The 56,669-nt window shown below is 59.8% G+C and carries 52 protein-coding genes (2 of these 52 cut by a window edge); 24 read left to right on the top strand and 28 right to left on the bottom strand.

The window, feature by feature from the left end:
* Window positions 1–730, top strand: the 3' portion of a protein-coding gene (locus ACTHXA_RS04975; protein WP_441669974.1) for a diaminopimelate dehydrogenase. Its footprint begins 230 nt before the window's first position; only the last 730 of its 960 coding nucleotides appear in the window; its start codon lies off the left edge, out of view; its stop codon occupies window positions 728–730.
* Here ACTHXA_RS04975 and ACTHXA_RS04970 read toward each other — a convergent pair.
* Window positions 727–2,094, bottom strand: a complete 1,368-nt coding sequence (locus ACTHXA_RS04970; protein WP_441669972.1) for a hemolysin family protein — start codon at window positions 2,092–2,094, stop codon at window positions 727–729. The two genes, ACTHXA_RS04975 and ACTHXA_RS04970, sit on opposite strands and share 4 nt — an antisense overlap.
* 66 nt (window positions 2,095–2,160) lie before the next feature.
* Complete coding sequence (locus ACTHXA_RS04965) at window positions 2,161–2,760, bottom strand: YqaA family protein (RefSeq protein WP_441669970.1); 600 nt, start codon at window positions 2,758–2,760, stop codon at window positions 2,161–2,163.
* Between the two features lie 25 nt (window positions 2,761–2,785).
* Here ACTHXA_RS04965 and ACTHXA_RS04960 point away from each other — a divergent pair, with 25 nt between their 5' ends.
* The 3 genes from ACTHXA_RS04960 to ACTHXA_RS04950 are packed head-to-tail and all read left to right on the top strand — an operon-like array spanning window position 2,786 to window position 5,219.
* A complete protein-coding gene (locus ACTHXA_RS04960) occupies window positions 2,786–3,559 on the top strand; it encodes a CDP-alcohol phosphatidyltransferase family protein (RefSeq protein WP_441669968.1) in 774 nt (257 codons plus the stop codon).
* The gene (locus ACTHXA_RS04955) at window positions 3,556–4,224 is read left to right on the top strand and encodes a lysophospholipid acyltransferase family protein (RefSeq protein ID WP_441669966.1); all 669 of its coding nucleotides are present in this window, start codon (window positions 3,556–3,558) and stop codon (window positions 4,222–4,224) included. Before ACTHXA_RS04960 ends, ACTHXA_RS04955 begins: the two co-directional genes overlap by 4 nt.
* A complete protein-coding gene (locus tag ACTHXA_RS04950; protein WP_441669964.1) occupies window positions 4,221–5,219 on the top strand; it encodes a phosphatidate cytidylyltransferase in 999 nt (332 codons plus the stop codon). Before ACTHXA_RS04955 ends, ACTHXA_RS04950 begins: the two co-directional genes overlap by 4 nt.
* A 70-nt stretch (window positions 5,220–5,289) precedes the next feature.
* Here ACTHXA_RS04950 and ACTHXA_RS04945 read toward each other — a convergent pair whose 3' ends face one another.
* Both ACTHXA_RS04945 and ACTHXA_RS04940 read right to left on the bottom strand, forming a co-directional pair.
* The gene (locus ACTHXA_RS04945; protein WP_441669962.1) at window positions 5,290–6,909 is read right to left on the bottom strand and encodes an HNH endonuclease; all 1,620 of its coding nucleotides are present in this window, start codon (window positions 6,907–6,909) and stop codon (window positions 5,290–5,292) included.
* A 332-nt stretch (window positions 6,910–7,241) separates the two neighbouring features.
* The gene (locus ACTHXA_RS04940; protein WP_441669960.1) at window positions 7,242–7,718 is read right to left on the bottom strand and encodes an NUDIX domain-containing protein; all 477 of its coding nucleotides are present in this window, start codon (window positions 7,716–7,718) and stop codon (window positions 7,242–7,244) included.
* A 110-nt stretch (window positions 7,719–7,828) separates the two neighbouring features.
* Here ACTHXA_RS04940 and ACTHXA_RS04935 point away from each other — a divergent pair, with 110 nt between their 5' ends.
* Both ACTHXA_RS04935 and ACTHXA_RS04930 read left to right on the top strand, forming a co-directional pair.
* Window positions 7,829–12,541, top strand: a complete 4,713-nt coding sequence (locus ACTHXA_RS04935; RefSeq protein WP_441669958.1) for an ATP-dependent helicase — start codon at window positions 7,829–7,831, stop codon at window positions 12,539–12,541.
* Between the two features lie 60 nt (window positions 12,542–12,601).
* On the top strand, window positions 12,602–13,507 hold the full coding sequence (locus ACTHXA_RS04930) for a DNA-formamidopyrimidine glycosylase family protein (protein ID WP_441669956.1): 906 nt from the start codon (window positions 12,602–12,604) through the stop codon (window positions 13,505–13,507).
* A gap of 83 nt (window positions 13,508–13,590) precedes the next feature.
* Here the strand turns inward: ACTHXA_RS04930 and ACTHXA_RS04925 are convergent, their stop codons facing one another.
* On the bottom strand, window positions 13,591–13,992 hold the full coding sequence (locus ACTHXA_RS04925) for a cupin domain-containing protein (protein ID WP_441669954.1): 402 nt from the start codon (window positions 13,990–13,992) through the stop codon (window positions 13,591–13,593).
* 246 nt (window positions 13,993–14,238) lie between these two features.
* A complete protein-coding gene (locus tag ACTHXA_RS04920) occupies window positions 14,239–15,069 on the bottom strand; it encodes a CPBP family glutamic-type intramembrane protease (RefSeq protein WP_441669952.1) in 831 nt (276 codons plus the stop codon).
* A gap of 210 nt (window positions 15,070–15,279) precedes the next feature.
* On the opposite strand from ACTHXA_RS04920, the gene ACTHXA_RS04915 reads away from it, so the two are divergent.
* From ACTHXA_RS04915 to ACTHXA_RS04900, 4 genes are all read left to right on the top strand, one after another.
* Window positions 15,280–16,146 (top strand): pseudouridine synthase, encoded by an 867-nt coding sequence (locus ACTHXA_RS04915; RefSeq protein ID WP_441669950.1) that lies wholly within the window; start codon window positions 15,280–15,282, stop codon window positions 16,144–16,146.
* Window positions 16,147–16,257: 111 nt separating this feature from the next.
* Window positions 16,258–17,163, top strand: a complete 906-nt coding sequence (locus ACTHXA_RS04910; protein ID WP_441669948.1) for an MFS transporter — start codon at window positions 16,258–16,260, stop codon at window positions 17,161–17,163.
* A 159-nt stretch (window positions 17,164–17,322) separates the two neighbouring features.
* On the top strand, window positions 17,323–17,877 hold the full coding sequence (locus tag ACTHXA_RS04905) for an ArsR family transcriptional regulator (RefSeq protein WP_441669946.1): 555 nt from the start codon (window positions 17,323–17,325) through the stop codon (window positions 17,875–17,877).
* A gap of 15 nt (window positions 17,878–17,892) precedes the next feature.
* A complete protein-coding gene (locus ACTHXA_RS04900; protein ID WP_441669944.1) occupies window positions 17,893–18,822 on the top strand; it encodes a M23 family metallopeptidase in 930 nt (309 codons plus the stop codon).
* Between the two features lie 145 nt (window positions 18,823–18,967).
* On the opposite strand, the gene ACTHXA_RS04895 is transcribed toward ACTHXA_RS04900, so the two are convergent.
* The 4 genes from ACTHXA_RS04895 to ACTHXA_RS04880 form a co-directional block, all read right to left on the bottom strand.
* Complete coding sequence (locus tag ACTHXA_RS04895; RefSeq protein ID WP_441669942.1) at window positions 18,968–20,239, bottom strand: MFS transporter; 1,272 nt, start codon at window positions 20,237–20,239, stop codon at window positions 18,968–18,970.
* Window positions 20,240–20,346: 107 nt separating this feature from the next.
* Window positions 20,347–21,195: a fumarylacetoacetate hydrolase family protein gene (locus ACTHXA_RS04890; protein WP_441669940.1), complete on the bottom strand. Its 849-nt coding sequence runs from the start codon at window positions 21,193–21,195 to the stop codon at window positions 20,347–20,349.
* Between the two features lie 10 nt (window positions 21,196–21,205).
* Window positions 21,206–22,138, bottom strand: a complete 933-nt coding sequence (locus tag ACTHXA_RS04885; protein ID WP_441669938.1) for a VOC family protein — start codon at window positions 22,136–22,138, stop codon at window positions 21,206–21,208.
* A gap of 11 nt (window positions 22,139–22,149) precedes the next feature.
* Window positions 22,150–23,784, bottom strand: coding sequence for an FAD-dependent monooxygenase (locus ACTHXA_RS04880; RefSeq protein ID WP_441669936.1), 1,635 nt, complete (start codon window positions 23,782–23,784; stop codon window positions 22,150–22,152).
* Window positions 23,785–23,922: 138 nt separating this feature from the next.
* On the opposite strand from ACTHXA_RS04880, the gene ACTHXA_RS04875 reads away from it, so the two are divergent.
* Complete coding sequence (locus ACTHXA_RS04875; RefSeq protein ID WP_441669934.1) at window positions 23,923–24,702, top strand: IclR family transcriptional regulator; 780 nt, start codon at window positions 23,923–23,925, stop codon at window positions 24,700–24,702.
* Between the two features lie 257 nt (window positions 24,703–24,959).
* Here the strand turns inward: ACTHXA_RS04875 and ACTHXA_RS04870 are convergent, their stop codons facing one another.
* Window positions 24,960–25,343: a hypothetical protein gene (locus ACTHXA_RS04870; RefSeq protein ID WP_441669932.1), complete on the bottom strand. Its 384-nt coding sequence runs from the start codon at window positions 25,341–25,343 to the stop codon at window positions 24,960–24,962.
* A gap of 337 nt (window positions 25,344–25,680) precedes the next feature.
* On the opposite strand from ACTHXA_RS04870, the gene ACTHXA_RS04865 reads away from it, so the two are divergent.
* Window positions 25,681–27,417: a diflavin oxidoreductase gene (locus ACTHXA_RS04865; protein WP_441669930.1), complete on the top strand. Its 1,737-nt coding sequence runs from the start codon at window positions 25,681–25,683 to the stop codon at window positions 27,415–27,417.
* 204 nt (window positions 27,418–27,621) lie between these two features.
* On the opposite strand, the gene ACTHXA_RS04860 is transcribed toward ACTHXA_RS04865, so the two are convergent.
* Together ACTHXA_RS04860 and ACTHXA_RS04855 are read right to left on the bottom strand one after the other, a co-directional pair.
* Complete coding sequence (locus tag ACTHXA_RS04860; RefSeq protein ID WP_441669928.1) at window positions 27,622–28,869, bottom strand: NAD(P)/FAD-dependent oxidoreductase; 1,248 nt, start codon at window positions 28,867–28,869, stop codon at window positions 27,622–27,624.
* A 163-nt stretch (window positions 28,870–29,032) separates the two neighbouring features.
* Window positions 29,033–29,890: an IclR family transcriptional regulator gene (locus ACTHXA_RS04855; protein WP_441669926.1), complete on the bottom strand. Its 858-nt coding sequence runs from the start codon at window positions 29,888–29,890 to the stop codon at window positions 29,033–29,035.
* Window positions 29,891–30,111: 221 nt separating this feature from the next.
* Here ACTHXA_RS04855 and ACTHXA_RS04850 point away from each other — a divergent pair, with 221 nt between their 5' ends.
* From ACTHXA_RS04850 to ACTHXA_RS04835, 4 genes are read left to right on the top strand one after another with little or no spacing between them, the layout of a single operon-like run.
* Window positions 30,112–30,867, top strand: a complete 756-nt coding sequence (locus tag ACTHXA_RS04850) for an SDR family NAD(P)-dependent oxidoreductase (protein WP_441669924.1) — start codon at window positions 30,112–30,114, stop codon at window positions 30,865–30,867.
* Between the two features lie 12 nt (window positions 30,868–30,879).
* The gene (locus tag ACTHXA_RS04845) at window positions 30,880–31,386 is read left to right on the top strand and encodes an HtaA domain-containing protein (protein ID WP_441669922.1); all 507 of its coding nucleotides are present in this window, start codon (window positions 30,880–30,882) and stop codon (window positions 31,384–31,386) included.
* A 2-nt stretch (window positions 31,387–31,388) separates the two neighbouring features.
* Window positions 31,389–32,084: a TetR/AcrR family transcriptional regulator gene (locus ACTHXA_RS04840; RefSeq protein ID WP_441669920.1), complete on the top strand. Its 696-nt coding sequence runs from the start codon at window positions 31,389–31,391 to the stop codon at window positions 32,082–32,084.
* A 60-nt stretch (window positions 32,085–32,144) separates the two neighbouring features.
* Window positions 32,145–33,581, top strand: a complete 1,437-nt coding sequence (locus ACTHXA_RS04835) for an MFS transporter (protein ID WP_441669918.1) — start codon at window positions 32,145–32,147, stop codon at window positions 33,579–33,581.
* Window positions 33,582–33,639: 58 nt separating this feature from the next.
* On the opposite strand, the gene ACTHXA_RS04830 is transcribed toward ACTHXA_RS04835, so the two are convergent.
* From ACTHXA_RS04830 to ACTHXA_RS04820, 3 genes are read right to left on the bottom strand one after another with little or no spacing between them, the layout of a single operon-like run.
* Window positions 33,640–33,837, bottom strand: a complete 198-nt coding sequence (locus ACTHXA_RS04830; RefSeq protein WP_441669916.1) for a ferredoxin — start codon at window positions 33,835–33,837, stop codon at window positions 33,640–33,642.
* A gap of 57 nt (window positions 33,838–33,894) precedes the next feature.
* The gene (locus ACTHXA_RS04825; RefSeq protein ID WP_441669914.1) at window positions 33,895–34,260 is read right to left on the bottom strand and encodes a hypothetical protein; all 366 of its coding nucleotides are present in this window, start codon (window positions 34,258–34,260) and stop codon (window positions 33,895–33,897) included.
* Window positions 34,257–35,894: a flavin-containing monooxygenase gene (locus ACTHXA_RS04820; protein ID WP_441669912.1), complete on the bottom strand. Its 1,638-nt coding sequence runs from the start codon at window positions 35,892–35,894 to the stop codon at window positions 34,257–34,259. The genes ACTHXA_RS04825 and ACTHXA_RS04820 overlap by 4 nt, the downstream gene beginning before the upstream one ends.
* A 174-nt stretch (window positions 35,895–36,068) precedes the next feature.
* Between ACTHXA_RS04820 and ACTHXA_RS04815 the strand changes: the two genes are divergently transcribed.
* The gene (locus ACTHXA_RS04815) at window positions 36,069–37,013 is read left to right on the top strand and encodes an SDR family NAD(P)-dependent oxidoreductase (protein ID WP_441669910.1); all 945 of its coding nucleotides are present in this window, start codon (window positions 36,069–36,071) and stop codon (window positions 37,011–37,013) included.
* Between the two features lie 117 nt (window positions 37,014–37,130).
* Here the strand turns inward: ACTHXA_RS04815 and ACTHXA_RS04810 are convergent, their stop codons facing one another.
* Window positions 37,131–37,781 carry a carboxymuconolactone decarboxylase family protein gene (locus tag ACTHXA_RS04810; protein WP_441669908.1) on the bottom strand — a complete coding sequence of 217 codons (651 nt, stop codon included), beginning with the start codon at window positions 37,779–37,781 and terminating at the stop codon, window positions 37,131–37,133.
* Window positions 37,782–37,943: 162 nt separating this feature from the next.
* Between ACTHXA_RS04810 and ACTHXA_RS04805 the strand changes: the two genes are divergently transcribed.
* Window positions 37,944–38,726, top strand: a complete 783-nt coding sequence (locus ACTHXA_RS04805) for an IclR family transcriptional regulator (RefSeq protein ID WP_441669906.1) — start codon at window positions 37,944–37,946, stop codon at window positions 38,724–38,726.
* A gap of 140 nt (window positions 38,727–38,866) precedes the next feature.
* Window positions 38,867–40,051, top strand: coding sequence for a cytochrome P450 (locus ACTHXA_RS04800; RefSeq protein ID WP_441669904.1), 1,185 nt, complete (start codon window positions 38,867–38,869; stop codon window positions 40,049–40,051).
* Window positions 40,052–40,183: 132 nt separating this feature from the next.
* Here ACTHXA_RS04800 and ACTHXA_RS04795 read toward each other — a convergent pair whose 3' ends face one another.
* The 9 genes from ACTHXA_RS04795 to ACTHXA_RS04755 form a co-directional block, all read right to left on the bottom strand.
* Complete coding sequence (locus tag ACTHXA_RS04795) at window positions 40,184–41,431, bottom strand: CaiB/BaiF CoA transferase family protein (RefSeq protein ID WP_441669902.1); 1,248 nt, start codon at window positions 41,429–41,431, stop codon at window positions 40,184–40,186.
* A complete protein-coding gene (locus ACTHXA_RS04790; RefSeq protein ID WP_441669900.1) occupies window positions 41,428–42,576 on the bottom strand; it encodes a thiolase family protein in 1,149 nt (382 codons plus the stop codon). Before ACTHXA_RS04790 ends, ACTHXA_RS04795 begins: the two co-directional genes overlap by 4 nt.
* A 20-nt stretch (window positions 42,577–42,596) precedes the next feature.
* Window positions 42,597–42,992, bottom strand: a complete 396-nt coding sequence (locus ACTHXA_RS04785) for a Zn-ribbon domain-containing OB-fold protein (protein ID WP_441669898.1) — start codon at window positions 42,990–42,992, stop codon at window positions 42,597–42,599.
* Window positions 42,993–43,035: 43 nt separating this feature from the next.
* Window positions 43,036–44,046: a cyclase family protein gene (locus tag ACTHXA_RS04780; RefSeq protein ID WP_441669896.1), complete on the bottom strand. Its 1,011-nt coding sequence runs from the start codon at window positions 44,044–44,046 to the stop codon at window positions 43,036–43,038.
* On the bottom strand, window positions 44,046–45,056 hold the full coding sequence (locus ACTHXA_RS04775) for an ABC transporter ATP-binding protein (protein ID WP_441669894.1): 1,011 nt from the start codon (window positions 45,054–45,056) through the stop codon (window positions 44,046–44,048). Before ACTHXA_RS04775 ends, ACTHXA_RS04780 begins: the two co-directional genes overlap by 1 nt.
* The gene (locus tag ACTHXA_RS04770) at window positions 45,046–46,050 is read right to left on the bottom strand and encodes an ABC transporter ATP-binding protein (RefSeq protein WP_441669892.1); all 1,005 of its coding nucleotides are present in this window, start codon (window positions 46,048–46,050) and stop codon (window positions 45,046–45,048) included. Before ACTHXA_RS04770 ends, ACTHXA_RS04775 begins: the two co-directional genes overlap by 11 nt.
* A gap of 99 nt (window positions 46,051–46,149) precedes the next feature.
* Window positions 46,150–47,727: an ABC transporter substrate-binding protein gene (locus tag ACTHXA_RS04765; RefSeq protein WP_441669890.1), complete on the bottom strand. Its 1,578-nt coding sequence runs from the start codon at window positions 47,725–47,727 to the stop codon at window positions 46,150–46,152.
* A gap of 60 nt (window positions 47,728–47,787) precedes the next feature.
* Entirely contained in the window at window positions 47,788–48,699 is a 912-nt protein-coding gene (locus ACTHXA_RS04760) for an ABC transporter permease (protein ID WP_441669888.1), read from the bottom strand.
* On the bottom strand, window positions 48,696–49,688 hold the full coding sequence (locus ACTHXA_RS04755) for an ABC transporter permease (protein ID WP_441669886.1): 993 nt from the start codon (window positions 49,686–49,688) through the stop codon (window positions 48,696–48,698). Before ACTHXA_RS04755 ends, ACTHXA_RS04760 begins: the two co-directional genes overlap by 4 nt.
* Window positions 49,689–50,090: 402 nt before the next feature.
* Here ACTHXA_RS04755 and ACTHXA_RS04750 point away from each other — a divergent pair, with 402 nt between their 5' ends.
* The 4 genes from ACTHXA_RS04750 to ACTHXA_RS04735 are packed head-to-tail and all read left to right on the top strand — an operon-like array spanning window position 50,091 to window position 54,029.
* On the top strand, window positions 50,091–50,972 hold the full coding sequence (locus ACTHXA_RS04750) for an SDR family oxidoreductase (RefSeq protein ID WP_441669884.1): 882 nt from the start codon (window positions 50,091–50,093) through the stop codon (window positions 50,970–50,972).
* Window positions 50,973–51,004: 32 nt separating this feature from the next.
* Window positions 51,005–52,507 carry an aldehyde dehydrogenase gene (locus ACTHXA_RS04745; protein ID WP_441669882.1) on the top strand — a complete coding sequence of 501 codons (1,503 nt, stop codon included), beginning with the start codon at window positions 51,005–51,007 and terminating at the stop codon, window positions 52,505–52,507.
* Window positions 52,508–52,530: 23 nt separating this feature from the next.
* Window positions 52,531–53,826 (top strand): cytochrome P450, encoded by a 1,296-nt coding sequence (locus ACTHXA_RS04740; RefSeq protein WP_441669880.1) that lies wholly within the window; start codon window positions 52,531–52,533, stop codon window positions 53,824–53,826.
* Window positions 53,823–54,029, top strand: a complete 207-nt coding sequence (locus ACTHXA_RS04735; protein WP_441669878.1) for a ferredoxin — start codon at window positions 53,823–53,825, stop codon at window positions 54,027–54,029. The genes ACTHXA_RS04740 and ACTHXA_RS04735 overlap by 4 nt, the downstream gene beginning before the upstream one ends.
* 82 nt (window positions 54,030–54,111) lie before the next feature.
* On the opposite strand, the gene ACTHXA_RS04730 is transcribed toward ACTHXA_RS04735, so the two are convergent.
* Both ACTHXA_RS04730 and ACTHXA_RS04725 read right to left on the bottom strand, forming a co-directional pair.
* Window positions 54,112–54,882 (bottom strand): SDR family NAD(P)-dependent oxidoreductase, encoded by a 771-nt coding sequence (locus ACTHXA_RS04730; protein WP_441669876.1) that lies wholly within the window; start codon window positions 54,880–54,882, stop codon window positions 54,112–54,114.
* Window positions 54,883–54,903: 21 nt separating this feature from the next.
* Window positions 54,904–55,854 (bottom strand): VOC family protein, encoded by a 951-nt coding sequence (locus ACTHXA_RS04725; protein WP_441669874.1) that lies wholly within the window; start codon window positions 55,852–55,854, stop codon window positions 54,904–54,906.
* Between the two features lie 341 nt (window positions 55,855–56,195).
* Here ACTHXA_RS04725 and ACTHXA_RS04720 point away from each other — a divergent pair, with 341 nt between their 5' ends.
* Window positions 56,196–56,669, top strand: partial view of a cyclase family protein gene (locus ACTHXA_RS04720; protein ID WP_441669872.1) — the 5' portion only. The gene runs 465 nt beyond the window's last position; only the first 474 of its 939 coding nucleotides appear in the window; it begins with the start codon at window positions 56,196–56,198; its stop codon lies off the right edge, out of view.

The raw sequence follows: 56,669 nt of genomic DNA, 5'->3' as shown, positions 1-56,669 counted from the left end.
TTTCGCCGAGCACTTCACGACGGTGGACACCTACGACAACCACAAGCAGATCCCCGACCACTACGCGCGGATGGATGCGGCGGCTCGCGAGAGCGGGAACGTCGCTGTCGTCGCAACCGGGTGGGATCCGGGGCTGTTCTCGCTGAACCGCGTAATCGGCGCATCGCTGTTCCCGGAACCCCAGCAGAACACTTTCTGGGGGCGCGGATTGTCGCAGGGCCACTCGAATGCCATTCGTGGCATCGAGGGCGTTCGATTCGGTGTCCAGTACACGATTCCTCGTGAGGATGCGATTGCGGCCGCGAAGGCAGGTCGCGGTAGCGAGATCGACGGGAAATCGGCGCATTTGCGTCAGTGCTGGGTGGTCGCCGACGAAGCGGACCAGGACCGCATCCGCGACACGATCGTGAATATGCCGGATTACTTTGTTGGCTACCAAACCGAGGTGCACTTCATTTCGGAGTCCGACTTCCAGCGCGACCACCAGGGTCTTCCCCACGGTGGCCACGTGATTACCTCTGGCACGCTTGGTGCTTCGAAGAGCACGGTGGAGTTTGCGCTCGATCTCGAGAGCAACCCCGACTTCACGGCGGCTGCGCTCGTTGCCTACGGTCGCGCGGCTGCGCGTCTTGCTGCTGACGGCGCGACGGGTGCGTATACGGTCCTTCAGGTACCGCCGTATCTGCTGTCGACGAAGTCGCTCGAGGATTTGCTCCGCGAGGACGTTTAGGCGGGTTCACCCGCGGCGTCTTCGCTTGCGGGATCCTCCGCAGAGGTCTTACGCAGCTGCACGGCACTAATTCGGTTGCCGTGCAGCTGCGTTATTTCTAGCTGATACTGCACCTTGTTTTCAGCGTGGTCGTCTTCCTGGTCCTCGGTCTGTGCCGGATGGATAACCACCACGTCGTCTTCGCGAGCAATCCGACCGAGCCGCGCGAGCATCCACCCCGCGACGGTTTCGTACGGACCCTCATCGAGGGTGATGCCGGTCGCCTCGGCGAAGTCTTCCAGATTCGTGGAGCCGTCAAAGTTGCGGCTCTCGTGCAGTTTCATGGTGGCGCGCTGTTCGTCCTGGTCGTACTCGTCCCAGATTTCGCCGACGAGCTCTTCCAGCAAGTCCTCGAGCGTGACGATGCCATCGGTGCCGCCGTATTCGTCAACGACCACCGCGATGTGAGTGGACGAGACACGCAATTGCCGCATCGCCTGCGGTACCCGAACGCTGCTCGGGAAGTAGCCAATATCGCGCAGCACCGCAGTGATCGGCTTCTCGCCATTGTCAGAGGCGGCAAGCTGCAGGATGTCTCGCACGTGGACGAAGCCAATGATGTTGTCGATCTCTTCTTCGTAGATCGGATAGCGCGAGTAGGGCTGGTCGATGACGCCGTCGGCCACCTGCTGCACGGTGAGTGTGGAATCGAAGGCGACGATATCGCTGCGGTGACGCATCACTTCGGCCACGAGCATCTCATTGGCGTCAAAGACGTCGGCCACCAACTTCCGGTCTTCTGCCGCGAAACCGGTGTGTGAGGTCACCATGTCGCGGACCTCCTCGGTGGACATTTCTTCGTTGCGGGCGTTCGGGTCAAAGCCGAGGATGCGCAACAGCACGTTCGTCGAGGAATTCACGAGCCAGATGACCGGCGTCATGAGCATCGCGAAGATATTCAGCGGCGGCGCGACGACGAGGCTGACCTGAGCTGCTTTCTGCATCGCGATGCGCTTGGGCACGAGTTCACCCAGGACGAGGCTGAAATAGGACACGAGCAAGGTGATCGCAACGAGCGAGATTGCCGCTGCGGTGCCCTCCGGAATTCCCCAGCTCACCAATACCGGGGTGACCTGCGGGGCGATGGTCGAGGCGCCAAAGGCCGAGGACAGGAATCCCGCGAATGTCACGCCGATCTGCACCGCCGAGAGGAAGCGTCCGGAGTCCTTCGCGAGGTTCGCTACCGTCCGAGCTGCCTTTTTGCCGCGTTCAAACTGTCGGATCTGCGTTTCGCGCAGCGATACGAGTGCCATCTCTGTCGCCGCGAAGATCCCGCCAATCAGTACGAATAGCAGCACCAGCAATAGGTCGACGAGAACACTCATAGTGTCATTCTCTCAAGAGCTGGCTCGCCATCGCCTGCGCGGGCTGCGGTCAGGGCTTCTCTCTGCCTACTTCTCTCTACCTACCACGCGCATGTACCAGCTGTAGAACGCGATCCAGAACACGGTGTGAATCGTGGGCGCCAATTTCTCGACTTTGGCTTCGGGGAGGAACGTTCCGGCCAACTTGACGAGCCCGCGCGTTGCCACGACGACGAGGAGGAAGCGCGGGATGCGGGCAGGGATCGACCAAGCAACGAAGCTCGGGAACGAGAGCCGCTGCATCCCTGCCGTGCGGGCAAAGATTTTGTACGGCACTCCCCGGAACGGGCCCCAAAGCATGCCGCGGTTTCCGGTGCGCTGCATGTCGTTCTCGGCGTTCTCGATCATTTCGCCGGAGATCGCGGGCAGCTTTCGAAGCAGTCGTTTTGATTCGCGGGGGCGGATCTTTTTGCCCCATTGGTACGTGGCGATCCCACCTGCGACTGCCCCCGCGAGTGCGCTCATTGCCGTGGCGAAGCCGCGTTTTCGCGATCGGAGAGATACGCGGGTGATCCATACATCGGGGACGATGAAGAAGAAGGTGGCTTCTGCGGCGCCCCACGCCGCTGCGATAAGGTTCTCCCGGCGGTTGGACGCAATGTCAATCTCTGGCTTGGCGCGCTTCATACTCCGCAATCGTAGACTCGCCCGTATGCAAGATGATCCAGCGCAAGTTGACTCTCCTCAGAATGGATCTGCGCCAGGTCCCGCTGGCCTCGACCGCCGCAACATTCCGCAGCGCTCCACCGGTTGGGCGAAGCGAGCAGCGGATCTGCTTGCCACAGCGCGATTGACGCCCAACAGTATTTCGGTGCTTTCAGTGGTCATCGCGGTCATCGGTGCCGTGGCGTTGGGTGTGTCCGGGTTCGCGCCTGAGGGCTCTCGGTGGTGGCTGCTGGTGATTGCGGCGGTCGCGATTCCGCTGCGGTTGTTGTGCAACATGCTCGACGGGATGCTCGCCGTCGAAAAGGGAATGCACTCCCCCACCGGTGACCTCTTCAATGAGCTACCGGACCGAATTGCGGATGTGGCGCTGCTTGTCGGGGCGGGCTTCGCGACGACCGGGCTGTGGGTATCCCGAGGTTCCGGGCCTGCAGATTCGTTGGTGGTCGACTGGGGTATTATCTTTGGCTGGCTCGCCGCGGTTCTCGCTGTGCTGACCGCGTATGTTCGTACCCTCGGCGCCGCGAACGGTGTCGGTAATTTCTTTGGCGGTCCCATGGCCAAGCCACCGCGGATGTGGGTGCTCGTTGTTGCATCCCTGGTTTCTATCGCTGAACCGATGCTCGGGGTTCCTCTCGGTGTGGTGCTCGCTGTGGCTCTAGTGGTGATCGCGGTCGGTTCACTGATTACGGTGGTTGTTCGACTGCGAAAGATCACGCTGGCGCTGCGGGCGAAGGACTCGGCGCGGGGAGCCGACGCATGACGGTGCTCATTCGCCGCCTGTTTGCGGGCTTCGTGAGACTCATTACCGGTGCGCGTGCCGTCGTCGCGGGTGGTCGTGGCAACAGTAATGATGCGTCGACCGCTGAGTCGGTACTCGACCTGCCGCAGCAGATGGTGTTGTACGCGAATCATTCGAGCCACCTTGATTTCGTGACGATTTGGTCGGTCGTTCCCAAGCGCATCCGTGACCGGCTTCGACCGATCGCGGCGGGAGACTATTGGGGTTCTGGGGTGAAGAGCTGGTTTGCGACCAAGATTTTCAATGCGTATCTCGTCGAGCGTGGGAAGGGAACGGGGCCGCGCAAGGCATCGAATCAGGTTGAGGACATGATTGCGATTCTGGATGCGGGCGATTCGCTGCTCATCTTCCCGGAAGGTACGCGCGGCGACGGGAGCGAAATCGGCACCTTTCATTCGGGACTGTATCGGCTTGCTTCAGAGCGTCCGGAGGTGCCAATCGTTCCGGTCGCGCTGTCGAATCTGGGGCGGATGCTCCCCAAGGGTGCGATCATTCCGGTGCCGCATCTCGTGACGGCGACATTCCTCGATCCAATCCGGGTCGAGGAGGGTGAGTCGAAGCGCGAGTTTCTTGATCGCGCCCGAGACGTTGTGGATCGCGTTGTCCGAGAGGCTGAGACGGCATGACCATCGGACTGCTCGACGAAACCGGACTGCGACTGTTCGCCGGTATTGGCGTGGTACTCATCCTCGCTTCGATTGTGACTGCGGTGCTCTCCGCCGCGATGCGAAGCGAGCGCTATGCGAGCCTCATTTCGAATTTGAAGATGCGGGTGGGTGCGTGGTGGGCGATGGTGCTCATGTTGTTGGTCGTTCTCGCGGGTGGCGAGACGATCACCATCATCTTTTTCTTCGTCCTTTCGTTCTTGGCACTGCGTGAATTCATCACGATTTCGCGCACGACGCAGCGTGATCACAGCGCACTCGTGTGGATGTTCTGGATCATTTTGCCGATTCAGTATTTTTCGGTTTGGCAGCACTGGTATGGATTCTTTGCCGTGTTCATTCCGGTGTATGCGTTTTTGTTCTTGCCGGCTCGTGTCGCAATTGCGGGCGAGACGAAGGGCTTTTTGCAGCGAACGGCAACGACGCAGTGGTCGCTTATGGTGTGCGTCTACTGCGTGAGTTATGCCGCCGCGATTCTGCAGCTTCCGGTCGCGCTCGAGCTGGGTAAGGTCGCCGCCGACGGTTCAGCGATTGGGTCGGGCGGACCGGCTGGCGCGAATCTGCTGATGTTCCTATTGCTCGTAGTCCAAGGCAGCGACGTCATGCAGTACATCTGGGGTAAGACGCTGGGTCGGCACAAGATCGCGCCGCGTGTGAGCCCCAATAAGACCTGGGAGGGCTTCATTGGCGGAGTGCTCAGTGCGACAGCACTCGGTGCTGGACTGTGGTGGATTACTCCCTTCGAGTGGTGGCAAGCTGCCGGGCTTGCATTCGTGTCGTGTCTGCTTGGGTTCGCTGGCGGCCTCGTAATGAGTTCGATCAAGCGCGACCGAGGAATCAAGGATTTTGGCGCCTTGATTCCCGGTCACGGTGGAATCATGGATCGCATTGATTCGCTTTGCTTTGCGGCTCCGGTCTTTTTTCACCTCGTGCGTTTCTTTTTCTCAGGGGCTTAGTTTTCCTTCGGTGCGAGCTGTGCGCCCGCTTTTGGATCGCCAAATAATGCCGTGCAGAAGATGACTATCTTCAGAACGGTGGCGGGACATCCCCCGGCCGGCCGTCGCCAGGCGGTTCGGGTTTGGCCCGGAACACGGGGCCGAGTGGTTCCGGTTCGGTTGTGGTTTGGTAGCCGAGTGGAGTGGTCCATTCGATCTCGCCGCCGCCAAGTTGTCGCATCTGCCAACGTCGTTGGTGTTTTTGGACGTGGTGGCCACGACATAACGCCGCGAGGTTGTGTTCGCTGGTCGCGCCGCCTTCTGAGAAAGGGACGGTGTGGTCCAGATCTGCCCCGAGAGCGGGCCGAGTGCAGCCCGGGAACCTACATGAACGGTCGCGGACCTGGAGGAACCGACGCAAACTCGCATCGGGTCGATAGGAGTCGACGGTGATCGTGTGGCCGGTGATCGGGTCGGTCAGGATCCGCTGCACGCTGGGCACACCGGCAGCAAGCTGCCGAGCCCGGTTGAGGCTGATCGGGAGGCGCCCATCGACCAACGCGGGCTGGCGCGCTGCCACTCGACCGTCGCGACGGCCACTGCTGCCAGTGCCGCTGGCGCTACCGCTGCTGACGCTCGCGTTGTCGCTCGCGCCCTTGCGACTCGCACTGGTGGTGTCGTCCTCGGCGGGAGCATCGTCGAGGAGCGACAGGACCGGGATCACGATCCCGACTGTCGCGGTCACTCGCGACCCGTCCACCATTGCGCCTGCATTCGCGCCCGCACCAGTGTTCTGGCTGGTGGTGAGCGCGTCGGAGACGCTGGCGGGGTCGCCGCACAGCAGCATCTCGCAGAGCACGTCCGCGCGAATCTGCGCCACTGTCCGCGAATCCGCCTCGAACGGTGCTGGCGCAGGCAGGCCTTGCTGGGCTGCAGCACGGACTGCGGCGGTGTGGGCTTTGGCGTCCGCCACGTTCCGGTCGCGAATGGTGCGGGCGTCGAGGGTGAGTTGCCGGTCTATCCCGACGGCGAGCTCGGTCGGCAGCGTTGCACGCAGGGTTGACATGCCGAACCCTTCGGGGGTGACCGTCACGTCTCGCTCTTCCATGAGCGCGTTGTGCACGGCCTCGAAGTTGTCGGCAGCAATTGTCGCGATCTCGCGGTCCACGAACGCCGTGGTTTGCGCGACCGTGTGTGACACGGCGTAGGCCAACACACGTTCGGCCAATACCGAGAGCAGCTCGGCATCCAACGCCCGGGTATCGCGCAGGAACGCGCGGGCGTGCCGCAGGGTCACACGGCCCGCACGGATCGCGTCAACCCAGGCTGGGTAGTCATTGACGAGTTGTTCGGCTTCATAAGCCCGATTTTGCAGGGTCACGTCTGACTCGTGGGTGGGCAGCGCGAATTCGCCCATCACTGAGCGCAGGTGCCATGGGAAGTAATCCGCGTTGCGCACCCAGGCACGTTTCGCGCGGGCTTGCCGGTCGGCGTCGGCGCGGGCAGTGGCGATGGAGAACGCAACCGCGAGGTCTTCGAGGTCGTCGGCGACGAGTGCGCCGTGGCGTTGTTTGCGGGCGATGTAGCGGGCCGCTGTGGCTTCGAGTTCCTCAATCCGAAGGTCATCGTTGCCGCTGATCGCGGAGCCACGGTCGAGGTACTTCCCGTCTTCTGGCGACAGGTCGTCGCGGTGTGGATCTTGAGCGGACATGGACGGTCACCTCCTCACGGCAGAACGACACGAGCAAAGGAATCGAATGGATGAGCGATGCTGTTGCGATAAGTCTATCGCTACTATGTTCGATTCAGCAAGACTAATCTAGTAGATTTTTTGTTCGATATTCGATGAGAGAGTTGGATTCACACTTACACTCAGCAGCGGGGTCCGGCCAATATGTTGTCAGCAACGGACCGGTGATGGAACGGTATCCCGAGCCACCGACATACCGAACTTCCGCATGCAAAGCTCTGCGCCCCACCTAATGGCAGGTATACCCCGATAAGCACCACCGGCGTACCTCGTCGGCATCCACATCCGCACCTTTAGGACAAATCAACATAGGCCGAGCCCAGCAACGCGCCCAACCCGGCAGTGAGCACGTGCGCATTCGCAACAGGCAGCCACCAGCACGTCCAGTCGCTCACGCCGCCTTCCGACGTGCCGACATCGGCACCGGCGCCAACCCCAGCCCCAGCGGGGCCACCTTCACCCGCCCGCCACCGCGGCACAGAAGGAACCTCATCGACCGTCAGCTTGAAGTAATACCGCATGCTGATCTGATCAATCCCGGGCCGCAAATCATAGGGCTGGGAGCCGACGTATCGTTGCCCGGTCGCTATCAGCCCGGTCTTTTCACGCAAGTCTCGAACCGCAGCATCCTCGAGGGACTCACCCAAGTGCATATTGCCGACAGGTATCTGCACGCCAACAAACTCGAGCGGCGCTTCATCGTGAGTGAGCACCAGCAGCCAATCATCGCGGAACACGTAGCTCACGATTTCTTGGATCCGCTCGGTCATCTCCTCAACCTAGCAGCCGCTGAATTCACTCCAACTTCATGCAGCCGGCCTCAACCCTCGGACACGTACCCGGCCGAACTGTTGACAGGCTTTTGTGGTTCGCTGAACGGATGGCAGATGCGCGTGAAATGGCCGCTTTCGGGGAGGCAACTCGAACCTGGTTCCTTGACGCGTTCGAGGCACCAACGCGAGCGCAGCGCGAGGCGTGGCAGGCCATTTCCACCGGTGACCACACGCTCGTGGTCGCTCCGACCGGCTCGGGCAAGACCCTGGCCGCTTTCCTATGGGCGCTCGACCGGCTCATCCACGATTCCGGGTCCGACTCGGCCCCCACACTCGCACGCGCATCCGATCCCACACCAGCATCAGCCCCCAGCCCCACAACGCCTCGCGAACCCGGCACGCGCATCCTCTATATCTCGCCACTCAAGGCCCTCGGCGTCGATGTGGAACGCAATCTCAATGCACCGCTGGTGGGAATCGATCAGACCGCGAAACGGCTCGGACTCGAGGCGACACCGATTTCCGTCGGCGTGCGTTCGGGCGACACGAAGCCGGCGGAGCGCCGGCGCCTGCAGTCCAATCCACCGGATGTGCTCATCACGACGCCGGAGTCGCTCTATCTCATGCTCACGTCCTCGGCGCGCGAGGGGCTCCGAACTGTAGACACGGTCATTATTGACGAAGTGCACGCGGTCGCGAGCTCAAAGCGCGGCACGCATCTCGCGTTTTCGCTCGAGAGGCTAGATGCGCTGCTCCCCTCCCCCGCGCAGCGCATCGGACTGTCTGCGACGGTTCGTCCGCTCGAGACGGTGGCGAAATTTCTCGGTGGCGCGGCACCGGTCACGATCGTGGCACCGCCGAGTGAGAAGGCTTTCGATCTCAAAGTCGTGGTGCCGGTGGAAGACCTCAGCGACCTCGGCACGGCATCGCGACAGCCCGAGCAAGACGACGAGGAGATCGTGTTTGGCGACGCGATGCAGTCGACCGATCCACGACGCGGCTCGGTTTGGCCGCATATCGAATCGGAGATTGTTGACCGGGTGCTCGAGCATCGCTCCACGATTGTGTTCGTGAATTCACGCGGCGTTGCCGAACGACTCACGGCGAATCTGAACGAGGAGTACAAGGGGCGGATCGCGCCCACCGACGCCGAAGACCAACCCCTCGCGCGCACCCACCACGGGTCAATGTCCAAAACCACGCGCGCCGAGGTCGAGGAGGCGCTGAAAACTGGCCAGCTGCGCTGCGTCGTCGCGACTTCCAGCCTCGAGCTTGGCATCGACATGGGCGACGTAGATCTCGTTATTCAGGTGGAGGCGCCGCCCTCGGTCGCATCCGGACTCCAGCGGCTCGGCCGCGCCGGCCACCAGGTCGGTGGCATCTCCCGCGGCGTGATGCTGCCGAAGCATCGCGCGGATGTGCTGCATTCGGCAGTGGTCGCCTCGAGAATGCTTTCGGGCACGATCGAACGCATCGAGCTGATCGAGAATCCATTGGATGTACTGGCCCAGCAGATCATTGCCGCCTCCGCGATGGATGCGTGGGCAGTTGATGATTGGCTCGCCCTCACCCGCAAAGCGGCGTCCTTCCACCGGCTCTCACGAACCTTGCTCGATTCGGTGCTGGACCTGCTCGCTGGTCGCTATCCCTCGGACGAGTTTGCCCACCTGCGCCCGCGCATCCTCTGGGATCGAGACGCCGACACCTTCGAGGGGCGGGCGGGCGCCCAGCGACTCGCGGTCACCGGCGGCGGCACCATCCCCGACCGCGGCATGTACGCCGTGTTCATGTATATCGGCGCTGAAGACGGTCCAGAACAGGATGACGGGACTGCCGCATCCAATCGCCGCGCGACGGGCACCCGCGTCGGCGAACTCGACGAAGAGATGGTCTACGAATCCCGCGTCGGGGACGTGATCGCACTCGGCTCGACCTCGTGGCGCATCCGCGAAATCGGGCCGGACCGGGTGCGCGTAACGCCCGCATTCGGCGAGCCGGGAAGGCTGCCGTTTTGGCACGGTGACTCGATCGGACGGCCCGCAGAGCTCGGTGCCGCGATCGGAGCGGTCGTGCGGGACATCGTGAAGCGGGATGCACTTCCCGAGGGCCTCGACAGTGTCCTGGATGAGTTTGCCGCGTCGAATCTCCTCGCGTATCTTCGCGAGCAGCGGGAAGCCACCGGTCAGGTGCCAAGCGATCGGGTGCTGGTCGTGGAGCGCAACCGGGATGAGCTTGGCGACTGGCGGGTTGTTTTGCATTCTCCGCACGGCCGCCGCGTGCATGCGCCGTGGGCGCTCATGGTCACTGCTCGGGTTCGGGAACGGTTTGGACTTGAGGCCTCAGCGGTGGCGAGCGACGATGGGATCGTGGTGCGGATTCCGGACATTGATGCGGATCCGCCCGGTGCCGAGCTGTTCATGTTCGAGCGTGAAGAAATTGAGACGGTCGTGACCCGCGAGGTGGGTTCGTCCGCGCTCTTCGCCGCTCGATTTCGAGAGAATGCCGCCCGGGCGCTGCTACTGCCCCGCCTGCATCCTGGGAAACGATCACCGCTCTGGCAACAGCGACTGCGTGCCGCGCAACTGCTCGAGGTGGCGCGCCGCTATCCGGATTTCCCAATCATCCTCGAGACCGTTCGGGAGGTGCTGCACGACGTTTATGACCTCGAGGCGTTCACGAGTCTGATCGGCCGCACTGCTTCGCGCGAGGTGCGGGTCACCGAGGTGATTACGCCCGAACCCTCCCCCTTCGCGCGCAATCTGCTGTTCGGATACGTCGGGCAATTCCTCTACGAGGGTGACCAGCCGCTGGCCGAACGTCGTGCGGCTGCCCTCAATCTCGACGCGAGCCTGCTGTCGGAATTGCTCGGGGCGACCTCGCTGCGCGAGTTGCTCGATCAGGATGCGATCAACGACGTCGCCGCGGAGTTGCAGAAGCGCGCGCCCGGATTTCGCGCTCGAGACCTTGAGGGGGTCGCAGATTTGCTGCGATTGCTCGGGCCGCTCACGGAGGCTGAGATCCACGAGCGGTTCGGGGATGAGGATGCTGGTAGTGCGAGTGAGACAGACGCAGCCGCGAGCGCCGCTGAAATCACGGAAATAGTCCAGCACCTTGTCACCGCCAAACGCGCCCTCCGGCTGCGCATCGCCGGTGAAGAACGGGTCACCGCGATCGAGGATGCGTCACGCCTGCGTGACGCGCTCGGAGTGCCGATACCGCTCGGGGTGCCAGCAGCGTTTCTCGAGCCGCTCGAGGATCCTCTCGGAGATCTGGTCGCCCGGTTCGCACGCACGAATGCGCCGTTCACGACGGCCGAGGTCGCATCCCGTCTCGGCATCGGTGAGGCGGTCGCGGTGGCTGCGCTGCAACGGCTCGAGCTCGCGCATCGAGTGGTGCGCGGCGAGTTCACGCCGTCACGAAGCGGCGAGGAGTGGGTGGACGACCGTGTGCTCCGACGCATCCGGGCGAGGACGCTTGCGAAGCTGCGCCACGAGGTTGAGCCGGTGTCGCAGGACGCGTACGCGCGGTTCCTCGCGGATTGGCAGCAGGTCGGTGGAGACCTCGAGGGCGTGGACGGTGTCGTGACCGTGATCGATCAGCTCCAGGGCACCAGGATTCCAGCATCCGCGTGGGAGTCGCTCGTGCTACCCGCTCGGGTGCGGAATTATTCGCCGGCGATGCTCGATGAGCTGATCATCTCGGGTGAGGTTCGGTGGCACGGTCACGGCGAGATCGGCCGCGCGGATGGTTGGCTGAGCCTGCACCTCACCGATACCGAACACCTCACGTTTGAGCGTGAGCCCTTACCCGCGGATGCATCCCCGCTGGCCCTTCGTGTGGCAGAAGTGTTGCGCAGCGGCGGCGCGATGTTCTTCCCGCAGCTTGCGGCGGAACTTGGTGCGGGGCAGGCTGCAGGCACCCCGTCGCAGGAGGAAATGGCCGACGCACTGTGGGAACTCGCCTGGCTCGGCGTCATCACAAGCGACTCCCTGGTGCCGCTGCGTTCGCTGCTATCCGGCCAGTCCGGAACCGGGACCGCAAGCAAGTCGACCTCCGCGCATCGCACCGCCCGCAGGCCCACGCGGGGCCGGTCGTTTCGGTCCTGGGCTGCCGAACGAAAAACCGCACAGGTCCCGCCGCGCGCTGCGGGCAGGTGGTCGGTGGTCGATGACTACGACGAGGACGACACCGTCAAGGCGCAGGCCGCTTCCGAGCTGCATCTGGATCGCTACGGGGTGGTGACTCGGGGAGCCGTGGAAGCCGCCGGAACCGCGGGCGGGTTCGCACTCGCCTATCGGGTACTCGCGAAGTTTGAGGAGGCGGGTCGCGCACGTCGCGGCTATTTCATCGATGGACTCGGTGCCGCGCAGTTCTCGACCGCCGGCGCCATCGACGCGCTGCGCCGAGCGGACGACGATCGCTTCACCGACACACCGCCGCTGCGTGCCGTTACCCTTGCCGCGACCGATCCGGCAAATCCCTACGGCGCAGCACTGCCCTGGCCCGAGCACGACACCACACACCGTCCCGGCCGAAAAGCGGGTGGGCTGGTCACGATCGTCGACGGAGCGCTCGTGCTCTACGTGGAGCGCGGCGGCAAGACGCTGCTGTCCTTCGGCGAGGACGAGGCAACGGTGGAAGAGTCCGCTCGAGCCCGCGCCGCTGCAATCTCGCTCGCCGACACGGTGCGGAAGGCGCGCATCCCCCAACTCGTGATCGAAAAAATTAACGGCATTTACGCACTCGAAGCGCCATTTTCGCGGCTTCTGAGCGAGAGCGGTTTTGGGCAGATTCCGCGCGGGCTCAGGATGCGGTTATGACGCGAGCTGCGGTTGTAACCGGCACGTCGATGGTGAGGAACACGACAGCGGGGAGCAACAATGCCCGAGGGTGATTCCGCTTACCGCGCCGCGGCCAATCTCAGCCGGTCACTCGCCGGCCGAACCGTGACCCAGTTCGAGCTGCGGCTGCCAAAGCTCGCGACGGCGTCACTGGTCGGCGAGCAGGTCACCGCGGTGGATGCTCGGGGCAAACACGTCCTGCTTCGCATCGGTGAATTCACGGTCCACTCGCACTTCGGCATGGATGGGTCCTGGCGTCTAGTTCCTCCCAGCGCACCAACAGGCACTGGTCCGCTCGGCACTTCATCGGTGGACGCTGGTCCGCTCGGCACTGGCACTCCGAGGCGAGCGCGCACGCCGCAACGCCCCAATTCCCGAGCACGTCGCGGCCCGAATGTCTCCTGGCCCGCAGCCCACCGCATCCGAGCAATCATCGGCACGGATGCGGTAGTCGCGCTCGGTATCGACCTCGCGAAACTGGACATCTGGCCGACTGCTGAAGAGGAGCAACACCTCGGCTGGCTCGGTCCGGATCTACTCGCCGAGGACCCCGACCTCATTGAGGCAGTGCGGCGACTCGAGCGGGAGCCGGCGCGTGAGATTTCCGCGGCCCTACTCGATCAGCGCAACCTGGCGGGCCTCGGTAACGAGTACGTCACCGAAATGTGCTTCCTGCGCGGCGTATTACCGCACCGTCGTATCGCCGAATGCGGCACGATGACGGCGTGGGTCGATCTTGGTCGCAAGCTCATGCTCGCGAATCGAGATCGCGTCGAACGGACGTTTACAGGTAACCTGCGTCAGCCCACCTGGGTGTTCGGCCGCGCGGGAGAGCCTTGCCGACGATGTGGCGCGACAATCCTGAAAGGCAAGCACGCCTCTGGCAGCACGCAACCGGATGCGACCGAACGAGATTCGGTGTGGTGCCCCCGCTGTCAGACCTAGCGAATCCGCAACCCGCTCCCCCGTGCGCCCAGACACTCCCGCCGACCGTCCGGACGGAAGTTCCACATCACCGGCAGCGCAAGTTACTTCCCCGTCAGCATCGTGAGCAGCAGCACGTTCTTAGCCGGAGCATCCTCGGCACACTCAACAAGGTGCACCACCTGTGCACTGAGGTGCGCGACCCTTCCGGGAACCAGCTCGAGCACATCCTCACCGACGTGGAGCGAAAGCGCACCTTCGAGGCACTGAATGGTGATTGGATGTGCGGCTCGGTGGTCGTCGAGGACCTGGCCGGGTGCGTAGGACATCATGATGAATTCGGCATTGTCTCCGTTGAGGATGCGCGTGATCGCCGGCCCCGTGCCCTCGCGAAGTTCCGGAGCCTGCGTCGCATTCAAGAGCACTGAGCCACTGTCAAACTGCGCACCCGCGTCCCCAATATCTTCCGGTCGCAGCAGGAATGGCTTCTTTTCGGTGTTCATCATTGCTCCTTGCGTTGTCGGCCGCGTGTGACAGATGCTGCAGCAACCCAGGAAGACTAGGTCCCGGGACATTGGCAGGTTCCGATTTTTGCTGGCATCCTCGCCTCGTTCCTCGTGGCTTGTTGTTCAGTTTGAACTATTAACTCAGAATTAATGGTTGCCTCAAGCGCTTCACACCCATCGAGACGTCCTTAAAGTACGAGTACACGAAGCGGCAAAGTCGAATGTTCGATCGCGAATTCTGACCGATCAATACCAAAAGATAGGAATCCAGTCGCGATGATGCGCGTGCACGATGGTGAGGAACACCACGAGATCGAAAAGCAGATGCACGGTGATGACGTAGGCGAGTGATTTCGTTTTTGAGAAGATCCACGCCTGTACGAGCGCGAATGGGATGGTGAGTGCCGGTCCCCAGGATCGGTAGCCGAGTTCCCACAGGAAGGAGACGAATACGATCGCCTGCAGGATATTCGCGGTCCAGAACGAGAAGTGGCGGCGGAACAGCGTGAATACGACGCACATGAAAAACAGCTCATCCCAGATCCCCACGGTGTTCACCCCGATGAAGAGCCGGCCGATCTCATGCCATTCGGTGACGGGCGGCCAATTCTGATACGTCCCTGAGGTGATGAAGTAGCGCGGCAGCAGCAGCCATCCAAGCACCAGCACCGCCCCAAGCCAGCACCATTCGAGGGTTGACCAGCGTTGCCCGTGTCGCGATGGGAAACGCACGGCGTGATCGCGTAGCGCCCAGCGGCTCAGCGCGTATGGAACGATCACCGCGGCCACGAGCACGGTGCCCATCACGAGCATGTTTCCCCACGACAGATCGGCCCGCATCGAATGTGAGCTGACGATGGCAATGCCGATCGCGATGAGCGATAGGTCGCGGGCGAAGGCTCGGTCGAAGAGCCAAGATGCTGCCAGGCCGGTGAGGAGCGGCGCGTAGCCCCAGGAATTCTCGAACGCGAAGAGCAGCACCGCGGAGCCGGAAACGAGCACCGCAGGCAGCAGGTTCCAGCTGACTGCGGGCAGTTCCTTTCCTTCCGCGCGAGCGTCGCTCAACTTTGAGTTCACGTTGCAATTCTGCCGTATTTGAACTCGCGGCAACGCCACAACCCTCCAAGTCGATACACTGAGCGACGCCATCCCGCAGCCAACGCCCGCTCGACGGTAACCGCAGCTGCCGAGCCTTCGCTGTCGGGAAACAACTACACCGAAACGGATTCCGCCCGAGTGCCGCCTCGCTCCCCTCTCCCGCAACGCCAAGGCCTCGATGCTGCCTGGGTGCGCACGCCAGATCGCGGCGGAATCACCCCAACCCGGTGGAAAACCATGGGTGAGTGGCTGCGTGACAAGCTGCCGACCGAGGTCGATACGGCAGGGATGCTCGCTGACGAACGATTCGTATACGAGGATGCAACACCGGTTCGCGAGACTGACCCCTACCGGCCCAACACATTCGTCTGGTTCTATCGAGACCTCCGCGAGGAACCAATAGTCCCCGGTGAGGTCGCCATTGTGTACCAGGATGCGCGCATCCTGGTGATCGATAAACCGCCGTTTCTTGCGACCACACCTCGAGGTCGGCATGTCACCCAAACCGTGCTCGTGCGGATGCGCGACCAGCTCGGTCTCCCGGAACTGTCGCCGGCGCACCGACTCGACCGAGCAACCTCCGGCTTGCTCGTCCTCACCACCGAGCGGAAGTGGCGTGGCGTCTATCAGTCGCTGTTTCAACAGCAGCGCGTGGAGAAGGTCTACCGGGCGGTCGCACCGATCAATACCTCGCTCGAGCTCCCCACGGTCGTGACCAATCGCATTGAAAAGACCCGAGGCATCCTGCAGGCGAAAATCGTTCCCGGCGAACCGAACGCCAGTACGCGCATCGAACTCGAAACGGCGCTCGATGCGAGGCGAGCCATCTACCGGCTCGCCCCCGCCACCGGCAAGACGCACCAGCTGCGCATCCATCTCAACTCACTCGGCATCCCCATTGAAAACGACCCGCTCTATCCCGAGATCCGCGAAGACAATCCTGAGGATTTCACGCATCCGCTGCAGCTTCTTGCCGCGGAACTCATGTTCACCGATCCCGTGGATGGCGCACTGAGACGGTTCCATAGCCAACGGACTCTGCCGCTGACGGTCTGACCGAGCCTCGCCCAGAGATGCGGCCCCGGGCTGCGGTCGCAGGCGCGGTACTCAGTTCCGCAATTACCCGAGTACTCGACTCGATCCTCGGCATGATCCGTCGGTCGGCTGATGGCGATCAATCAGCTCGCTTTCTTCGGCGGATTCGCCTTTGCCTACGCAATCGCCTTCTATTTGAGCGAACTCGGTGTCGCGTGGCAATTGATCTTGGGGTCATCGACCATCCTCGCCGTGGCATTACTGATCGGCCGAATCGGCCTCCCGGAGTCGGCCAGGTGGCTTTGGGCCAAGGGTCACAAGGCTCAGGCGCGCGCCATTGCGCATAGATACATGGCTGGCGATGCCGATATTGCCGATTTCGAACAGGCTGCGCGGAACGAAAAACAAGGGAGATTTGTCGACATCTTCTCCCGCGCCCACATCCGTTCGACCGCGTTTATCGCCATCTTTTGGTTCTGCAACGTCCTGCCCTACTTCGGCATCGCCACATTCGCGGGAATCGTCCTGCCACAATATGGGCTCGACGATGGACTTACTGGAGGCGTGGGGCTGTCGGTGGGCGCGGTGCTCGGTGTCGCCTTCACGATGGCGTTCATTGACCGGGCTGGCCGACGAGCATTCACTGCCCCGCCCCAATGGATCATGTTGGGCATCTTCCTCGTGCTCGGACTCTGGTCGACCGCACCGTCCTGGCTCGTGCTGATGCTCTTTTTCGCATTCTTCTTCCTCAATGCCGTCGGCGGAGTGCTCACGGCTGTATATCCGGGTAAACTCTTCCCGACAGGGGTGCGTGGCGTCGGGACCGGGTTTGCGGCTGCCTTCAGTCGCCTCGGTGCGGCAATCGGCACCTTCTTGCTGCCCGTGGGAATCGAACACTTGGGTGTGGATGCGGTGATGCTCATCCTGGCGGGAGTCACCGCGATCGGTGCGTTCGTTTCGCAGGTCTGGGCGCCGGAGACGAGCGGAAAACCACTCTCGCAAACCTCCGGGATCCGAGTGGTTCCTGACGCCGAGTAGCGACGGGCGCCGCTCGCGGTGGATGCGATTGGAGGTCGCCTGCCTCGCGCAGGCTCGCGGTGGATGCAGTTGGGAGCGTCACGTTTCGCCATGAGTTCGAAGCTGAGACCCCGCCGGTAGGCAGTTTCCATAATTACGTAGTTATTGTAATCTTCAAACATGACTCCTCAATCGGATGCATCCGCCCCGGAAGACTTCGCAGGCAGACTCGCAGCGCTGGAAGAGCGAGTGCAGTCGCTCGAGGCGCAAGTAGCGGGCGTTGCCTCACCAGCGCACTCCCCTGATTCGGATGCTGAGCCCAGTAGTGCCGACACGTTTTGGGCACTCGAAGGCCTCAAGAAGCATGTCCCGACACCGAACGGTGCGGTCATGATGGTTGGTTCAGTCACGACCCCGAACGGTGATCAAGCCGACTGGCAGTACGGCGAAACCACCGACGCACTATTCGACAGGGACTTCGGCGACACCGCAGATGTGCTCTCGGCAATCGCGCAGCCCACCCGATTGCAGCTGTTGCAGCGGCTGCTCACCGACGCCAAGACCGTGAACGATCTCCTCGCGACCGGACAATTCGGCACATCCGGGCAGATCTATCACCATCTCCGTCCGCTCGTCAGCGCTGGTTGGCTACGACAAACCGGCCGTGGCAACTACGAGGTGCCAGCGCATCGACTTGTCCCGCTGCTCACGATACTTATTGGCGCCCAGCGCTGAAAGGAAGGCTCCGCAATGTCACGCACAATCTCAGCCCTACGCCCGCTGTGGTCGACACTCATGGGGCTCACATTCGCCTTCGTCACATACAGCCTCGTGGCTCGATTCGCGGCTCCACTGCCGGAGTTCCGCTTCCAGTTCATGGAAATCGGGCTGGCCGGGTTCACCATCCTGCTCCTTGTGCTGATCAGCATCGCCCCGCGAGCTCCGGTGTCCACCGTCACCCTCGCGAGCCCGGTTCGTGGTCGCTGGACGACGATGAATAGCCCCGGGCAGCAGTTGCCGAGTCACGGCACACGAACCCGTGGCCAGTACTCGGCAATCGACATGTGCCGCCCAAGTGAGTCCAACACTCCGCCGATGCTTCATTGGGGATTCGCCGGGGAGCGCCCGGAAAGCTACGCAAGCTTTGGGCAGCCCATTCACTCAATGGCACCGGGATGCGTCGTGCGCGTGCGCGACGGACAGCGCGATCATCGTGCCCGAAACACGTGGCCGAGCTTCCTCTGGATGATGACGATCGAGGGCCTCCTGCGCGAAATTGGCGGGACGCGAAAGGTCCTCGGCAACCACGTCATCATCGATCACGGTGACGGCACCTTCGCCGCCTATGCACACGCCAAGCGCGGTACGGCGGCCGTTGTCGAGGGCGATCAGGTGACGACCGGCCAGATCCTCGGCGAAGTCGGCAACACGGGTAACTCGTCGATGCCCCACTTGCACGTGCAACTCATGGATCGCGCCAATGTGGATGCCGCAGCTGGCATCCCGATGCGCTGGGAGGAGATCACTTTCGATGGCGACCTCGACAGTACGTTTGCGCAATTCGCGAAGGATCCGCAATCATCGGCGCTTGCCGACATGCCGCGCAATGGCGAGATTTTCACTGCTGCTGCCGCCGACACAGTGCCTGCGCCTTACACGGCTATCGACGCCACGCCGTAGCCCGGGCTCGTAGCGCTCATCATGGTCCGCACTTCAACCCGGCTAAGCGCTAGCAACCATGATGAGCGCCACCTATCGGGATTCGCGGCGCCACTCGCGGCCAGACGTGTCTTCATGAGGCTGAATCAAGTGGCGCGCAAATGCCTTAGTTTGCGGGTCCCGTCGCGTTGGCTGATACCGGCTCATTTTCGTCGGTTCGACGTTTCGCGCGTCCGAGTATGAGCAGGGCAGCGACGAAGACAACCGAGAGCACCGCGGAGATAAAGAAGGTCCAGATCACGCCAATACCGCCTGCAGATGTCGAGAAGACAACTCCGCCCAAGGCCGGGGCGACGATTGCTCCTGATCGTCCAATGCCGTTCGACCAGCCCAGCGCGGTGGCGCGAAGTTCGATCGGGTAGAAGTCGGCAACGGATGCGTTGATGAGGTTGAGTCCGGAATGCGCGCCCATGCCGATTGCCGCGATGAGAATGAGCAGCACACTCATGAGGTCGGTCCCGAGGGCAACGAACACGAGAGCAATGGCGACAACGATTCCCGCGATGACGGCGAGTCTGAGCGAACCGAATCGGTCCGCGAGCAATGCGAAGGCGAACGAACCAATTACGGCGCCGCCGTTGAGGGTGAGCGAAAATTGCAGGGCGCTCTCAAGCGGGTAGTTCAAGTCGGACATAATCGTGGTGAGCCAGGTATTGAGCCCGTACCACGTCATCAAGTTCGCGAAGGCCGCGAGGGCGAAACAAATCGTTGCGGCGATGAGTGCCTTCGAGAACAGTGCTGAGAAGCCGGGCCGTTCGGTCACCTTGCCCTGCATGATTTCGATTTGGCGCGTGGTGAACTCGGTCGATTCGCGGAGCAAGAAAATCGCGAGGAGGAGAATGAGTGCGGACACCCCGGTCCCGATCCAAAACATCGGCCGCCAACCGAATGGTCCCAGGATCACGATGCCAAGCAGCGACGCGGCAGTTCCCCCGAGCGGTACACCTGCCATGAGTATCGTCACCGCAAGGCTCGTGCGCCCTGGCGGAATCGATTCTTTGACGAGCGCAAGGCAGGACGGCATGACCCCACCCATACCGATACCGGCGAGCAGACGGAACGCACCGAGGCTGATGGGATCTATCGCGACCGCACAGGCAGCGGTGAAAATCATGAAGATCGTGATGGATGCGATGATGAGCTTCTTGCGCCCGAACCGGTCGCTGAGCCTGCCACTGAGCAGCGCGCCGATGAGCATCCCGATGTACACCATGCTGCCGATGTTGCCGGCCGCAGCCTTGTCGAGCCCCCATCCCGGTTCCTCGAGGAGCTTGGGAATAATGGTGCCGTAGACGATGAGGTCATATCCCTCGGCCACGATGATGAATGCGCAGATGAATACGGTGGACCAGGATCCGCCGGTCAGTTTTCTTGTCATGAGACTTCGTTGTCCTTAGCAAACAGAGGTATTTCAGATTGGGCGGGGTCGGTCCGCGTTAAGCCCCACGGCCGACCCCATACCCGGCGGGTACTGCTGCCGGATGGCTATCGCGAGACGGCATGCTCCGCGACCGCTTCGCGAACCACCGTGTTGGTGAGCTCGCCGACCCCCTCGACAGTGATTGTGATCTCATCGCCGTGTTGGAGGAAGACTTGTGGGTCGCGGCGGTAGCCGACGCCGCCGGGGGTCCCGGTCAGGATCACGTCGCCCGGCTGCAGTTCCGTGAACTCCGAGACCGTCGCGAGCAGTCGTGGAATGCTGAAGATAAGGTACTCGAGGCTCGAGTCCTGCAGGGTTTCGCCGTTCAACACTGCCGTGATACGGGCAGAAGACAGGTCGACCTCGTCCGGGCGTACAAGTGCTGGACCGAGCGGGGTCGAGTTGTCCCAAGCCTTCCCTTGCAACCACTGGTGGGTCTTGTACTGGTAGTCGCGAACGGTGACATCGTTGGCCACCGTGTAGCCAAGCACGTGGTCGAGTGCGCTGGACTCCGGGATGCGGCGACCCGCGCGACCCACGACGACGGCGAGCTCGGCCTCGTAGTCGAACTGCTGGGTCTCGGGCGGCAGCTGGATTTCGGCGCCGGCGGCGATGAGCGATGATGCGTACTTCGGGAAGAGGACCGGGTACGTCGGCTTGTCCCGCTTCGTCTCGGTGATATGTGTCTGGTAGTTGAGCCCGACACAGAAGATCTTGCCGGGGTTGGGGACGACGGGTCGAAGCTGTACGTCGCTGAGCGCGACCCCTCGGTGGGCCAGTCGAGTCGCCTGGTCGAGTACGTTTTCGGGAGTGGCTCGACCGATTTCAGTGATGCCGTCAAGCGGAATAATGCGGTCGCCGTCGAGTTCGCCAACCTGGAGCTGGCCGTTGTGGATATAGCTGATGTATGACATACCGTTCCTCTTACTCGTTGCCTTCACTCGTCTTGCGCCAGGTGGGGAGCTGACCTCCCCAGAGGTTCACGCTGCTGGGAACCGGTTCCCAGCGACGCGGCACGTACTGCACCGCCTCGTCGTAGAACTTCTCCATTTCGGCCGACAACTCGATGTGGTTGCCGGCGGGGTCATCGAAGAACACGAAAAGGTTGTTTCCTGGACCGTGGCGGCCGGGCCCCCACGCAACGGGTACGTCGAGCTCGGTGAGACGGTCGCACCAGGCCTTGAAATCGGCCCATTCAGCCAGGTCGTAGGAGTAGTGGTCGATGTCACCGGCGCGACCAACCTCTACCACCGCGAGGGTGTGGTGGTCCTTATCGCTTCGGAACCACGTGAACTTCCCGTCGGCGAGCTGGTCGGTGATTCGGAATCCGATTGTGTTCACGAAGAACTCGACGAACGGTTGAACATCGACGGTACCGACTGTCGTGTGTTGGAATTTAATTGGTCGACGTCCCGTGTCGGCCGAGTTCTCGCCGTGTCGCTCCACCTGCGAGTGAAAATGCACGGGCGTACCGTCCGGGTCCACGGCGACCAGTCCGGCGGGTTCGCCAACCGCGCCATCGATGTAGCTGGGGTCGAGGTCGGTCACCGTGAATCCGGCGGCTTCCAGGCGCGATCGGATTCCTTCGATGCCTCCTTCATCACGGACTTCGAAGCCGTAGTGGACGAGGCCCTTCTCACCTTCTCGGAGTTCGATGACGTGGTGACCGGCACCCCAGCCGAGCCGCACGGCGCCGTTCTCGAGTCGTTCTTGCACGCTCAGCCCGAGCACGCGGTTGTAGAACGCGATGGAAGCGTCGAGGTCGGGGACCTGGAATCCGATATGCGAGACGGCGGTGTGCTTCAGTGCGCCGGCGTGTTCAGTTTCGACAAGTGTCAATCGGTTTGGTTTGGCCATTGCTGTGTCCTTTACTTTCTTGCGGTGTTGGCCAAGACGGGTGCTGTCGTGGTCCACCACGACCGCAGCTTCGTCATGACGGTTTCGGCGTCGTCGTCACTCCATACGGCAGCGATGACGTGGTCGGGGCGAACCAGCGCGTAGTGGTTCGCGAGCGGTGAGAATTCGTCGATGAGCTTGGTGTCGACGTCGATAAGGGTCGTGCCATGTTCGCTGTGCGGGAATACTTCGTCGATTGGTACGTCGAAGCAGCGGATCCCCGTTGTCTGGGTGAACTCGACGAGCGGTTCGGGCCAGGCATCGGGATATTCATGGTTGCTTCGAGCGGAAGTCACTCGGAAGAGTGCCCAGCCGGTGCCAACGAACTCGTCAAGTAACCCCACACTTCGCGTCTGCGCATTGAACGCTCGAGGTTGGCCGAGCTGGCGACCGATCGCGTCGTGGTCCCCAGGGTGGATCAGCCCAGCCGTCAGTTGCGCGATGGGCCGGTACTGCATGAATTCGAAATATGCTCGACCGGTCGGCGATTCGAGCGCAGACCGAACGGCGCGATCGCGGACAGCTGCGATCCGTGACGAGGTGGTCATCACGACCCGGCCAAGTTTTTCTGACAGTTGGATCGTCTGCCAGGCGTGATCGAATCGCTCGGTTTCGTAGGTGTTGAGGATGCGCTGGGGCGCTTTGCCGTGCAGCACGGAGACGAGCTTCCAGCACAGATTTGCGGCATCACGAATCCCCGAGTTGAGGCCCTGGCCGGCAAACGGCGGCATCATGTGTGCGGCATCGCCGACTAGGAAGGCGCAGCCCTTCGACCACTCGCTGGCGATGAGTCCGTGGAATTTGTAGATCACTGCGCGCTCGACTTGCGCCGGCGATAGGGATCGATATGGCCTCACCAGGTCGCGAATGAGTTCGAATCGAGGTTCGTCGCCAGCATCCCCTTCCCCGTCCTTCAGGAGGAACTCGTATCGGCACCGGCCGTCGAGCCCGGGAACGATCACGTGCGGCCGCGCCGGGTCCCCGTGGTGCATCCCGTACCGTTCTCGATGGGGATCATCGAGCACGTCGATGACGAGCCACTGCTCGGGGTGGGATCGGCCACGCATCCGAATGCCGAGTTGTGACCGCACCGTCGACCGTCCGCCGTCGGCCCCCACGAGGAAGCGAGCCGCTACCTCGACGTCTTGACCGTCCTTACGGTAAGTCGCGCTGACTCCATCCTCTCCCGACTCCAGGGAGACGAGTTCGGCGCCGAAGCGCATGTCCACGTTGTCCCGAGCCGAAAGACCTGCCAGGAGCGCCCGCTCGAGATCGGGCTGTGCGAACGGATTCTTGAAGGGGTAACCGAGCCGATAGGGTACTTCGGCGCGCGCGTGGAAGACCGGTCGCCCTGCCGCGTCGTAGTAACGAGTGCCGGTGCCAGGAACGATGATTGGCAGGAGCTTTTCTACGAGGCCAGCCGCGGCATAGGTGCGAAGCGACTCGTCGTCAATCGAGATGGCCTTCGGCGAATCGCTGGTGGTCTCATTCCGCTCCAGCACGAGCACTGAGACGTCGTTGGCGCTGAGTAGTGCCGCCACGGTCATGCCGATAGGGCCAGCCCCGACGACGATGCAATCGTAGATCTGCTGCTTCTGCTGTGCCATGGCATGCTCTCCTTCGCTGCTCGCAAGTCCTCCTCGTTGAGACCTGCACAGGAGAGAGCCTATGAACGTTCAGTCTCACATACAAGACACGGTGTCCCGCATATTGAGACAGATTTCCGAAGGTGTTAGCGTTTCGCTATGACGAACTCAACGCGCTCTGGCAGGAACTCGACGAGCGATCGCACGCTGCAGATCCTGGGGATGTTTAACGACCAAAGGATTCGCATTACCCCCGCAGAGATCGTTCTTGAACTGGGAATCTCACGATCCACGGCCTATCGATACGTGCAGTCCCTGGTGAACGAACAGTTTCTGGAGTCGACGCAGGACGGCGCGCTGCACCTGGGGATGCGGGTGCTCGACCTCGCACGGATCGCACGAGCAGGCTTCGGCCTCTCCGAGCTCACGGTGCCGGCGATGCGGCAACTCGCCGCAACGCACAAGCAAACCGTGCTGCTGACCGCACTGATCGGCCGCTCGGTGGTGTGCCTCGAGCGTGAGGAAGCACCCGATCAATTCGTGCGCCTCTCTTACGAGCCGGGTGTCGAGTTGCCGCTGAACGCGGGTGCGTCCGCACTCGTGCTGCTGGCATGGAAGCCCCGCGCGGAGCTCGAGAAGCTGCTGACTGGTGCGACGCGACGATTCACCGAAAACACGATTACCGATGTGGATGCGCTCGTCACCCGCCTCGGAAAGATTCGGGCTGCCGGTGAGGTCGTGACCCTTGCTGAGGTCGACCAGGACGCGATCGGCATCGCGGTACCGCTCATGGCCGGCGATGACGAGGTTGTCGCGGGTCTGAGTATCGTTGCACTGCAGTCTCGGTTCTCAGACGAACAACGAGCGCGCGCGCTCCACGATCTTCGTGATGCTGCGAATCGCATCTCGCGACGCCTTAGGCGCGCCCACCCGGGCTGATTGTTTCCCGTTGAAAAGTCCGAATATAACTGCGGGGATAATCCGCGATGATTGCTCCCTCACCGCACCAATTGCGCGGACGGTCTTGAACTTCGCGTTCCTCAACAGCGACGGCAATTCTGCAACGGCGCCGACAAATCCCCAGCCTTCGGACGACCAGGGAACTCCGAAGGTGTAGCGGTCTGGATTTACCTCACCCATGACTGTTCCTCGTCCAGCTTTCTGGTTACCACGAGTACTTGATTGACTTGATAAAGCTACGCGCGACCGCGATCCCATTCGATGTTCACCCAAGGATCACCCTGCCAAGGCATTCGATATACGCGATGTGAGGTGCCTCGTTCGCACGGTTCCCCAGGCCGCGAGAGATCACCCAGCACACTCTTCGACCCTGCGTCAACGGTCAGAACCTCGAGCACGTTCAGAAGTTGCCGCTCTTCGTAGGCGGAGTGGTTCTCCGTGATCGCGCCGATGCCCTCGAGGTGCCGCTCGGCATCCTGTGCACTCAACCCTCGAACAGTCGACGCTTTTAGTTCGACGATGAGGTAGCCGATTGGGGCGGTTCGGAGTTCAGAACTCCAGGCAATGAGCATGCTCGCATCCCGCACAGTCACGGGGATGCGAAAGGTTGAATGAGTCATCATCACTCCCTCGCGATCGAACCCATGCCTGACGCTTTCCGCCATCGACACGCGAGACTGTGCCCCGTGCAGGCACCGGGCGCGTCAGCCTGCCTGAGGTACTGCTAATAGTTGACCTCTGACAAATCGCGGATCGTGATGCGTGTTGCACCTGTATGCGGTCATAGCAGCAACCGTTCGGCACATTGACACCTGCTAGCACGCCGGCTTACTATTGTTGCGTTGTAGAACTTGCTTGTTCGTTAATGCGAAACAGTAGGTACGAGCCAAACACTTCCAAACAAAGCTGGATACCGAAATGACTGAACAGGCAATGAGGCCTGACGGAAGGAATGACATGTCGATTTTGGATGTCGCCCTCACACACTCGAACATCGCCATCGATGACGAGCCGCAAGGTGAGCCCGATCACCCTGCCACCCGCACTAAGCTGTCTGTCCCCTCGACCATCCGCATCCTCTATGGCAGCGAGATGGGCAACGCGGAGCTCGTCGCCGACAACCTCAGCGACGCCCTCATCGCGCTGGGCCATGCAACTGAGTGCGTTGAACTCAATGATCAGCCTGTTGAAGAGCTCAACGATTTCGGCCTCCTATACATCGTCACTTCCACAAGCGGTGAAGGCGATATGCCATACAATGCAGACGAATTCTGGGATGCACTGAGTGAGCCGGACGCCCCGAGACTCGAGAATCTGCAGTACGCGATGCTCGCACTTGGAGACAGCGGCTACCTGAACTTCTGCGGCGCAGGCGTCAAGATTGACGACCGCCTTGCCGAACTTGGCGCTGTGCGCATTGCGGAGCGCCAAGACTGTGATGTTAGCTATGTCGAGCCGTCTGAAGAATGGATCGCCGCACGCATTCAGCAGGTCATCGAGGCCACGGGTGACAAAGACTCGGCCGCGGTAGACCCAATTGCCGCTTCCGCCACGGTAGAAGCCGCTCTGCCGAAGAAAACGATCAAGATTTCACAGTGGAACCGAGAGAACCCATTCGCGGCACGACTGCAATCCGCGCGCCTCCTGTCAGCCGAGGGAAGCGCCAAGGAAATCCGCCACTATGAACTCGATATTGCTGGCAGCGACTTTAACTACCAACCAGGCGACTCACTCGCAATCATCCCCACCAACTGTTCGAAGGCCGTCGAACGATTCCTCGAAGCGGCACGGATTCCCCTCGACGCCACCATTGACGGCAGGCCAGTCCGGGAGCTCGCTCGCACACAGTGGGAGCTCCGATTCCCCTCTTCCGCACTGCTCGATGAAGTAGTTCGCCAGGCACCCGAGAGCGAACTCAGCAAGTCGCTCATGGATAACGATTACGAAGGGCGCGAAGCATGGAGCCACTCACACTGCGTCGCTGACACGCTGCGAGAGGCCCCAGACCCCCTCCGACCCGAGCTCATTGCCGGACTCATGAATCCCATTCGGTATCGGGCGTACTCGATCGCTTCATCGTCGAAAGAGAACCCCGATGTGATCCACCTCACGGTAGCCACCGAACGAAACAACTCCGCCTATACCCTGCAATCGGGTATTGGCAGCGGCTACCTCGCGGATCTCGCGCAGGTCGGCGAAGAGGTGCTTGTATTCCCGCTCGTGAACCACAACTTCCGCCTACCATCCGACCCGGCAACCCCGATCATCATGGTCGGCCCCGGCGTCGGCGTCGCACCGTTCCTCGGCTTCATTGCAGATCGTGCTCAGGGCGTGAACAGTGGCCCGGCTTGGCTATTCTTTGGCGACCAGCACGCCGCCACCGACTTCATCTACAAGGACAGCTGGGAGCACTACATTGCCGAGGGCGTGCTCACCAAGCTCGATGCCGCATTCTCACGCGATCAGGCGGACAAGGTCTACGTGCAAGATCGCATGCGCGAAAACGCCGCCGAACTTGTGCAGTGGCTCCAGAATGGTGCCTATTTCTACGTGTGCGGCGATGGCCACCGCATGGCGACCGATGTGGATGCGGCGCTGAGGGAGATCGTGCTCGCCACACTTGGCGAAGACGCTGGCAAGGCACTCCTCGATCTACTGCACACCGAGAAGCGCTACTTGCGCGACGTGTACTAAACCCCCGCCATTCTTCCCCGGTAGTGAGTAATGCTCCTCACTGCCGGGGATTTTTGGTTACCTCCTTCGGGTGGCTTCCGCACCGAAAGAAGGAGGGACGCATACGTGAAAGCACTGGAGGGCATGAGCCGAACACTTCGTTCGATTCATACCCTTCAGTTTCGGAACCAGACGCTATCGCGTCGGACCGCAAGTATGCGGCGATTACCGCACGGGAACTCCCTCTGCCTTCGCCCTAAGCTCCGTGATGATCTGCTCGGCGCTACTACCCGCCATCACGAGCCGACGTGCGAGGTTGAGCCCTTGCACCCAGTTCACCGTCACAACACCGGCAAATGCACCGGAAGCCGCGACGTGGACGACTGCGGTCTTGCCATCAGCATCCAAGTCACCAATTACCGTAGAAGAGCCTGCTGGATCCCGCCAACCGATCGAATGCACCTTCCAGTCATACTGATCCGACCAGACATAGTCATTCGATGCATAGCGATCCCCCGCACCCGCAGTGATGACCGCGGCGACGAATCGGGCCTGATCGTTCGCATTCGTCCAGTGTTCCGCGCGAATCGCCGTGCCGCGCCCTTCGTGTGGCCAGTTGGCAACATCGCCGATCACATACACGTTGTCAACCCCAACGGCACGCAGGTACTCGTCCGTAACGATGCCATTGCCCACGATCAGGCCGCTTTCCGCAACCCAGTCCACACACGGAATTGACCCAATACCAACTACCGCGGCCCCCGTATGAATCTCGGTACCGTCACTGAGCTTGACAGTGAGGTCACCATCCCGCCCAACGATGTCATCCACCCCGACTCCAAATCTCGTAGCCGCGCCGTGGCGACCATTTAAGCGAACGAGGTGCCCGGAAATTTCGGGCCCAACGATCCGCTCCATGGGCTCGGGCACAGGGTCCACAATCGTTACATCGCAACCGAACCCGACCGCGGCGGCAGCAATTTCGGTGCCGATGAAGCCACCACCAACAATCACGACCGAACCGCCCTCTCGCAGGCGAGCCGCAAGCGCTCGTGAATCCTCAAGCGTACGAAGTTGAAAGACCCCCGACTCTGGCTGCCACGGCGATGGTCGAGCGATCGCACCCGTTGCAATAATCAGGTCGTCATAGTCGATCTTCGAACCGTTCGCGAGCGTCACGATCTTCGCTTCGGTGTCGAGATTCGTTGCTTTAACTCCGAGTCGAAGGTCGACGCCAAGGCGAGTGAAGTCCTCCTGGTCCGCAAGCTGATACTGCGAGATTGCACCGTCCGACCAGTCCGAAGTAAAGAGATCTTTAGAAAGCGGCGGCCGGTCATACGGCAGCTCCGGTTCGGCGCCCACAAGCGTGATGCGACCGTTGAAACCGTTCGAGCGCAAGCCTTCAACAGCGCGGGTTCCCGCGAGTGAGGCACCGACGACCACGACGTGCCGTTCTGAGTTACTAGTCGTCATGTACAGATCCTTTGCGTCAATTGATGCCAGCGTCTTTGCACGGCAACCCAGTCAGGTGTTCAAAACTTCGAATACGTTCCGTAATACGGAACGTTCACATTCTTTAGCAGAACACCTTAAGGATGCCTCGCCCACGAGTCAGTGTCAACAGGCACACGGGGAGTTACCCCAGAGGAATTCCCGTCTGAAGGTCACGTTCACCCGTAAGGTAGGCCGTCGCCTGCCCCGCAGCGCGCTTGACCATCCCCGCGAAAGAGGAGGAATACGCGGGACTAAACCGAACCTCGGGCATGGAAATACCGATCGACCCGACAACCGTGCCCGAAGGCCCAAACACGGGCGCCGCAATCGCCAGTGCGCCCTCAATTCGCTCCCCTCGGGTGAGCGAATATCCCTCACGCGCGACAAGCGCGACGCGAGCACGCAACTCTGCGACATCTTGAATCGTTCTGCTTGTAAATGCGACTCGATCACCGTCGATCACTTCCTCGGCATCCTCATCGGGCAAATGCGCGAGGATCGCTAAACCACTTGCACCCGCGTGAAGCGGGATCCATTGCTTCTGAGGCAACGAATACCGCAGTGGATGTGGCGATTCGACCGTGAGCGAAAACATCAGCTGCCGCTTTGCCTCGCCATACACAGCGAAGAACGATGATTCCCCGCTCTGCTCGGTCAGCTCATGCAAGACATCAGCGGAAGCCTCTTGCAACGGGTACCGCTCAACTGTCGTCCACGCGAGCCGCATGAACTCGAGCCCGAGTCGATAGCTACCGTTGCTTGCCCGCGACAGCAAACCGAGTTGCTGCAAGTCAGTGACGAGTCGATGCACAGTACTCGGGCTCACCTCAAGCTTGCTCGCGAGTTCGCGAACACCATGCAAATCCTGGTCACTATCCACCACCAACGTCAGTAATTCAATACCGCGTGCAAGGGGATGACGGCGACGCTCACTCCCCGCGCTTATCGGCAGCTCTCCCGTACTCGCGTTGACCATATTCACCCATCTCTCTGCATTCATGGCCAGCCGTTCGACTTGACTTCCGTCCGTCGAATGTGAAACTCTACAATCGCTAACACGGAACGGCTGTTCCCTTCAAAGGTACACGACGCCCCCATCTGGCGCTAGCGATGTAAAACCCATACGGAACACGATCAACGACGATCCACTCGCCCAATGAAAGTTGAGGACACCTCCATGAAGCTCACACCGCACAATTTCAACCTTGCGATGGCAACCTGATGAGCGCCGATACTCGTGTCGCCGTCGTCTCCGGTGGCGCAGCCGGAATCGGTAATTCGATCGCAATTCGCCTCGCCCAGGACGGCTTCAAAGTCGCGATCCTGACACGCACACCCGGCGCCGCCGAAGACGCTGCACTGCAAATCGAAGAGCACGGCGGGGTAGCCCGCGGCTATCAAGCCGATGTGAGTGACCGCCAGCAGGTCGATTCTGTGCTCGCAAGGATTCGCGAAGAGTTAGGCACACTTTCAGTGATCGTGGCCAATGCCGCAGTCGCTCCGAAGAAGCCGTTTCTCGAGACAAGCGTCGAGGACTGGGAGAACACGCTCCGTATCAACCTGACGGGCACGTTCAACCTTGTCCAGTCTGGCATCACGGATCTGCTCGATCAGAACTACGGTCGCGTCATCTTGATTTCCTCGTCGAGTGCCCAGCGTGGTGCCCCCGATATGGCAGCCTATGCATCGTCGAAGGGCGGTCAACTCGCGTTTACCAAAGCACTCGCAATGGAATTCTCGAGGCAGGGCATCACAGTCAACACCGTCGTCCCCTCATCAATCGATACGCCGAGTGTTGCGAAGAAGCGCGCGTCCGGCCAGATGCCCTCCGTCGAACAAATGAGCAAGTTCATCCCTGTTGGAAGGATGGGCCGCGGCGAAGACATTGCCGGAGCCGTCTCCTACCTCGCTTCCGACGACGCCTCGTTTGTCACCGGTCAGACGCTGAGCGTCAACGGCGGCTCCTTCATCGGATAACACCCCGAGACTATGTCTGAATTAAGGATGCGCGGCTCACTCGCGTGGGCAATTCGTGACTCGTTCGTTCGCTACGTTACGGTGATCGCTGGCGGCAGTATTTCACTCGACGACGTCGAAACGGATGCGGACGGCCGTTTTGTGTTCCCCCTCATCGCAGCTACGCAGCGGGATGAAGACTGGCATCTCTCATTCGGCGGTGCTGTGCGCTTTACTGCGCACCACGGTTTCCTCGACGTCATTGTCGAGGCTCCCGAGGTCCTCATCGGACCGAACGGCGGCGTTCTCGGTACATTCACCGAAGACGAAGATCTTCCTCTTCTCCCCCTTGTGGAGATCTCCGCAACACCAATTGACGATGAGGACACCTCAGCGCTTCGCGACGAGGAACTCAACACCAGATGGGACTCCTTACCGACACAGCTACTCAGCGCTGGCTCAACACATTTCGGTAATGTATATAAGGAAGGTGAACCCATGGCTCCGATCTCGTTGCGAGTGACGGCGCTAGACTCCTGACTATGACGATATCCGAAGGTGTGGACGAGCCGCAGGTCAATTCAGTCGCTCGCGCTAATGGTGAACGTGGCAATGTTCGAGGCCAAGCTACTCGAATTCGCATATTGGAAGCTGCCGAAAGACTTTTTGCTGAACGCGGTATTTCGGCACTTCCGCTGCGCGACATCAGTAAAGCTGCGGAACAAAAAAATCATGCCGCAGTACAATACCACTTCGGCAATAGAGCCGAAGTGGTTAAGGCAATTCTGGAATATCGAGGTGCCGAGAGCGAAACCAAGCGCGCCAATCTCGTCGCCGACTTCATGATGGGCGGAAAAACCCCGACTGTGAGTGACCTTATGAATGCGTTCATTAAGCCGCTTACCGTGTATCTGGAGCCAGAGAATTACTACCTGCCCTTCCTCTCGCGCCTCATTACGGAAGAAGGCGGTTACGAGGGCCTCACCGGCGTGCACACCGGTGGCCAGGTCATGATGTTGCGAACCCTGCTCTATAAATTACTGCCGGAGATCCCCGACCAGGTGCTTGATGAGCGCTGGTGGGTAGCACTGACTGGTTCTGTTCACACTCTGGCCCGCTATCAGGTTATGGGAGCGAAACGCATCCCTTTGACCGCGCCAATAAGCGACTTGGTTGACGATCTTGTCATTTTCCAGAGCGCCGGCTTGGCGGCGGCACCGCACAGCCCCAAAAATTAGGCCCTTCATATCCGAGCGATTCGGAATTTGGGCCCATAGCTCCGAAAGAGATCAACGACGATGCAGAACACCGGAGTACTTCGCGCCCGAAAACCCCCGCGTCCCGGCACAACGCTTTTTGCGTTGTCATTCGCAGGACTGTGCGCCTCGTTTATGCAAACGCTCCTCGTCCCAATTCAAGGCGAGCTACCTACTTTATTGAATGCACCGCTTGAAGTGACAACGTGGGCAATTACTATTACGCAATTGATATCGACAGTGTGGATGCCGATCGCTGGTCGACTTGCCGACATGTACGGTAAGCGAAAAGTTGTGCTCGCGATGGTTCTGCTTCTCATCCTTGGCTCGCTACTTGCGGCAATCGCCACAAATATCTGGGTGCTGCTCGTTGCACGGGCCATTCAAGGAGCGGGGTTCGGCGTTATCGTCACGGGAATTTCGTTACTGAGAGACATCATGCCGCCTGAGCGGCTGGCTACCTCCGTCGCAGTGGTCAGCGCGACGCTTGGCGTCGGCGGCGCACTCGGAATGCCGCTCGCTGCGGTTGTCGCAGAGAACTTCGACTGGCGCGCGTTGTTCTGGCTTGTTTCAGCACTCAGCGTGACAGCATTTGTGCTCGTCTGCGTATTCGTTCCGCCCAGCGCGATCCGCACCGGCGGTCGTGTCGATTGGCTGGGCATGATCGGGCTCACCATCGGAGTCTCGCTGATCCTGCTGCTGATCTCGAATGGCTCATCATGGCCGATACCCGTAGTCCTCGGAGCCGGTGCCACCGCGGTGATTGTGTTCGCGGTTTGGGCATGGCACGAGCTGAGGACCAAAGCTCCCCTGGTCGACCTACGGGTCAATACTTCGCCCTCGGTGCTGCTCTCAAACTTCACGGGGTTAACCATGGGGTTCGCACTATTCGCACCGCAGGTCGCTTTTCCATTGCTGTTGACAATGCCGAGTGACTTTGGAGGAATGGGCGTCTCGTCGATTGAAGCTAGTTTCGTCATCATGCCCATGGGCTTTGCCATGCTCGCGATGTCACCGGTTGCGGGACGTCTCGAGCGGCACTGGGGAGCGAAGTTTGTCGTCACTGCCGGCTCCGTGCTTATGGCAATTGGCTATCTCTTGACGCTTTTCGTAGAGCCGACGGTCTGGTCGATACTCGCATCCGCAATCATCATCGGGTCAGGGACCGGACTGGGCTATGCTGCGATGCCAGCGCTCATTATGAGTTCTGTGCCCGTGAGTGAAACAGGTTCTGCGAACGGTCTGAATGCCCTGATGCGTTCACTTGGCACCGCCCTGGCTGCTTCCATCACCGCTGGCGTACTCGCCATCTACTCAGTCCAAGTTGGGGGTGAGATTGGCCCGAGCAGTAAGGGGTTCAGCGTGATTTTCATCATTGCTACAGGAGCGGCCATCGCCGCGGCAATACTGTCCGCGCTCATCCCAAATACGAAGCGGCTCGGCGATACGGGTACTGTGGCGCGCCCCGAATTCTCCTAACCACAACATGGCTGAGGGGCACCGAGATTCTCGGTGCCCCTCAGCCATTGATTCCTAACTATTCTTCGATGAGCGATATTGAGCGGCTTGGACAGACCGATACCGCTTCTTGTGCCAGCGCCTCTTGCTCTGCGTTTTCTGGCACCGGGCGAATTACCTGTACGATTCCGTTGTCGTCTTGGTCAAAGGCGTCCGGGTCAGTAAATACGCACTGTCCGGACCCGATGCAGGTGTGTTGCCGAGCGATGATTCGCATGGGTTACTCCTCGCTGAGTGTTGTTCGGCTTGGTTGATTGTTCGGCGTCAGCATTCGTTACTCGCTCGGACGCTGCTCGCTAGATTCGATTGCCCGTACAGCTACGCCTCGTTGCACAAACGGGCTCATGATCATGTTCGTGTGATCGATGGCGTCACTATTGGATTCGAATACCCATGTGTGTAGCTCTTGAATAGCTTCTGCGGCAGCGCCCGCCACCTCGTAAAGAGTGGCATAAGTATATTTCAAGCCGGCGTCGGCCATGGCCGCCGGAATTTCGTAACGCTGAGCCGTCAAGAACCCAGGGATCCTCACGACTTCGGGTAAGTGTGTGTCGGTGTACCAAGAATTGAATTCATCCTCCCGACCCGGAACCGCATTGAACAACGCGAGGATGATTTCGTTCGTCGTTGGTGCGCTCATTGTCCCTGCCTCGATAGCTCACGACTTGCGCTCAGAGCGCCGCCAAAGTCGGAGGTCGCTGCAACTTCATCAAGGATTTCAATGAGGCCAGCGCGGCCACCCGGGTTGAGGAGGAATTTCTTCGGTTTGCCCTCAACATTGGCGCCGTAATAGTGGCTGTGTTCGGGCGAGAAAATCGACTTTGGTGCGAGCGCCGCGATCATGTCAAGCCATTGCTGCTGCTGCGCTTCGGTCGGTTCGAAAGTGTCATACCCCTGCTCACGCGCATAGATGAGCGTGTCGAGAATCCAGTCCACCTGGAATTGGCTGTAGCGCGGATAGTTTCCGCCGCCAGCACCGTGCGGGCCACCGGGGAAGAAGAAGTTTGGCAATTGATGTGCCGCGAATCCGCCGAAGTCACTCGGCCCGTCTGCCCAATCCTCGCGAATGCTGAGACCGTCTCGTCCGGTGATACCCATCCGAGTTAGCGCACCAGTCCCAAAGTCGAATCCAGTCGCGAACACAATGATGTCGTAGCTCTGGTGCCCGGCGGTGGTCTCAATCCCGGTTTCATCGATCGCAACAAACGGGGTCTGTTTTAGGGAGATGAGGGTGGCGTTCGGATTATTAAACGACTCGAAATAGTTAGTGACGAACGGCGGGCGCTTGGCGCCGAACAGGTGATCCCTCGGGATCAGCAACTCCGCCGTGCCTGGATCCTTGACGATCCCTCGAATCTTGTTGGCAAGGAACTCACAGAACTCAAGGTTGACCTCGCGGTTGGTCGTCATATCGTAATAGTTCATCGTCAGCTTGCCGAAACCAGGCGCACGCCACATTGTTTCGAAAAACTCTCGGCGGACAGCGTCGTCGTCCTCAGTCGAGAACTTTCCCGCCGGTGGATGCAGGAATCCCGATGGGGAGGTGCTCAGAGTCGTCACCACTTCGTCCCAGTTATCGCTGAGCCAGCTACGCTTTTCATCGGTCATCGGCGCGTTATTCAACGGCGTCGTCCACGTCGGAGTGCGCTGATACAGATCCACGCGCTCAACGACGTCCACGATGGCAGGCAGAAGCTGCGCGCCACTCGGGCCGTTACCGACGATCGCGACCCGCTTCCCTTCGAAATCGATACCGTCATGCGGCCACGCTCCGGTGTGCACCGCTGTGCCGCCAAACGACTCAATTCCGGGGATATCCGGGTAATTCGGCACCGACAGACCGCCCGTCGCCGCAATGACGTAGCGTGCCACGATCTCGAGTCCGGATTCCGTTCTGATGTTCCACTTATTCGCGACCTCGTCGAAAACTGCCGAGATTACCCTCTCACTGGTTCTGATGTGCTGCCTGAGGTCGTAGTAGTCGACGACGTGGTTCAGATACTGCTCGATCTCGGGTTGCGTCGCAAACTCTTCTTTCCACTTCCAGCTCTCAAAGAGCTCTTTGTCGTGGATGTAGCCGTACGAGTAGCTCTCCGAGTCGAACCGAGCTTCGGGGTATCGATTCCAGTACCAAACACCGCCGACGTTCTCCCCCGCTTCAAGTGCGACCGCGTCGAATCCTTCGCGGCGAGCACGATAAAGGGAGTAAATCCCGACGACCCCCGCGCCGATCACGAGTAGTTCAACATCGACTTCATTGTCATTGTTCGTCATTCCAGCTGATCCTTTCACGACGCCACCTTTGCGTCCCCACTTAATCTAAGCGCTTGTGAGTAAAACTTGCAATACTCTCGCCTACTCTTCAGTGATTTCAACGATCTTTACTCTTGCAGCATATGAGCATTTGTGATGGTATCTACACGGAATCATCGTGATCAAAGGAGACAGATGACGAACAATAATCAGCTGCGTTTCGACGATCGAGTCGCGGTTATTACCGGAGCAGGGCGCGGACTCGGATTCGGATACGCCAAGTACCTCGCGAGCCGCGGTGCCAAGGTCGTCATCAACGACTTCGGCGGAACCCACGAAGGCGATGGCAGCAGCGCGGGACCCGCGAATGATGCGGTGGCCGAAATTGTGACAGCAGGTGGCGAAGCAGTCGCCGATACCAACGATATCGGCCAGGAAGCTGGCTGCCACTCCCTTATTGACACAGCACGAAGGGAATTCGGTCGCGTCGACATCGTGATCAACAACGCGGGAATCTCCCGCTGGGCAACCTTCCCTGAAGCGGACGCCGATAATCTCGAGAAAACACTCGACGTGCACGTTCGCGGCACCTGGCACACCACTCGAGCCGCATGGCCATACATGACAGAACAAGGCTACGGACGCGTCATCACCACTACGTCGACAGGTATGTTCGGCTTGCCCGCAAACCTCGCGTACGCAACTGCCAAGGGTGCACTTATCGGGTTCACCCGCACGCTTTCGCACACTTCGCAGCAGCACGGCATCAACGTGAACTGCATTGCGCCGAACGCAATCACTCGCCCGAGCGAATCACTCAAGCCCACCGACATGGGCACCGCAGCGGCACCACAAGATGAAGCGCGGTTGACAGCAATGAACCCGGATTACGTCGCCTCCATGGTCGCCTTTCTCACACACGAATCATGCGAGGTCAACGGCGAAATCCTCGTCGCAGGTGCTGGGCGGTTCGCACAGTGGCTCCTCGGCGTCACCGAGGGCTGGCTCGACGATACAGGGCGGGTCACGACGCCCGAAGAGATCGCCGCACATTGGAGCAAAATCACTGACAAGACGGACTTCTATGCTCCGAAGGATCTCGGGGAGTGGGCCGGCAAATTCATGTCTCACTTGGGCTAGCTTTACCAGGCAAAATTCCCCGGACTTCAGCTCTGAAGTCCGGGGAGTTTTGCCTGGAACACGGAGTACGCAACTGCCGAAACACCAGCACCCCGAAGCCCTAGAACGACAGGCCTGCTATCGCATGGAAACGGAGGGCGCCCCCTTGTCGGCTCCGCCGCGGGGATGACTCGTCGGGAATCCCTCGAGCCCAGCATCCAGCTGCAGACCGAGCGTATTGAACGCCACACAGTGCATGTCGTAGGTCGTGACCATAAATACGAGGTCAATGAGCTGCGGCTCGCTAAGAATTGCGCTGAGCTCGACCCACGTGTCGTCGCTCACATTGCGGTCACTCAGTATCTCGTCGATAGCGCGAATAATCAGGGCATCTTCGCGCGACCAGGAAACCGTCGCGGGGTCGACCTCAGCCTCGCTTTCCACAGTCACGCCATCCGACAGCGCGGCAATCTCGCTCGCGGTGAGCCCTGCTTGAATGCCGAGCTTGCGGTGCTGAGCCCATTCGTATTCGCCACCGCCGAGCCAGGTAGTGCGAATGATGCAGATTTCGCGCACTCGGCTACTGAGACTGGAGTGCTTCAGATGCGAGGAAAACGGCATCCACCCAGTCACGAGCTGTGGATGATTCGCATAAATTCCAAGGATGTTCGGCGTGGGCGTTGGGGGCACCTCGGGCGCTGGACGCTTCGCACCGATAACGGCGATAGCATCCCACATCGCGTCGCTCCACTCCGACGAGGGAATCGGGTTAATTCTAGGCTCGGTCATGCGGGTTTTCCTTTCCAAAGAAGCACAAATGGTCCACTCAACAACTTCGATGTCGTTTCGTTTTAGAGAACACCTGTTACGCTTTACGCACAACACAAGCATGCAACCCAGCCACCTAGGTGTCAACCGCCTCCAAGTAATCCGAGCAGGGATAATCAACCCATGAACAACATCGCAGATGCCACCGAAACAACACGGCGCCGCCAGCCTCTTGCTCGAGGTATTGAGCTCCTCACCGTTATGGTCGACGGCGACCAGGAAACATACGGCGTTCGTGAACTTGCGGGCAAGCTTGAAGTCAGCCCCAGCACCGCACACCGCCTGGTAACTGATCTCGAACAGCTCGGACTCGTCGATCGCACCCCAGAAGGCTCCTACCGCCTAGGCCTCGAGTTCATGCGTATGGCATGGGCCACTACCTCGCGATATCCGGTGCATGAAATTGCCGAACCAGCCCTCAATGTGCTGCGCGACACCACGGAAGAAACCGCATTCTTCGGCGTCTACAACGAACAGCGCGGCGCAATGATGTTCGCGACCGCCGTTGAGTCGCTCCACCCCCTTCGATACATCATCCCGATTCGGACATGGGTCCCCCTATATCAGGGCGCGAGCGGCCTATCAATCCTTTCGTTCGTTCCCGAAGAGAGGATTGACGCCATCCTTAACTCCAGCCCGGATGCTGCGAAGGATCGCCAGCGTCTGCTCAGCCAGATCGAAACCATCAAGCAAGAAGGTGTCGCATTTAGCTACGGTGAACGCATCCAAGGCGCCCATGCCGTCGCCGCACCAGTATTTGGTTCAAAGGGAATCGTTGGTGCGATCGGCGTCTCCTTCCCCGAGTCTAGGGCGAAGGAGAAAGACCTCAACGCCATCGCACGCGAGGTCAAGAATGCCGCAAACGAACTCACGGCTTATTTCTCGAAGCGCACCTACCGAAACTAGCCACGCAATTTACTACAAGGCGCTGCTTGAGCGGCTATTTTCTTCACAATTGCTTGAGTGGTTGGTAGAGTAACTTCTACGAATCAGTTAAGAAAACATGGCGCAGTGAGGCGGCGTGTTTAGTGCAGAGAGAGTGTTCAATGACGAAGACCCCCCTAGTAAAGCCCGAGTTCTCAGCGAAGCGTACCGACCCGTATGGCCCACCTACCATCCACCGCCAGCTACAAGTCGAGAGCCCAGTCACCGAACTCGACTGGCCCGAAACTCGCCGAAAGGTCTGGACGGTCGCGAAGTACGAAGACGTGCGTGCGATGCTCGGTGACACACGGTTCAGCTCCGATCGCTCGCGCCCCGAGCACCCCGCGCACGTTGCCTACGATGAGGTGAGCCATCAGGGCGCCATCATCGAAATGGATCCCCCGGAGCATTCTGTCCTTCGTGGTCGCATCATGAACGAATTCACCGTCAAGAAGATCAACGCCTTGCGCCCGAGAATCGAACAGTTCGTGAATGAATCGATTGATGCAATGCTCGCGAGCGGGAACGAGGGTGACTTGGTTCACTTGCTCTCTCTGCCGGTCCCCTCACTCGTCATCGCCGATCTCCTCGATGTGCCAGAGAAAGACCACGGATTCTTCCAGAAAAATGCGGAGATCTTTGCGGACGGCAATTTGCCGCAAGACGAGCGCAAGGCGGCATCACGTGCAATTGCTGACTACATTGCGGTGCTTGTCGACGAACGCACAGAGAACCCCGGCGACGACATCATCAGTCGGCAGATCCAAGCCGGTTCGACTCGGCAGGAAGCCATTGGCCTCGGCCACCTCCTGCTCATTGCAGGCCATGAGACGACGAGCAACATGATCTCACTCGTAGTCATGACCCTGCTCGACCGCCCCGACCTGCGCCAGCAGCTCGAAGACGATCCGAAACTCATCCGAGGCGCGGTCGAGGAACTGCTGCGCTACTTCACCATCGCTGAGCCTGGCGGTCTCCGCCTTGCGCTCGAAGACATCGAGCTTGGCGGCCAGACAATTCCCGCAGGTTCAACGGTGTTCGGGCTTGCAAACACCGCAAACCGGGATCCAGACGTCTTCCCAAATCCCGACGAAATCGACTTTAAGCGCGGTGCTCGGAATCACATCGCGTTTGGTTTCGGTCCCCATCAATGCCTCGGCCAGAACGTCGCGCGGCTCGAACTCATCATCGTGCTCGAGATCCTTTTCGAACGCCTCCCCAACCTCAAACTCAACGTTCCAGTCTCAGAGTTGCGGTTCAAGGAGTACAGCAACTTCGGCATCCACGAACTGCCTGTCTCCTGGTAGCAGTCGCCTGACAGCCGCGAAGCAGTCGCGGCTGTCAGGCAACATCCACCGCACCGAAAAGTTCTCCCGGCTCTGATCGTTCAGAGCCGGGAGAACTTTTTGCGGCTGCTTCGGCAGCGAAGTCGCGGTTTGCTAGGCGAGCGACGGGCCCCGAGACAACGCGATGCTGTTCTCTGGCACACCGACCACGCCCTTCTCGATGAGATCAACAACCTCGAGACTTGAAATCCCAAGTTCATGCGTGAGGATCGAAATTGTGTCCTCGCCGAGCTTCGGCGGATACTTAGCCGGCACCTCTTCGGTTTCAACGAAACGAATCGGTGTCGAGACGTTCTCGTAGGACGTCGACCCGTTTTCGATGTTCAGTAGCGAGCCGTCGGCGGCTTCCCGAGCATCCTCAATTGCCTCGAGTACGTTCTTGATCGGCGCGACCGGCACCGAGGCTTCGGTGAGCATCCGCACCCACTCGTCTGCGGGCCGTTTGAGCACTTGTGTCTCAAGAATCTCCCATAATGCGTGCTTGTTTGCGAGCCGCGACGGGGCATCGACGAACCGAGGATCGGTCGTGAGTTCAGGCACTTCAAGAACTTGGCAGAGGCTCTCCCACATTCGCGGGGTATTTGCTGTGACAACGAACTCTCGCCCGTCCCCTGCCTGAAATGAACGGTACGTCGGAATTGAGTCGTGGGCCGCACCCTGCGGCTTCGGGGCTTCATTCTTCAGCATCGTGTAGAGCGCCTGGTACGAGAGCATCGCGAGTTGACCGTGCAGCATCGAGACATCGATGACGCGTCCCTTGCCGCTTGTGCTGCGCGCCTGCAATGCCGACAAGATTCCGATCACGGCATAGAGACCAGCCACCACGTCGCCAGCGGGTATACCCAGGCGAACCGCTGGCGCACCCTCGTGCCCGGTCAAGCTCATTACGCCGCTGAGCGCCTGAACAACCATGTCGTAAGCGGGCTTGTCGCGTTGAGCGCCCTCTTGGCCAAAGCCACTGATGGATGCCCAAATCAGAGCTGGATGCTCGATCGACAGTTTTTCAGGGTCGATGCCGAGTCGTTTGGTCACGCCTGGGCGAAAGTTCTCGATCACGATATCGGCATTCGCGATGAGCTTCTTGATGACTGCAAGCCCCGCCGGATCCTTGAGATCGATCGCGACGCTGCGCTTATTGCGATTGTTCGCAAGAAAGTATGCGCTGTCGCCATCGAGTTCCGGGCCAGCAATCGCGCGGCTCGAGTCTCCAGTAAGTGCCTCGACTTTGATGACATCTGCCCCGAGATCGCCTAGCAACTGGGTTGCCGATGGCCCGGAGAGGAACGTCGTGAGGTCGACAATTTTCAGCCCCTGCAGTGGTGGGCGTTGTTTGATACTCATACTGCCTCGAAAATGTGCACGGTGCAGGCCCCGTGATCGAGACCCGCCGTACCGCCACCGGTTACGTGAGTCATCGCCCATCTCGGATCCTCGATCTGGCGATCATGCGCCTGCGACGTGAGCTGCCAGAACGCTTCGGCAATCTGTGCGACGCCACTTGCCCCGACCGGATGACCCTTCGAAAGCAGACCCCCGCTCGGGTTGACGACGACCTCGCCGCCGAATGTCGTGCTGCCGTCGCGAATAAGGTCAACACCGTGGCCCCGCTCCGTGAGCCCGAAAACCTCGTAGTAAACAAGTTCAGCGATTGAAAAGGCATCATGCAGCTCGATCATGTCGAGATCCTTGGCTTCGATACCGGCAACGGCATATGCATCCTTTGCCGAGTTCTCGCTGATGTCCGGCCAGGTCATGTCGCGAGCACCCTCTTCGACGTGGCCCGAATGCAGCACCGAAGCGGCAACGCGCATGCCCTGCTTAAGTCCGAGCCGTTCGCAAGCCTCTTCCGAAGCGAGAATGACGACGGATGCGCCGTCGCCCGTCGGGCAGCACATCGGCAAGGTAAATGGGTCTGCAATGGGGCGGGCAGCGAGTACCTCTTCGACGGTGGTTTCCGTCCGGAATTGCGCGAACGGGTTCATGGCACCGTGTTTGCGCGACTTCACGCTGACGAGCGCAAGGTCTTCCGGTGTTGCGTCGTAATCATGTAGGTAGCGAGTTGCTCGCATTGCGTACACCGCAGGCATCACGATCCCCTGCTTCACCTCGCGATCTTCGGGTGAGAGCGGCAGCGTGCCGCCGCCGAACTGGGTGAGCTTTTCGACGCCGATTACGACTGCAACGTCGGCGAGACCCTGCTGGATGGCCTTCCAAGCTTCGTGGACCGCGGTTGCGCCACCAGAACAAGCGTTCTCAACATTGACGATGGGGATCGTTCCGAGCCCAATCTCTTTGCAGATTCGCTGCCCGGTCATCATGCCACCGTAGGAGTGTCCTACATAAACCATGTCGATGTCCGACTTGTCGAGACCGGCGCTGCGGATCGCCTCCACAAGCGGCGGAATGGCTAGACCGACATAGGAAGAACTGCGATGCTTGGCAAATTTCGTCATCGCGGCCGACACGACAAAAACACTCTGACTCATGGTGAGCCTTTCTCTTGAGATCAGTTCGAACGTTGTGGGGCGAAGAACCAGTCATCACCCTCGGTCACTAGCTCGACTCGAATGTCCGGTGTGAGTGGTTGGCCCGTCTCACGAAGATCTGCGAGCGTGCGAACGCCCACACCGTCGAGGTCGACGTAGCCGATAGGCCGGGTCCCTTCCAGACCAACGTGCAGTCGAGTGAACGAATACAGCGTGCCGTTCGTTGGCAGCGCGATGCGCCTGACGTTATCGCTCATGCAGTTGCTGCAGAACCCGCGAGCACCGATCATGTGCTGCTCGCAATCCTGACATGTGGTTCCTACAAGCCTCTTTCCTGCTGCAAAGTCACCGATGAGCTGTTCATCGTCGAGGTCGGCAAGAGGAGTCGAGACCTTGACTCCAGTAGTCGTCGTCATGAAATTTTCCTTTCCCTAGAAAAACTGGGGCTGGCAGCTGTCGCTAGAACAGCAGCAGAGGGTTGATAAGTACGCCTGTCGATCGGTGAATCGCAGTTGGTGCGGCAATGAGTTGCCCGACGAAAGTGTCCGCGGCACGCAGCTGCTCTGCCGCGGGCCCCAGCAGCGAGTTGTCTACGAGACACAAGCCGATGGCCCAAATCAGCTCATGCACTTCGAGTCGTGCGCCCGGGTTATTGCGCGCGTCATGGAAGTCCCACAGCACGACTCCGGGTTCGTGTGCGGCAATCCAAGTCGCTCCCGAACCGTCGATTCCCGGGCGGGGTTGGAGCACCGCTCCCGGGGTGTATCGATGCCCGGCGGCCTCGAATTTGTCTCGCCCCTGGTAAATGAGCAGCGCATCGCCCGGCTCGAGAGTGACGCCGGCGAGTTCGACAGCGGCATCCAGTTCAGCCGCGGTGACCGGTTGGTCGGCCGTGACCCATTCCGTGCCGCGTACGCGAGGAATATCAAGCAATACCCCGCGCGTGGCGATACCGTGTTTCGCCCAGGCGACCATCGTGTCTTCATCATGCTGCGAGTCTTCGACGGGGATTCCCCCGTGCCAGGTGCCGTCGGCACCGATGTGCGCAAAACCGTCCATGTGGGTGTTGTGGATGCCGTGGGCGTCGTATTTGATCACGTCTCCTCCGTGCGCGTTACGGCCATGCACGCCGGTCTGGACGTCGAGGTCAACTCCCCCGTGGCCGTCAGGCAGTTCAGCGACCGCGAGTGACTGCCACTGCGCCTTTTCTTGGCGCATGACTTCGGCGAGTTTTTCAAGTTGCGCGGGACGGGTCTCAACCTCACGCTCGAGCGAGATAGCTCTGCCGAGCTTCACCGCTGCGACGCCGCGAAGTCGAGCGCGCTCGTCGATCAGTGCGATCGAACCGCGGCACTTCGCGCCTTCGTGATGGTACTTCTGCGCATGAGTGTCTGCTGCTTTGCGGGCGCTGGGAAGGAGCGGGTCCGGCAGCTCAGCTATCGGAGTCGCAGGTTGGACAGGGTTGGTCACTAGCTTGCCTTCGTTTCAATGATTTTTGCGTTGTCGAGCGGAAAGTGGCACGCGGCGTATTGGCCCGGCCGGATCTCGCGCATCGCCGGCTCTTCGCTTGCACAGATGTCTTGGGCAAACGGGCATCGTGCGCGGAATCTGCAACCTGACGGTGGCCGCAGCGGCGATGGAATATCTCCCTGCAGCGAGGGTCCCGAGTAGCCGTCTTCTTCGTGAGGGTTCGGAACCGAGTCGAGCAGGCCGCGAGTGTATGGATGAGCCGGGTTGGCGTAGACGTCGACTGCGTCTCCGAATTCGCACGTTTTACCGAGGTACATCACCAGCACGTTGTCGCTGAAGCTGCGCACGACACCCAGGTCGTGCGCAATAAAAACGATCGTCAGCTCGAATTCCGCCTTGAGGTCTTCGAGGAGATTCAAGATTTGAGCCTGCACCGACACGTCGAGTGCCGAGACGGGCTCGTCACAGATCAGCAGGTCGGGGCGAATCGCGAGCGCGCGGCCGATCGCGACGCGCTGCGCCTGTCCGCCAGAGAGCTGGCGCGGAAGCATATCGGCAAAGCGCTCGCTCGGTAGCCCGACCTGTTCGAGGATTTCAGGGGCCTGTTTGAGCCGCTCTTTCGCTGAAATGCCGTCGATTGCGGCGCCCTCCATGACGACCTCTTTGACGGGTCGGCGCGGATTGAGCGAGCTCACCGGGTCTTGAAAGATCATCTGAATCTCGCGACGCAACTCTTTCATTCGCCCTGCGCTGGCACTTTCAATGTGTTCGCCGTTGAATCGAACGCTACCTCCCGCCACGGGGTCGAGCTGTAAAACGGCACGGCCTGTGGTGGATTTTCCGCATCCAGATTCGCCGACGATGCCGAGGGTTTCGCCCTTCATGAGGTCGAAGCTGATTCCCGCGACCGCCTTGAATGGCCCTGAGGGTGTCTGGTATTCGACCTCGAGGTCTTCAACTGATAGGACTGCAGAGTCTCCGCGCAGATGTGCGCTACCGCTACCGGCCAACGAGCTCACCTACTTTCTCTGCCACTGGGTGGAAGCATGCTGCTGTGTGCGCTGGCCCGCGGTCGACCGTCAACATCGGCGGTTGATCCTTGCGGCACTTGTCACTCGCGAACGCGCACCGCGCCGCGAATCGGCACCCTTCCGCAGGGTTAGTTGGGGACGGCAATGCGCCCGGAATCACTTGATATGGAGTGTGGCGTTGATGCTCGATCGATGGCGTCGCGCCGAGCAGCGCACTCGTGTATTGATGGCGAGGTTGGTCGAATACATCTTGGCTCTCGCCCCACTCAGCGAGTCGGCCGGCATACATCACCGCCACCTCGTCGGTCTGGCCCGCGACGACGTGAAGATCGTGGGAGATCAGCATGAGCGACATGTTTCGTTCGATCTGGATGCGTCGCAGCAGATCGAGCACCTGTCGCTGAATCGTCACGTCGAGTGCAGTGGTGGGCTCATCTGCGATGAGGAGTTCGGGTTCACAAGCGAGAGCGACGGCAATCATGACGCGCTGGCGCATACCGCCCGATAGTTCGTGCGGAAACGCCTTAAGCCGTCGTTCGGGGTCAGGTACTCCCACCTCATTAAGGAGGTCGAGTGCCCGGCTACTTGCTTCACTCTTTGAAATACCGAGGTGACGACGCATCCCTTCGGTGAGCTGGCGCTCCACTTTGACGACCGGGTTCAATGAACGACCTGGGTCTTGAAAGACCATCGCAATCTGTTTACCCCAAATTTCGCGAAGTTCCTTCTTCGAAAGGTCGAGCATCTCGCGGCCCTTGAACAGCACGGAGCCTGTACAGGCTGCGGTCGAGGGCGTGAGCCCCATGACGGCACGAGCCATCACCGACTTTCCCGAGCCGGATTCTCCGACAACGCCGACTGCTTTGCCGTAGTCGAGCGCGAGGGAAACCCCATCCACAGCTCTGACGACGCCGCGCGGAGAATCGATGTATGTGTGGAGGTCCGTGACCTCCAAGAGCTTTTGATTGCTCATGGGAAGAGGTTCCTTAATTCCTATGTCTCGAGATCATTGGGGTGCTCTGTTCGGTGAGGCGTATCAGAGCACCCCGTGTCGCAGTAGCACTGGAGGTCACTACTGGAGAAGCCAGATGTCATCCACACGCGGGGTGGTGTAGCCATACATCAGCACGCCTTGAACCTTGTCGGTCGTCAAGAGTTGGTTGTAGTAGCCGCTGTAGATGATGTAGGGCACATTCTCGACGTACTGGTCTTGCACGATCTGATACTGCGCGGCCTTCTCTGCTGGATCATCTGTCATCCCCGCAGCGTCAAGCGCCTCGTCGGTCGTCGGGTCGTTATACCGCGAATAGTTGGTTGCGCCAGCCTGACTGTGCAGCGCTCCCCAGAGTCGACCCGACGGGTCGGAGAAGGCCAACGTCGAGGTGGTGAGCTGATAGTCACCAGCGGTGGTATAGACACCGGCCTCACTCGCAGGTTTCTGGTCGGCAGTAACGCTGACGTTGTCGTATTGCTGAAGTTGCGATTGCAGCGAATTGAACGTGCCTTCCGATGCGGGCCCAGGAGTCATCGCATACTCGAAGTTCAGTGGCTTGCCATCCGCAGCGAGCTCGTCAAACAGCTCCTGTGCTTTCTCGGGGTCATACGTTGATATCGGAGTGTCCGAATAATACGGTGAATCCTCATTGAACAACGTCGCTGGAACTGATGGATAGCCGCCAGTTGCAGCGTCGGAAAGTGCCTCAAGATCAAGGGCGTACATCAGCGCCTGACGTGCGCGAATGTCGTCGAAGGGTGCCTTGGAGTGGTTGAACATGAGCGCAGTTCCACCGTTGAATTGATAGTCGTGGAGTACGAAGCCAGCAGCGGTCGCATCTTCGGCAACGAAAGCATCTGAGTTGAGAATGGCATCCGCATCACCGGTGAGTAATGCATTTAGCCGTTGAGTGCTGTCTGTCACCCCCTGGATTTCAATTGCGTCAAGGTAGGGCTTGGGGGCGTCAAAGTAGTTGTCATTCTTCACGAACTTGGCAGTACCGTTCGGTGTCCAGCTCTCAAGGGTGAAGGGACCGGCACCGATTGGGTTGGCATTGAATGTTTCTGTGCCCTGTTCGAGCGCATCCGGCGAGGCGATCCACTGCAGCGCATACACGGAGAAGTTGCCGATGAAGCCGGGGTTGGCAGTCGTCATGTTAATACTCAATGTGAGGTCATCGACGACATCAATATTCTCGATTTGACTCGCGTACCCGAGGCTCGCAGAACCGTTGGCGGGGTCCTTGACCCGGTCCCAGTTGTATTTCACTGCCTCAGCGTTGAATGGTGAGCCGTCGCTAAACTGGATCTCCGGCTTGAGCGTCACGGTATACGTATTACCGCCGTCCTCGGATTCGAACGTCTCACACATATTGCACTCCGAAACCCCGGTCTCCGGGTTCGGCTTGAGGAAGTCACCGTAGAGCGCGCTGTATGTCGCGGGCGTTGACGTGCTACTGAACGCCTGCACCGGATCAAAACCGGTAATCGGCATGTTTTCGATGAACTTGAGGGTGCCACCGTGTACCGGGTCACCCACTTCGGCTTGAGTTTCTCCCGCCGCACCAGCGTCACCTGCGCAGCTAGTGAGACCGAGCAGCGCGACCGCCGCCATTGCAATGAGCGAGGATTTCTTCTTTGAAATCACGTTGGCCATCTTTCTTGTTAAGGGATGTGTTTCAGGAATGAGTAATGGATCGAGCACTGGAAATTCGAGTTAGTTTTGCAGCGTCTTATCGAAGCGAGTGCGCAGGTCTTCGCCTGCTTGGTTGAGTGAAAAGACTGTGAGAAACAGCGTGATTGCCGGCACGAGCACCATGTAGGCCTCATTTCGCATGACCTGCGCACCCGCGTTGATCATGCCGCCCCAGCTCGGCGTGGGCGGGGGAACCCCGAGACCAAGGAAGCTCAATGAGCCTTCGGCGACGATGAGTGCGGCGATCACGAGCGGAAGATACGCCGCGATCGATGGCACAACGTTCGGCAAGATCTCGCGAAGGAGTATTCGGATATTGCTTGCACCCATGTTCTTCGCGGCACGCACGAAGTCGCGACTCGCCCACGCCATCGTGTTGGCCCTCGTCAGTCGAGTGAATGTGGGAACACTCGCGACGGCGAGTCCGGTCAACAGCACCCAGATACTCGGTGAGTAAATCGCAGTGACTGCAAGAAGCAGCACGAGCACCGGGATAGAAAGCAGTACGTCTGCGATCAGCGTGATGAGCGAGTCAGCGAAGCCACGGAAATAGCCTGCGACAAGACCCAGCAAGATGCCAACCGTTACGCCGATTGACGCTGCGGCAACGCCGACGACCAGTGACACTTGAGCGCCATAAACGATTCTCGAGAGCATCGAACGCCCCACAGCGTCGGTGCCTAGCCACAATTCGATGGGGCCGGAGAAACTCGGCGCCTGACGGATAGGTCCGGCAATCGCGTCGTGTTCGGGAAACGGTAGTATCTGCGCAAATAGGGCTAGGAAGACGATAACGCCGATCCACGCGTATGAGAACCACACGAGAAACTGAAACTGTTTGCGTTTGGGGGCGATTTTCGGAACGCCGGTCCGTGCGACTTGGGTTCGAACCTTCTTTTTCGGATTGAGCGTCACGCTCGTTGTGGGGATCATGCCGCTACCTTCTGAGTCTTTGGAGCCTTCGTCTTCTTGGAGTTGCTCACCTTGCGCACACGCGGGTCAACAATGCCGTAGCTGATATCCACCAGCATGTTTACGACGACGAAAACGAGAGCGATAAACGCGACAACGCCTTGGACTGCGATGACGTCATTCGAGATAACGGCATTCGAAATGAACTGGCCGAGACCGGGAAGCACGAACAGTATCTCGACGACGATCGTTCCGCCGATAAGTCGAGCGAGGCTCAGACCAGAGATCGTGAGCAGCGAGAACGAGGATGGCCGGAACGCGTGACGCATCATGACGTAGCCGCCGGACAGGCCCTTGGCTCGGGCCGCTGCGATGTAGTCCTCGCTAAGTGTGCCAATTAGGTCAGAGCGAAGCACACGGTGAAATGCCGCAATTTCTGTGAGCCCGGCAGCAAGTGCCGGTAATAGTGCTGTCCGAAGGTTGGCCCACAACCCGTCTCCGATATCCGACCAGCCAAGTGCTGGCAGTGCGTTGAAGCTGACGGCAAAGATCAAGATGAGTACCGGCCCGGCAACGAATGCTGGTACCGAAAGAAACACTGAGGTGAGTGCGCTGATTGCTCGGTCAAGCGTGCCATTCGGACGCGAGGCCGAAACAATTGCCAGTGGCACCGAGATGAGGAGTGATATTGCGAGCGCCAGAATTGCGATCTCAAATGTCACTGGCAGACGCTGCATGATCGATTCGGTCACCGGAATATGCGTCAGCGGAGAATTCCCGAGGTCTCCGCGTATCGCGTGCCAGAGCCAATCAAGGTACTGAATGATAAATGGGCGATCGTAGCCGAGTTCGGCGTCCATTGCGGCAATCGCCTCAGGCGTTGCTTCCGCGCCGAGAATCGTCTGCGATACCGAGCCGGGCGCGAGGTGCATCATGAGACTCACACCAAATGTAACGAGCAGGACGACGAGTAATCCGTAGCCGACGCTGCGTAAGATTTTAATTGCCACGGTGTCCCTCCCCGTCACTCGTTCTGAAAACCATCGGTCGCATCTGCGTGCTCCGACGGACGTGCTCCACTCTCAAACTCGACTCCTTTGTCGCGTTCACTGTGTCCGAACTTCGGTGTTCTGGAGACTAGTGAAGGCCTAAATTAATGTTCGATACTGCGGAACAGCAGTTCGCTTGTATGCCATAACGCAATCTAACCCAAACGCCGGAGGTTTTGTCAACCCGAGCTCAAAACTTGGCTATTCACATGAACGGGCGCGAACTTGTGGCCGAACCGCCACCTTTGACTTCACAACATTCCTGTGCAAAAATTACGAAACGTTCTCTTCAAGCGACAATGCGTTCGACCTAAGAGAACAACTCAAATCTGTTTCGCACTATGACAAGGATGTCTACAGAAAATGACGGATTATCTCGGCTACCGGGGCCAAACCTGCGTCGTAACCGGCGCCGCATCGGGCATGGCCCGGGCACTCACCGAAGAACTCGTCGGCCTCGGTGCCGACGTGTACGCAGTTGACCGTATGCCAGTCGATATTGACGGCGTCAAGACTTCCATTGTCGCTGATCTCAGCAGCAAAGAGTCCATCGATAAGCTCTTCACCGAGCTACCGTCCCGCATCCACGCCTTCTTTAGCGTCGCAGGCCTTGCCGGCGTTCACAACAGCTTCACCGACACGATGACTGTGAACTACGTTGCGAATAAGTACATCACCGACACGTACCTGCAAGAGCGGATGGCGGAGAACGGCTCCGTGACGTACGTCACCTCGGCCGCTGGTTTACGTTGGGAATTCCCGGAGATTCGCGAAGAACTCTCGCCGTTCACCGACGTGGATGCGGGCTGGGATGCCTTGATCGAGCGAACTAACGAATTTAATGAGCGGTTTGGCGGAGAAGTTGCCGGGTTTGTCGGCTACATGTTTTCGAAGCGCGCTCTCAACCTCCTCGTCGCCGAACGAGTGCAGGCATTCGCCGGAAACCAGGTGCGCATCAACGCAATCCTGCCGTCGATGACCTCTACCGGTATGCTCTCTGACTTCGCCGAACAACGTGGCGGTTTGGATAATCTCAAAGCGGCAAGTACTGGCCCCGCCGGTCGTCTCGCCGAGCCGATCGACATGGCGAAGACTCTGGTCTTCCTCGGCAGTGACTTGGCCGGCTTCGTGTCCGGTGTATTCCTTGACGTCGATTACGGCATGAACGCCCTCGAGCTCTCCGGCATCAACCCGATGCGCACCAAGTGGACATTCGCTGACACGCTCTCGAAGCAGCCAGCCTGAACCGCGCTACCACTACATAAGGACTTGCCCTCATGACAGACACACTCACCACAGTTCGCAGCACCCCAGTCGCACTCCGTCACCCAGACCGCTTCTTCATTAATGGCGAATGGGTGTCCCCCAAGAGCAACCTGCCCGCGTTCGAGGTCATCGATTCAGCCACTGAAGAGGTGTTTTATAGCGTGGCTCAGGCTGGCCCAGAAGACATGGATGCCGCGATTGCCGCCGCGCGATATGCCTTCGACCACACCGAGTGGCCACGTCTCGACCCGTCAGTTCGCGCCGAGTATCTGCGAAAGCTTGCCGCCGGTCTCGCCGCGCGCAGCGAGGAGATGGCCCAGTACTGGACTCGCCAGACCGGCCCGACGTACACAATGGCGCAGATGTCGATGCAGCGCATCCCAATGTCATTTGAGTTCTACGCCGACCTCGCAGCGACCTACCCCTGGGTCAAGCCCGGCAAGTCGATGATGTCGAAATGGGCGGCGATAGTTGCCGAGCCGATCGGTGTAGTTGGTGCGATCGTTCCGTGGAACACTCCCCTTTCACTCGCGACCTGGAAGATTGCGCCCGCCCTGCTCACCGGCTGCACAATCGTGCTCAAGCTTCCTGCCGAAGCACCGGGCGAACTGCTCGTGTTGACCGAAGTTGCGGAAGGGATCGGTCTGCCGCCCGGCGTACTGAACGTTGTGACGGGTCGTCGCGGTGTCACCGAACAACTTGTCGGCGACCCACGTGTGAATAAGGTCGGGTTCACCGGCTCGAGCGAGGTCGGCAAGAAGATCGCGGTCAACGCGAGCCACAACCTCACCCGTTTCACACTCGAACTCGGTGGCAAGTCTGCTGCCGTAGTGCTCGACGACTATGACCTCGACCAGGTTGCCGCAGTCATCACCGGTCAGGAAGTTTCACTCACCGGGCAGAACTGCTCTTCGCTGACCCGCGTGGTGGTTCCGAAACAAAAGCACGATGAGTTTGCCGAGAAGCTCGGTGCTGCATTCGCCGCCGTCAAGGTTGGCGACCCCTTCGACCCTGAGACGCAAATGGGCCCGGTCGCGCTCGAGCGTCAGCGCGGCAGCATCCTCGACTACATCGAAAAGGGCAAGGCGGAGGGCGCGACCCTCGTGACCGGGGGCGGTCGCCCCGAAGGCCTCGACCGCGGCTGGTTCGTTGAGCCCACCGTATTCGCGAACGTTGATCGCAATGCAACGATCGCGCAGGAAGAGATCTTCGGCCCGGTTGTCTCAATCATCGCGGCAGAAAACGAGGACGACGCGATCGACATCGCGAACGGCACTGAATTCGGCCTGAACTCCTCGGTGTTTACGAATGACATCGAGCGTGCTTGGGATGTCGCTCGGCGGCTGCGCGCCGGAACCGTTGGCCACAACGGCTTCAAGGTGGAATCGCTCTTGCTCGGCTTTGGTGGGGTCAAGTCTTCTGGCTATGGCCGCGAAGGCGGGGAAATGGGCGTTGCCGCATACATCGAACCCAAAACTGTGCTGCTCGATGAAGCGCCACCGCAGTTCAAGTGACTCGGAACTAGAAAAGGACTGGAATGACGACGACCAAGATCAACCCCGAAGAAGTCGATTTCTTCACCGATGCCGAAGTCGCGGCGAACGCTGAACCATACTTCGACTACATGCTCAAGCACCATCCCGTATTCCGCGAGCCGAAGTACGGCGTGGTGATCGTGACCGGATATGAAGAGTGTCTCAAGGTCTACCACCAACCAGACGTGTATTCGTCGATCAACCGCACGGGTGGTCCGGTGCTCGATCTGCCCTTCGAAGTCACCGGTGATGACATCACCGATCTCCTCGAGCAACACCGGGAGTACTTCCCCACGAACGATCAGATCGTGACATTCGACCCACCGATGCACACCGATCACCGCTCGCTCGTGATGGGGCTGATCACACCGAAGCGGCTGAAGGCGAATGAGACCTTCCTCAAAGAGCAGGCGGACCGGTACCTCGACGAGATTCTCCAGTCGAATGAGGTGGAGTTCATCTGGGACTACGCGAAGAAGTACACGATCGTCGCTGTTGGCGACCTGCTCGGGGTGCCCGAATCTGATTTCCCGCTGCTGCTCGAGATCTTCGCGAGTGGTCCCCAGGGGCCGGTGCTGGGAGATCTTAACCTGCAGGTTAGCCACAACAACAGTCTCGAGCGCATGTATGACTACTTCATCGAGAAAATCAAAGACCGTCGAGCGAACCCGCTGGATGACGTGCTCACCGGTATTGCACTGGCCAAGTTCCCAGATGGCTCGTTTCCCGAGCCGATCGAGGTCGCTCGAATTGCCGCGAATATGTTCGCAGCGGGTCAGGAGACCACGGTGCAGGTCATGAGCGTGTGTTTCCAACGCATCGCCGACGACCAGGACCTGCAAAATCTGTTGCGCAACGAACCCTCCCTTATTCCCGCGTTCATCGAAGAGACACTTCGCGCTGAAGCCCCGATCAAGGGATCGTTCCGGCTTGTGAAAAGGCCGACTGAGCTCGGTGGTCTCGAGCTGGCTCCCGGCACCAATGTCATGCTGCTGCACGGTGCCGCGGGTCGGGATGAAAAGGTGTTTGATAACCCTGCCCAGTTCGACGTGAAGCGCGCAAACGCTCGCCAACATCTCGCATTCGGTCGTGGAATACATACCTGCCCAGGTGCACCACTCGCACGAGCAGAGGCCGTTTTCACGATTCAACGATTCCTCGATCGGATGAGCGAGATCACGATCGATGACTCCAAACACGGCCCCGCGGGTGATCGAGAATGGGATCTCATCCAGAGCTTTAAATTCCGCGGCCACCAGCACCTCTACCTCAAATTCAAGGAGGCGAAAAGCGAATGACTCACGAACTCTCGGTTGATGCAGACCGCTGCATGGGCTCTGGCCAGTGCACGTTCTATGCGCCGGCGACGTTCGATCTCGATGAAGACAGCATCGCGTTTGTGATCGACCCGAACGGTGACTCGGAAGCCAAGATCGCCATGGCGATCGATGTGTGCCCGACCCGCGCGATCGCCCGAACCCTCGCAGATACGAAGCAGTAGCGGACATCAGAAAGGGCCCTGACCAGTTGTTGGTCAGGGCCCTTTCTGATGTCCGCTGCGAGTCTTGCGCGCTTGCCGCCCGTTAGAGCGACAGTCCCCCATCGACGGGAATCGCGACCCCGGTGACGTACCGCGAAGCGTCCGAAGCGAGATACAGCGCTGCTGCTGCATCGTCTTCTGGATCACCCATCCGACGCAGAGGAATCATCGATTCAACCTTGCCGCGAGAATCCACAGAGTTATTTTTGAGCATCCCGGCAGTGCGAGTTGCGCCCGGGCAGATGGCGTTCGATCGGATTCCCTCCGGACCGAGTAATACCGCCATTGACTTCATGTAGCTAATCAACCCCGCTTTTGTCGCGCCATAGATCGGTAGTCCAGCGGAAGCGCGCAATCCAGAAATTGAGGCGGTATAGATCAGTGACGCTGAGGATGATTTCCGCAGAAGTGGCAGCAACCGCTTCGTAAGCATCATGGGCGTGATGAGGTTGATCGTCGTTGTCGCGAGCAGCCCGTCCTCGTCGTAGTCGAGTTCGGTTTGGCCTCGAAGGCCCGCGTGATTATAGAGCACATCAAGCACTTCGTCGCGTCCGAGCAGTTCATCGGCAAAATTTCCGACGGCAGCCAGGTCGCCGAGATCGACCGCTTGAGTTTCAATTGCGATACCCTCCGCCTCAAGTTCCTTCGCCAGTCCGTCGAGCCCGTCGGCGTTTACATCGACAGCGATCACTTGTGCGCCGCGACTGGCAAACATCTGTGTCGCTGCGCGGCCCATACCTGAAGCTGCTGCGGTGATGAGTACACGTTTTCCGGAGACGTCAAACAGTGCGTCTCGATCGGTGTTCTTTGACATTCGGGATTCTCTTTCTGTTGGTTAGGGGGAAGCGCGACGGTCGCCTGGGATCGTGTCGGTTGTGAAACCCCACGGAATACCCAGGCTGGTTGCCGCATCGGTAATGAGAGTGCTTTGCTCACGTGCGGCGAAGCGCACCCCGGTGGCGTTGAGGTGCTGCTCAACTTGGTCGAGCCCGGCGACCTTCCACGTAATCGCGTGGTAGACGTCGTTCGCATCACTGTTCTCCTCAAAATCACGCGCTGCCTGGGTGCCAGGCTCAGGCTGCGCGAAATGGAAGATTGCATCGGCCAGTTGCACATAAGGGCCGCTTACGCCGCGAGCAGCGTCGCGGCCTTCATAGATCACTTCGCCACCAAGCACTTCCACGGTGAGCCGCAGTGCCCGCTCGACATCGCCGGTGAGCATGGTGTGATGGGAGGCGAACTCAATCCCCAGAGGATCGTTAGCGACACCTATTTGTGGTGCGAACCCGTCCAACCCTCGAGTATCGAGTGGGAACTCAAAGCTCTCGAATACGTGATAGCGAATTCCAGCATCATCCGGCAACGTATGAAAAGGACTACCACCACTTGGGGGTTCTGGTGCGGTGAGGATCTGCTCGCGTGAGTTAGTCACACGAATGCCGTATTCTCCGAGCGTTCGATAGAGATTCGCCGCACCGTCGACGAACCAACCTGTCGTCTTCAGGTGAGCGTACTCAATGTCGGGATAGCGCTGTTCGCCATTGGTCACGTACCGACGCGGTTCAAGTGAATCGAACAGGACGTCTGCGATATTCGTGAAGATCGAGTAGTCGGATGCATGATCGGCTCGCGCGGGAAATACCTCTGCGAGATTGCGGCTCGGCTGGCCGAACACACTCGAGAAAAAGGCCGCTGCTTCGTCGAGGCTCCGCACGTGGATTGTCGGGTGAAACATTCGTTGAACTGCAAAATGCTGTGATTGATTGCCCATCAACACCTCACTCATTGATGACTCCTTCGTCAATAACCCGCAACCGGGAAGATCCACACAACAGAACGCGCGATCTTTATTACGGGACACAATGATTTTGACACCGGCACCAACGAAAAACAACCAAAAATGGGCTAAAAACCGCAGATGAAAGCGTGTATTCTGCGGGCTGCAAAATGCTGAGTTCGGGACCATTTTCCCCACTTGACAGACCCGGATCGCCTCGACCAGACTCTAGGCAGAGCGCTTATAGAAACGCGCGTTTTCTTATATCGAACATCAAATCCACTGCCTTGAGCCGAGTTCTCGCCGTTGAAAACTGCAAGCTGATGGCACACCACACAGAGGTAAGCAAAATGCCCGGCACCACCACCGAAGACACACTCGCCGATGACCCGATGGCGCCCTGGGTTCGTGGACTCGCGGCGACCCATCACGACAAGTTTCACGAAGACGGAATCAAGTGCCGCGGTTCCATCAGTTTCATCGACGAGGAAGCACGGCTACGCGGGGCGGCGCAGTTCACGCTTGGAAAAGCCATTTCGCTTGAGCGGGTGCTCGAAACTCGGCCCGAGTACTTCACTGAACAGAACCCAAAGGCCATCGATTTCAACGTCGAGGTCGGCATTTATGGGCGATCCGTACACGGCGGTGATGTCGTCCAGTACAACGCGCACGGCACCGGTAAGACTCACCTCGATGGGCTCGGCCACATTGGTGTCGACGAGACCTGGCACGGCGGCGTGCCCGCTTCGGCCTCTGAAACCGACGAAGACACGATGGTGAATTGGGCGCAGCACGGCGTTGCAACTCGGGCAGTATTGCTTGAC

Origin of the sequence: Gulosibacter sp. (assembly GCF_052090685.1) — a bacterium.
In the GTDB taxonomy this organism is placed as follows: domain Bacteria; phylum Actinomycetota; class Actinomycetes; order Actinomycetales; family Microbacteriaceae; genus Gulosibacter.
This window is presented reverse-complemented; position numbering and strand designations above follow the sequence as displayed.

Excerpts from the sequence above, each read along its gene's own strand:
- ACTHXA_RS04865 (WP_441669930.1), top strand. The coding sequence starts at position 25,681 with ATGTCGATTTTGGATGTCGCCCTCACACACTCGAACATCGCCATCGAT.
- ACTHXA_RS04770 (WP_441669892.1), bottom strand. The coding sequence starts at position 46,050 with ATGAGCAATCAAAAGCTCTTGGAGGTCACGGACCTCCACACATACATC.
- ACTHXA_RS04900 (WP_441669944.1), top strand. The coding sequence starts at position 17,893 with ATGTCACGCACAATCTCAGCCCTACGCCCGCTGTGGTCGACACTCATG.
- ACTHXA_RS04820 (WP_441669912.1), bottom strand. The coding sequence starts at position 35,894 with ATGACGAACAATGACAATGAAGTCGATGTTGAACTACTCGTGATCGGC.
- ACTHXA_RS04870 (WP_441669932.1), bottom strand. The coding sequence starts at position 25,343 with ATGACTCATTCAACCTTTCGCATCCCCGTGACTGTGCGGGATGCGAGC.
- ACTHXA_RS04800 (WP_441669904.1), top strand. The coding sequence starts at position 38,867 with ATGACGAAGACCCCCCTAGTAAAGCCCGAGTTCTCAGCGAAGCGTACC.
- ACTHXA_RS04785 (WP_441669898.1), bottom strand. The coding sequence starts at position 42,992 with ATGACGACGACTACTGGAGTCAAGGTCTCGACTCCTCTTGCCGACCTC.
- ACTHXA_RS04735 (WP_441669878.1), top strand. The coding sequence starts at position 53,823 with ATGACTCACGAACTCTCGGTTGATGCAGACCGCTGCATGGGCTCTGGC.
- ACTHXA_RS04860 (WP_441669928.1), bottom strand. The coding sequence starts at position 28,869 with ATGACGACTAGTAACTCAGAACGGCACGTCGTGGTCGTCGGTGCCTCA.
- ACTHXA_RS04940 (WP_441669960.1), bottom strand. The coding sequence starts at position 7,718 with ATGACCGAGCGGATCCAAGAAATCGTGAGCTACGTGTTCCGCGATGAT.
- ACTHXA_RS04960 (WP_441669968.1), top strand. The coding sequence starts at position 2,786 with ATGCAAGATGATCCAGCGCAAGTTGACTCTCCTCAGAATGGATCTGCG.
- ACTHXA_RS04895 (WP_441669942.1), bottom strand. The coding sequence starts at position 20,239 with ATGACAAGAAAACTGACCGGCGGATCCTGGTCCACCGTATTCATCTGC.
- ACTHXA_RS04760 (WP_441669888.1), bottom strand. The coding sequence starts at position 48,699 with ATGATCCCCACAACGAGCGTGACGCTCAATCCGAAAAAGAAGGTTCGA.
- ACTHXA_RS04810 (WP_441669908.1), bottom strand. The coding sequence starts at position 37,781 with ATGACCGAGCCTAGAATTAACCCGATTCCCTCGTCGGAGTGGAGCGAC.
- ACTHXA_RS04910 (WP_441669948.1), top strand. The coding sequence starts at position 16,258 with ATGGCGATCAATCAGCTCGCTTTCTTCGGCGGATTCGCCTTTGCCTAC.
- ACTHXA_RS04970 (WP_441669972.1), bottom strand. The coding sequence starts at position 2,094 with ATGAGTGTTCTCGTCGACCTATTGCTGGTGCTGCTATTCGTACTGATT.
- ACTHXA_RS04925 (WP_441669954.1), bottom strand. The coding sequence starts at position 13,992 with ATGATGAACACCGAAAAGAAGCCATTCCTGCTGCGACCGGAAGATATT.
- ACTHXA_RS04825 (WP_441669914.1), bottom strand. The coding sequence starts at position 34,260 with ATGAGCGCACCAACGACGAACGAAATCATCCTCGCGTTGTTCAATGCG.
- ACTHXA_RS04965 (WP_441669970.1), bottom strand. The coding sequence starts at position 2,760 with ATGAAGCGCGCCAAGCCAGAGATTGACATTGCGTCCAACCGCCGGGAG.
- ACTHXA_RS04815 (WP_441669910.1), top strand. The coding sequence starts at position 36,069 with ATGACGAACAATAATCAGCTGCGTTTCGACGATCGAGTCGCGGTTATT.
- ACTHXA_RS04880 (WP_441669936.1), bottom strand. The coding sequence starts at position 23,784 with ATGGCACAGCAGAAGCAGCAGATCTACGATTGCATCGTCGTCGGGGCT.
- ACTHXA_RS04795 (WP_441669902.1), bottom strand. The coding sequence starts at position 41,431 with ATGAGTATCAAACAACGCCCACCACTGCAGGGGCTGAAAATTGTCGAC.
- ACTHXA_RS04750 (WP_441669884.1), top strand. The coding sequence starts at position 50,091 with ATGACGGATTATCTCGGCTACCGGGGCCAAACCTGCGTCGTAACCGGC.
- ACTHXA_RS04765 (WP_441669890.1), bottom strand. The coding sequence starts at position 47,727 with ATGGCCAACGTGATTTCAAAGAAGAAATCCTCGCTCATTGCAATGGCG.
- ACTHXA_RS04855 (WP_441669926.1), bottom strand. The coding sequence starts at position 29,890 with ATGAATGCAGAGAGATGGGTGAATATGGTCAACGCGAGTACGGGAGAG.
- ACTHXA_RS04830 (WP_441669916.1), bottom strand. The coding sequence starts at position 33,837 with ATGCGAATCATCGCTCGGCAACACACCTGCATCGGGTCCGGACAGTGC.
- ACTHXA_RS04945 (WP_441669962.1), bottom strand. The coding sequence starts at position 6,909 with ATGTCCGCTCAAGATCCACACCGCGACGACCTGTCGCCAGAAGACGGG.
- ACTHXA_RS04730 (WP_441669876.1), bottom strand. The coding sequence starts at position 54,882 with ATGTCAAAGAACACCGATCGAGACGCACTGTTTGACGTCTCCGGAAAA.
- ACTHXA_RS04725 (WP_441669874.1), bottom strand. The coding sequence starts at position 55,854 with ATGAGTGAGGTGTTGATGGGCAATCAATCACAGCATTTTGCAGTTCAA.
- ACTHXA_RS04905 (WP_441669946.1), top strand. The coding sequence starts at position 17,323 with ATGACTCCTCAATCGGATGCATCCGCCCCGGAAGACTTCGCAGGCAGA.
- ACTHXA_RS04740 (WP_441669880.1), top strand. The coding sequence starts at position 52,531 with ATGACGACGACCAAGATCAACCCCGAAGAAGTCGATTTCTTCACCGAT.
- ACTHXA_RS04890 (WP_441669940.1), bottom strand. The coding sequence starts at position 21,195 with ATGTCATACATCAGCTATATCCACAACGGCCAGCTCCAGGTTGGCGAA.
- ACTHXA_RS04840 (WP_441669920.1), top strand. The coding sequence starts at position 31,389 with ATGACGATATCCGAAGGTGTGGACGAGCCGCAGGTCAATTCAGTCGCT.
- ACTHXA_RS04885 (WP_441669938.1), bottom strand. The coding sequence starts at position 22,138 with ATGGCCAAACCAAACCGATTGACACTTGTCGAAACTGAACACGCCGGC.
- ACTHXA_RS04745 (WP_441669882.1), top strand. The coding sequence starts at position 51,005 with ATGACAGACACACTCACCACAGTTCGCAGCACCCCAGTCGCACTCCGT.
- ACTHXA_RS04955 (WP_441669966.1), top strand. The coding sequence starts at position 3,556 with ATGACGGTGCTCATTCGCCGCCTGTTTGCGGGCTTCGTGAGACTCATT.
- ACTHXA_RS04950 (WP_441669964.1), top strand. The coding sequence starts at position 4,221 with ATGACCATCGGACTGCTCGACGAAACCGGACTGCGACTGTTCGCCGGT.
- ACTHXA_RS04875 (WP_441669934.1), top strand. The coding sequence starts at position 23,923 with ATGACGAACTCAACGCGCTCTGGCAGGAACTCGACGAGCGATCGCACG.
- ACTHXA_RS04935 (WP_441669958.1), top strand. The coding sequence starts at position 7,829 with ATGGCAGATGCGCGTGAAATGGCCGCTTTCGGGGAGGCAACTCGAACC.
- ACTHXA_RS04845 (WP_441669922.1), top strand. The coding sequence starts at position 30,880 with ATGTCTGAATTAAGGATGCGCGGCTCACTCGCGTGGGCAATTCGTGAC.
- ACTHXA_RS04835 (WP_441669918.1), top strand. The coding sequence starts at position 32,145 with ATGCAGAACACCGGAGTACTTCGCGCCCGAAAACCCCCGCGTCCCGGC.
- ACTHXA_RS04805 (WP_441669906.1), top strand. The coding sequence starts at position 37,944 with ATGAACAACATCGCAGATGCCACCGAAACAACACGGCGCCGCCAGCCT.
- ACTHXA_RS04790 (WP_441669900.1), bottom strand. The coding sequence starts at position 42,576 with ATGAGTCAGAGTGTTTTTGTCGTGTCGGCCGCGATGACGAAATTTGCC.
- ACTHXA_RS04850 (WP_441669924.1), top strand. The coding sequence starts at position 30,112 with ATGAGCGCCGATACTCGTGTCGCCGTCGTCTCCGGTGGCGCAGCCGGA.
- ACTHXA_RS04930 (WP_441669956.1), top strand. The coding sequence starts at position 12,602 with ATGCCCGAGGGTGATTCCGCTTACCGCGCCGCGGCCAATCTCAGCCGG.